This window comes from Mesorhizobium sp. M0018, assembly GCF_040323955.1.
In the GTDB taxonomy this organism is placed as follows: domain Bacteria; phylum Pseudomonadota; class Alphaproteobacteria; order Rhizobiales; family Rhizobiaceae; genus Mesorhizobium.
On the sequence record NZ_JAMYVL010000021.1, the window covers coordinates 1 to 56,103 of the forward strand.

General features: G+C 63.4%; 56 protein-coding genes (1 of these 56 only partly in view). 35 read left to right on the forward strand and 21 right to left on the reverse strand.

Annotated features, from left to right (window positions below):
- From NKJ81_RS24635 to NKJ81_RS24650, 4 genes are all read left to right on the forward strand, one after another.
- Positions 1 to 1,837: di-heme oxidoredictase family protein (locus tag NKJ81_RS24635; protein ID WP_352542030.1), on the forward strand; the 1,837-nt coding region annotated here is incomplete at its 5' end.
- Positions 1,834 to 3,264 (forward strand): putative sulfate exporter family transporter, encoded by a 1,431-nt coding sequence (locus tag NKJ81_RS24640; RefSeq protein ID WP_352472925.1) that lies wholly within the window; start codon positions 1,834 to 1,836, stop codon positions 3,262 to 3,264. The genes NKJ81_RS24635 and NKJ81_RS24640, both read left to right, overlap by 4 nt.
- 51 nt (positions 3,265 to 3,315) lie before the next feature.
- On the forward strand, positions 3,316 to 4,023 hold the full coding sequence (locus tag NKJ81_RS24645) for a phosphoadenylyl-sulfate reductase (protein WP_352542049.1): 708 nt from the start codon (positions 3,316 to 3,318) through the stop codon (positions 4,021 to 4,023).
- Positions 4,024 to 4,460: 437 nt separating this feature from the next.
- Positions 4,461 to 7,709, forward strand: a complete 3,249-nt coding sequence (locus NKJ81_RS24650; protein WP_352542031.1) for an AfsR/SARP family transcriptional regulator — start codon at positions 4,461 to 4,463, stop codon at positions 7,707 to 7,709.
- A 52-nt stretch (positions 7,710 to 7,761) separates the two neighbouring features.
- Here the strand turns inward: NKJ81_RS24650 and NKJ81_RS24655 are convergent, their stop codons facing one another.
- Complete coding sequence (locus NKJ81_RS24655; RefSeq protein WP_352472922.1) at positions 7,762 to 8,859, reverse strand: lactonase family protein; 1,098 nt, start codon at positions 8,857 to 8,859, stop codon at positions 7,762 to 7,764.
- A gap of 190 nt (positions 8,860 to 9,049) precedes the next feature.
- Here NKJ81_RS24655 and NKJ81_RS24660 point away from each other — a divergent pair, with 190 nt between their 5' ends.
- Genes NKJ81_RS24660 through NKJ81_RS24695 form a run of 8 tightly spaced genes read left to right on the forward strand, consistent with a single transcriptional unit; the run spans position 9,050 to position 16,584 of the window.
- Positions 9,050 to 9,601: a MaoC family dehydratase gene (locus NKJ81_RS24660; protein WP_352472921.1), complete on the forward strand. Its 552-nt coding sequence runs from the start codon at positions 9,050 to 9,052 to the stop codon at positions 9,599 to 9,601.
- A 3-nt stretch (positions 9,602 to 9,604) separates the two neighbouring features.
- Positions 9,605 to 10,765 (forward strand): CaiB/BaiF CoA transferase family protein, encoded by a 1,161-nt coding sequence (locus NKJ81_RS24665; protein ID WP_352472920.1) that lies wholly within the window; start codon positions 9,605 to 9,607, stop codon positions 10,763 to 10,765.
- Positions 10,766 to 10,785: 20 nt separating this feature from the next.
- A complete protein-coding gene (locus NKJ81_RS24670; protein WP_352472930.1) occupies positions 10,786 to 11,928 on the forward strand; it encodes an ABC transporter substrate-binding protein in 1,143 nt (380 codons plus the stop codon).
- Positions 11,929 to 11,949: 21 nt separating this feature from the next.
- Complete coding sequence (locus NKJ81_RS24675) at positions 11,950 to 13,137, forward strand: ABC transporter substrate-binding protein (RefSeq protein ID WP_352472919.1); 1,188 nt, start codon at positions 11,950 to 11,952, stop codon at positions 13,135 to 13,137.
- A gap of 55 nt (positions 13,138 to 13,192) precedes the next feature.
- Positions 13,193 to 13,930, forward strand: coding sequence for an ATP-binding cassette domain-containing protein (locus tag NKJ81_RS24680; RefSeq protein WP_352472918.1), 738 nt, complete (start codon positions 13,193 to 13,195; stop codon positions 13,928 to 13,930).
- Entirely contained in the window at positions 13,923 to 14,666 is a 744-nt protein-coding gene (locus tag NKJ81_RS24685) for an ATP-binding cassette domain-containing protein (RefSeq protein ID WP_352472917.1), read from the forward strand. Before NKJ81_RS24680 ends, NKJ81_RS24685 begins: the two co-directional genes overlap by 8 nt.
- Entirely contained in the window at positions 14,663 to 15,613 is a 951-nt protein-coding gene (locus NKJ81_RS24690; protein ID WP_352472916.1) for an ABC transporter permease, read from the forward strand. The genes NKJ81_RS24685 and NKJ81_RS24690 overlap by 4 nt, the downstream gene beginning before the upstream one ends.
- Before the next feature lie 5 nt (positions 15,614 to 15,618).
- Positions 15,619 to 16,584: an ABC transporter permease gene (locus NKJ81_RS24695; protein ID WP_352472915.1), complete on the forward strand. Its 966-nt coding sequence runs from the start codon at positions 15,619 to 15,621 to the stop codon at positions 16,582 to 16,584.
- A 67-nt stretch (positions 16,585 to 16,651) separates the two neighbouring features.
- On the opposite strand, the gene NKJ81_RS24700 is transcribed toward NKJ81_RS24695, so the two are convergent.
- Together NKJ81_RS24700 and NKJ81_RS24705 are read right to left on the reverse strand one after the other, a co-directional pair.
- The gene (locus tag NKJ81_RS24700) at positions 16,652 to 17,488 is read right to left on the reverse strand and encodes an amidohydrolase family protein (RefSeq protein WP_352472914.1); all 837 of its coding nucleotides are present in this window, start codon (positions 17,486 to 17,488) and stop codon (positions 16,652 to 16,654) included.
- A gap of 67 nt (positions 17,489 to 17,555) precedes the next feature.
- Positions 17,556 to 18,344: an IclR family transcriptional regulator gene (locus NKJ81_RS24705; RefSeq protein ID WP_352542032.1), complete on the reverse strand. Its 789-nt coding sequence runs from the start codon at positions 18,342 to 18,344 to the stop codon at positions 17,556 to 17,558.
- 159 nt (positions 18,345 to 18,503) lie between these two features.
- On the opposite strand from NKJ81_RS24705, the gene NKJ81_RS24710 reads away from it, so the two are divergent.
- The 8 genes from NKJ81_RS24710 (at position 18,504) to NKJ81_RS24745 (ending at position 25,831) form a co-directional block, all read left to right on the forward strand.
- A complete protein-coding gene (locus NKJ81_RS24710; RefSeq protein WP_352472912.1) occupies positions 18,504 to 19,820 on the forward strand; it encodes a type 2 periplasmic-binding domain-containing protein in 1,317 nt (438 codons plus the stop codon).
- 140 nt (positions 19,821 to 19,960) lie between these two features.
- Entirely contained in the window at positions 19,961 to 20,857 is an 897-nt protein-coding gene (locus tag NKJ81_RS24715; protein WP_352472911.1) for a carbohydrate ABC transporter permease, read from the forward strand.
- Positions 20,858 to 20,859: 2 nt separating this feature from the next.
- A complete protein-coding gene (locus tag NKJ81_RS24720) occupies positions 20,860 to 21,726 on the forward strand; it encodes a carbohydrate ABC transporter permease (RefSeq protein WP_352451567.1) in 867 nt (288 codons plus the stop codon).
- Between the two features lies 1 nt (position 21,727).
- Positions 21,728 to 22,825, forward strand: coding sequence for an ABC transporter ATP-binding protein (locus NKJ81_RS24725; RefSeq protein ID WP_352542033.1), 1,098 nt, complete (start codon positions 21,728 to 21,730; stop codon positions 22,823 to 22,825).
- 4 nt (positions 22,826 to 22,829) lie between these two features.
- Positions 22,830 to 23,942 (forward strand): mandelate racemase/muconate lactonizing enzyme family protein, encoded by a 1,113-nt coding sequence (locus NKJ81_RS24730; RefSeq protein WP_352472908.1) that lies wholly within the window; start codon positions 22,830 to 22,832, stop codon positions 23,940 to 23,942.
- Between the two features lie 9 nt (positions 23,943 to 23,951).
- A complete protein-coding gene (locus NKJ81_RS24735) occupies positions 23,952 to 24,281 on the forward strand; it encodes an L-rhamnose mutarotase (protein ID WP_352472907.1) in 330 nt (109 codons plus the stop codon).
- Positions 24,274 to 25,350, forward strand: coding sequence for a Gfo/Idh/MocA family protein (locus NKJ81_RS24740; protein WP_352472906.1), 1,077 nt, complete (start codon positions 24,274 to 24,276; stop codon positions 25,348 to 25,350). The genes NKJ81_RS24735 and NKJ81_RS24740 overlap by 8 nt, the downstream gene beginning before the upstream one ends.
- A gap of 1 nt (position 25,351) precedes the next feature.
- Entirely contained in the window at positions 25,352 to 25,831 is a 480-nt protein-coding gene (locus NKJ81_RS24745) for a MaoC/PaaZ C-terminal domain-containing protein (RefSeq protein WP_352472905.1), read from the forward strand.
- 213 nt (positions 25,832 to 26,044) lie between these two features.
- Here the strand turns inward: NKJ81_RS24745 and NKJ81_RS24750 are convergent, their stop codons facing one another.
- From NKJ81_RS24750 to NKJ81_RS24790, 9 genes are all read right to left on the reverse strand, one after another.
- A complete protein-coding gene (locus NKJ81_RS24750; protein ID WP_352542034.1) occupies positions 26,045 to 27,001 on the reverse strand; it encodes a C-terminal binding protein in 957 nt (318 codons plus the stop codon).
- A 12-nt stretch (positions 27,002 to 27,013) separates the two neighbouring features.
- Complete coding sequence (locus NKJ81_RS24755; protein WP_352472903.1) at positions 27,014 to 27,772, reverse strand: HpcH/HpaI aldolase family protein; 759 nt, start codon at positions 27,770 to 27,772, stop codon at positions 27,014 to 27,016.
- Between the two features lie 42 nt (positions 27,773 to 27,814).
- Positions 27,815 to 28,525, reverse strand: a complete 711-nt coding sequence (locus NKJ81_RS24760; protein WP_352472902.1) for a hypothetical protein — start codon at positions 28,523 to 28,525, stop codon at positions 27,815 to 27,817.
- Positions 28,526 to 28,551: 26 nt separating this feature from the next.
- Positions 28,552 to 29,862, reverse strand: a complete 1,311-nt coding sequence (locus NKJ81_RS24765; protein ID WP_352472901.1) for a TRAP transporter large permease — start codon at positions 29,860 to 29,862, stop codon at positions 28,552 to 28,554.
- A gap of 3 nt (positions 29,863 to 29,865) precedes the next feature.
- Positions 29,866 to 30,378, reverse strand: a complete 513-nt coding sequence (locus NKJ81_RS24770) for a TRAP transporter small permease (RefSeq protein ID WP_352472900.1) — start codon at positions 30,376 to 30,378, stop codon at positions 29,866 to 29,868.
- A gap of 78 nt (positions 30,379 to 30,456) precedes the next feature.
- Complete coding sequence (gene dctP, locus NKJ81_RS24775) at positions 30,457 to 31,434, reverse strand: TRAP transporter substrate-binding protein DctP (RefSeq protein WP_352472899.1); 978 nt, start codon at positions 31,432 to 31,434, stop codon at positions 30,457 to 30,459.
- 80 nt (positions 31,435 to 31,514) lie between these two features.
- Positions 31,515 to 32,060 carry a flavin reductase family protein gene (locus NKJ81_RS24780; protein ID WP_352472898.1) on the reverse strand — a complete coding sequence of 182 codons (546 nt, stop codon included), beginning with the start codon at positions 32,058 to 32,060 and terminating at the stop codon, positions 31,515 to 31,517.
- Entirely contained in the window at positions 32,060 to 33,154 is a 1,095-nt protein-coding gene (locus NKJ81_RS24785) for an LLM class flavin-dependent oxidoreductase (protein WP_352542050.1), read from the reverse strand. Before NKJ81_RS24785 ends, NKJ81_RS24780 begins: the two co-directional genes overlap by 1 nt.
- Entirely contained in the window at positions 33,154 to 33,870 is a 717-nt protein-coding gene (locus NKJ81_RS24790) for a GntR family transcriptional regulator (protein ID WP_352472897.1), read from the reverse strand. Before NKJ81_RS24790 ends, NKJ81_RS24785 begins: the two co-directional genes overlap by 1 nt.
- Before the next feature lie 215 nt (positions 33,871 to 34,085).
- On the opposite strand from NKJ81_RS24790, the gene NKJ81_RS24795 reads away from it, so the two are divergent.
- The gene (locus NKJ81_RS24795) at positions 34,086 to 34,577 is read left to right on the forward strand and encodes a hypothetical protein (RefSeq protein WP_352472896.1); all 492 of its coding nucleotides are present in this window, start codon (positions 34,086 to 34,088) and stop codon (positions 34,575 to 34,577) included.
- Positions 34,578 to 34,620: 43 nt separating this feature from the next.
- Here NKJ81_RS24795 and NKJ81_RS24800 read toward each other — a convergent pair whose 3' ends face one another.
- The 5 genes from NKJ81_RS24800 to NKJ81_RS24820 form a co-directional block, all read right to left on the reverse strand.
- Entirely contained in the window at positions 34,621 to 34,839 is a 219-nt protein-coding gene (locus tag NKJ81_RS24800; RefSeq protein ID WP_352542035.1) for a hypothetical protein, read from the reverse strand.
- 3 nt (positions 34,840 to 34,842) lie between these two features.
- The gene (locus NKJ81_RS24805) at positions 34,843 to 35,022 is read right to left on the reverse strand and encodes a hypothetical protein (RefSeq protein WP_352472894.1); all 180 of its coding nucleotides are present in this window, start codon (positions 35,020 to 35,022) and stop codon (positions 34,843 to 34,845) included.
- Between the two features lie 125 nt (positions 35,023 to 35,147).
- The gene (locus NKJ81_RS24810) at positions 35,148 to 35,306 is read right to left on the reverse strand and encodes a hypothetical protein (protein WP_352542036.1); all 159 of its coding nucleotides are present in this window, start codon (positions 35,304 to 35,306) and stop codon (positions 35,148 to 35,150) included.
- A gap of 148 nt (positions 35,307 to 35,454) precedes the next feature.
- Positions 35,455 to 35,892, reverse strand: a complete 438-nt coding sequence (locus NKJ81_RS24815; RefSeq protein ID WP_352472893.1) for a GFA family protein — start codon at positions 35,890 to 35,892, stop codon at positions 35,455 to 35,457.
- Positions 35,893 to 35,917: 25 nt separating this feature from the next.
- Entirely contained in the window at positions 35,918 to 36,136 is a 219-nt protein-coding gene (locus tag NKJ81_RS24820; protein WP_352472892.1) for a hypothetical protein, read from the reverse strand.
- A 134-nt stretch (positions 36,137 to 36,270) separates the two neighbouring features.
- On the opposite strand from NKJ81_RS24820, the gene NKJ81_RS24825 reads away from it, so the two are divergent.
- Positions 36,271 to 38,571, forward strand: a complete 2,301-nt coding sequence (locus NKJ81_RS24825; protein ID WP_352472891.1) for an FdhF/YdeP family oxidoreductase — start codon at positions 36,271 to 36,273, stop codon at positions 38,569 to 38,571.
- Between the two features lie 66 nt (positions 38,572 to 38,637).
- Here the strand turns inward: NKJ81_RS24825 and NKJ81_RS24830 are convergent, their stop codons facing one another.
- Positions 38,638 to 38,985, reverse strand: a complete 348-nt coding sequence (locus tag NKJ81_RS24830) for a response regulator (RefSeq protein WP_352472890.1) — start codon at positions 38,983 to 38,985, stop codon at positions 38,638 to 38,640.
- An 8-nt stretch (positions 38,986 to 38,993) separates the two neighbouring features.
- The gene (locus tag NKJ81_RS24835) at positions 38,994 to 42,098 is read right to left on the reverse strand and encodes a CheR family methyltransferase (protein ID WP_352472889.1); all 3,105 of its coding nucleotides are present in this window, start codon (positions 42,096 to 42,098) and stop codon (positions 38,994 to 38,996) included.
- Positions 42,099 to 42,264: 166 nt separating this feature from the next.
- Here NKJ81_RS24835 and NKJ81_RS24840 point away from each other — a divergent pair, with 166 nt between their 5' ends.
- Complete coding sequence (locus tag NKJ81_RS24840) at positions 42,265 to 42,462, forward strand: hypothetical protein (RefSeq protein ID WP_352472888.1); 198 nt, start codon at positions 42,265 to 42,267, stop codon at positions 42,460 to 42,462.
- Between the two features lies 1 nt (position 42,463).
- Complete coding sequence (locus NKJ81_RS24845) at positions 42,464 to 43,060, forward strand: response regulator (RefSeq protein WP_352472887.1); 597 nt, start codon at positions 42,464 to 42,466, stop codon at positions 43,058 to 43,060.
- A 24-nt stretch (positions 43,061 to 43,084) separates the two neighbouring features.
- Here NKJ81_RS24845 and NKJ81_RS24850 read toward each other — a convergent pair whose 3' ends face one another.
- Entirely contained in the window at positions 43,085 to 43,354 is a 270-nt protein-coding gene (locus tag NKJ81_RS24850) for a hypothetical protein (protein ID WP_352472886.1), read from the reverse strand.
- Positions 43,355 to 43,626: 272 nt separating this feature from the next.
- On the opposite strand from NKJ81_RS24850, the gene NKJ81_RS24855 reads away from it, so the two are divergent.
- From NKJ81_RS24855 to NKJ81_RS24895, 9 genes are all read left to right on the forward strand, one after another.
- Positions 43,627 to 44,733: an NAD-dependent epimerase/dehydratase family protein gene (locus NKJ81_RS24855; protein WP_352472885.1), complete on the forward strand. Its 1,107-nt coding sequence runs from the start codon at positions 43,627 to 43,629 to the stop codon at positions 44,731 to 44,733.
- Entirely contained in the window at positions 44,730 to 45,809 is a 1,080-nt protein-coding gene (locus NKJ81_RS24860; RefSeq protein ID WP_352472884.1) for an NAD-dependent epimerase/dehydratase family protein, read from the forward strand. The genes NKJ81_RS24855 and NKJ81_RS24860 overlap by 4 nt, the downstream gene beginning before the upstream one ends.
- Complete coding sequence (locus NKJ81_RS24865) at positions 45,806 to 47,098, forward strand: TIGR04295 family B12-binding domain-containing radical SAM protein (protein ID WP_352472883.1); 1,293 nt, start codon at positions 45,806 to 45,808, stop codon at positions 47,096 to 47,098. Before NKJ81_RS24860 ends, NKJ81_RS24865 begins: the two co-directional genes overlap by 4 nt.
- Positions 47,083 to 48,183, forward strand: a complete 1,101-nt coding sequence (locus tag NKJ81_RS24870; RefSeq protein WP_352472882.1) for a glycosyltransferase family 4 protein — start codon at positions 47,083 to 47,085, stop codon at positions 48,181 to 48,183. Before NKJ81_RS24865 ends, NKJ81_RS24870 begins: the two co-directional genes overlap by 16 nt.
- Before the next feature lie 2 nt (positions 48,184 to 48,185).
- A complete protein-coding gene (locus NKJ81_RS24875) occupies positions 48,186 to 49,316 on the forward strand; it encodes a CgeB family protein (protein WP_352472881.1) in 1,131 nt (376 codons plus the stop codon).
- The gene (locus NKJ81_RS24880) at positions 49,313 to 50,407 is read left to right on the forward strand and encodes a CgeB family protein (protein ID WP_254818801.1); all 1,095 of its coding nucleotides are present in this window, start codon (positions 49,313 to 49,315) and stop codon (positions 50,405 to 50,407) included. The genes NKJ81_RS24875 and NKJ81_RS24880 overlap by 4 nt, the downstream gene beginning before the upstream one ends.
- Positions 50,404 to 51,513, forward strand: a complete 1,110-nt coding sequence (locus NKJ81_RS24885; RefSeq protein ID WP_352542037.1) for a CgeB family protein — start codon at positions 50,404 to 50,406, stop codon at positions 51,511 to 51,513. Before NKJ81_RS24880 ends, NKJ81_RS24885 begins: the two co-directional genes overlap by 4 nt.
- A gap of 23 nt (positions 51,514 to 51,536) precedes the next feature.
- A complete protein-coding gene (locus NKJ81_RS24890) occupies positions 51,537 to 52,583 on the forward strand; it encodes a UDP-glucuronic acid decarboxylase family protein (RefSeq protein ID WP_352472879.1) in 1,047 nt (348 codons plus the stop codon).
- A 109-nt stretch (positions 52,584 to 52,692) separates the two neighbouring features.
- Entirely contained in the window at positions 52,693 to 52,890 is a 198-nt protein-coding gene (locus NKJ81_RS24895) for a hypothetical protein (RefSeq protein ID WP_352542038.1), read from the forward strand.
- On the opposite strand, the gene NKJ81_RS24900 is transcribed toward NKJ81_RS24895, so the two are convergent.
- The gene (locus NKJ81_RS24900) at positions 52,827 to 54,572 is read right to left on the reverse strand and encodes a hypothetical protein (RefSeq protein ID WP_352472878.1); all 1,746 of its coding nucleotides are present in this window, start codon (positions 54,570 to 54,572) and stop codon (positions 52,827 to 52,829) included. The two genes, NKJ81_RS24895 and NKJ81_RS24900, sit on opposite strands and share 64 nt — an antisense overlap.
- Positions 54,573 to 54,811: 239 nt before the next feature.
- On the opposite strand from NKJ81_RS24900, the gene NKJ81_RS24905 reads away from it, so the two are divergent.
- Positions 54,812 to 55,915 carry an inositol-3-phosphate synthase gene (locus NKJ81_RS24905; RefSeq protein WP_352472877.1) on the forward strand — a complete coding sequence of 368 codons (1,104 nt, stop codon included), beginning with the start codon at positions 54,812 to 54,814 and terminating at the stop codon, positions 55,913 to 55,915.
- Positions 55,912 to 56,103, forward strand: partial view of a histidine phosphatase family protein gene (locus tag NKJ81_RS24910; protein WP_352472876.1) — the 5' portion only. It continues 405 nt past the right edge of the window; only the first 192 of its 597 coding nucleotides appear in the window; it begins with the start codon at positions 55,912 to 55,914; its stop codon lies off the right edge, out of view. The genes NKJ81_RS24905 and NKJ81_RS24910 overlap by 4 nt, the downstream gene beginning before the upstream one ends.

Genomic DNA, 56,103 nt, shown 5'->3' on the forward strand with positions numbered 1-56,103 from the left:
CGGCGATCTCGTATTCAAACCTGGCGCGATCCTGTCAATCGATCCGCGCGGCGACAAATCGGGCACGATCCTGGTTCCGCAGGATCTCACCGACCAAGATCTAGCCGACTATGGCGGAGCGAGCCCAGTCCAGCTCTACACGGCGCAGAGCGAGCCATTCCTCAACCGGCGCTACAATGGCCAGGCTCGAACGGCGCGGCTGGCGGCGGCATCCGGACCGCGCTACATCTCGATCAACAACGCCTTTGGAAGGCCCTGGATCGCCAACGCGCCGAACGGATTGGCCGGCGAAGGCAGCGTCACCGTCGTCGACCCCGACGGAGCCCCGCTCGACAATGCGCCAAGCCGCGAGGCCGGCGGCGTGTTCGCCGGCCGGTCTACCGATCGCGAACAAGCGCAGATCGCTCAACCCACTGGATGGCTGGCGAGCGGCTGGCTGGCCAACGGATGGCTGGCGAAGCGGCTGAACTACCGGGCAAGCGGCCAACTGACGCCCGGCGGGCTGCAGACCGGTGCGCTCGGAACGGCGTTTCTCGGCCCGTCACCGGACGGCAGCGGATTTGCCGTGTTCGGCGCGGTCACTGCGGACGGCAGCGTGGTCCAGATCCATGTCCAGGACGGTGTCGACGGCCTAGCCGGCCCTGGCACGGTGAGCATGGGCCGCAACAGCGGCGACGATCCCGGCGTCATCGGCATTGCCTTCAAGTGGAACCCGGACCGTGTTCTCTACATCGCCGACCCCGGCCGCGACCGGCTGGTGCTGCTGAAACTGCAAGACGACCGGCGGCATTTCACGGTCGCCGGGGCTGGCATGGTCTCGCTGCCGGAATTCGATCGTCCAGTCGACATTGCCGCCGCTGTCCCCGAGATCGCCAATCCGCACTTTTCGAGCCATACGACGCTTGCCGGGGGGTCGGACCTGTTCGTCGCCAATCGCGGCGACGGCTCGCTGCTGCGCATAAGCCAGGACGGCCGGCTTCTCGCCCGAGCGACGATCGACATCCCTGGCCTTGGGCCTCTCGGCGGCGATCGCCTGCGAGCCATCGCAATGTCGGCGGACGCGCAGCGGATCTGGATAACGATAGGCGGCGAGCTTCCCGGATTTCCCGGCCGCGACGGAGCGCTGCTCGAGGTTCCTGCTTTTGACGAGCACGGCGTGTCGGCGACGGCCCAGCAGACGCAAAATGCTGCCGCCAACCCCGATCTCGCCGCTCGCGGAAGGGAGCTGTTTCACACCGATTTCACGCCGCGGACCGGTCTTGGACCATTGTTCAATGCGACGTCCTGCCTGTCCTGTCATCCCGGCCCCGGCGGTGCGAGCGCGGATGAGAACCGTTTCGCGCGCAGGATAGCCCATATGGATCCGGGATCCGGGCGCACGGTCCCGATCGATCATCCCAACAGCCCGGTCGCCCGGCGCTACATGCTGCGCGATGGTGCCGGCATCGCGGCTGAACCGGCTGCACTGCCGCAGCAGGCCAATGTCATCTCGCTGCGCATGCCGCCCAGCCTCTACGGCGTCGCTGGCATAGACGACATACCCGACAGCGTCATCGAGGCGCAGGCAGTCAGCAAAGGCGACGGGATCAAGGGCCGCCCGCACTATGTCCTCGATGCCAACGGCGCGACGCGCGTCGGCCGCTATGGCTGGAAGGCCGACATTGCGGTCCTCGAAGAGATGGTCGCCGACGCTTTCACCAGGGAGCTCGGCATCACCAGCGTCGTCTCCGGCCACAGCGGGACGGACACGCAACCCGTCGAACAAGGGTCCGGAGAGATCGAGGCGGTGGCTGCCTATCTGCGAACGCTCACCCCGGCCGAGGAGGCCAGGCGATGAGCATCGCCCTGACGTTTTCGCATGCGCCGGAACAAGCGCACTCGATCTTGCCCGGTATAGCCGTGGCGGCCGCGCTCGCCCTTGCGGGCGGCTGGATTGCCGGCGGATTGGGCGAGCCGCTGTCGCGCAATCCGGTCCTCGTCGCCATGCTCTTCGGGCTGCTGATCGGCAACAGCTTTGCCTGCCCCGACGTCCTGCGCCCGGGGCTCGACTTCACCAAGCGCTACCTGTTGCGCCTGGCGGTCGTCCTTGTCGGCTTCCGCATCACGACGCGACTGTTCCTCGATCTCGGGCTGATGCCGCTCGCGGTGGCGGCCATCGAACTGATCCTGGTCGCGGCTTTGCTCTACGCCATCGCACGTAGGCTGTTCAGGCTGGAGGCCGAGATCGCGTTGCTGGTCGCGGTCGGAAGCGCCGTCTGCGGCGCAGCCGCCATTCTCTCAGTGGCTGCGCTGATGCGCGCACGCGACCAGAGCGCGGGGGTTGCGATCGCCCTGATCACGCTCAGCGGCACCGCGGCGCTGCTCGTCTATCCCGTGATGTTCCTGGGCGGCTGGCTGCCGCATCTCGACGACCGGCTCTACGGCGTGTTCGTCGGCGCGAGCATCTTCGAACTGGCGCAGGTCTACGGCGCCTCCTTCGCAGTCTCGGACGGGGCGCTGAACACCGCTACCCTCGTCAAGCTCAGCAAGGTGCTGATGCTCATCCCGCTTCTGCTGGCCATCGGCACGTTCTTTCGCGGCCGCAAGAGCGCGCCCGGAGCAACGCCGATCCCGTTCCCGTGGTTCATCGTCGCCTTCATCGGCGTGGTGATGCTCAATTCGCAAATCACGCTCGATCCGCAATTGCGCCGCGGCATTCTCGACGTCGACCAGTTCCTGTTCCTGATGGTGATGGTCGCGCTCGGGATCACCACACGCATCGGCCGTCTCGGCGAAGCCGGCGGTGCGTGGCGCCTGATCGGCCTCGGCTCCAGCGGAGTGCTTTTGTCGGCAACCCTGGCCTCTGGCGCACTGATCCCGTTCTCGGCCGGCTTCCTGGCCTCGCCGTCGGTCTCGAGCGAAAGCGCAATGCTGGCCAGCGATGGCGGAAGGCTCTTCGCTTCGGTCGGCTGCGCCAAATGCCATGTGCCGGCGCTGGCGGGCACAAAAGGCGAAGTCAGGCTCTACTCGGACCTTTTACTGCACGACATGGGATCGGCGCTCGACGACAAGATCATCCAGGGCAACGCCATCGGCGCCGAATGGCGGACAACGCCGCTGGTCGGCATCCGCCTGCGCCAGCGCTTCCTGCATGACGGCCGCGCGACCACACTGCGCGATGCAGTGTTCGCGCATGGCGGCACGGCGCAGATCGTCCGCGACCGCTTCTTCGGCCTGGACGAGGCCGACCGCCAGGCGGTCCTCGATTTCGTGAGCAGACTATGAACCGGCCGCGTCACGCCAAAACCGGACCGAATCGCCATCCATGAAGGCATCATCGCGGAGCTGAACCATCTCGACGGACCCGAGCTGCTGGCGCCACTCGTCACCGACTTGTTCCGCGGAAAGGTAGCGCTCGTCTCCTCATTTGGCGCGGAATCTGCGGTGTTGCTGCACATGGCCGCATCGATCGACAGGTCGCTCCCCATCGCCACGCTCGATACCGGAAAGCTGTTTGCGGAAACGGTCGCCTATCGTACGCAATTGACGGCCTTGCTCGGCCTCACCGACGTGCGCATCGTCACGCCCCGGGCAAACGTCCTGCGGGTGCTCGACGGCTCTGGATCGCTGCACCGCAGCGATCCGGACCGGTGCTGCCACATCCGCAAGGTGCTGCCGCTCGAGAAGGCCCTGAGCGGTTTCAAGGCCTGGATTTCCGGCCGCAAGCGCTATCATGGCGGAGTTCGCACGGATGTTGCGACGCTGGAAGAAACTGACGGACGCCTGAAGATCGAGCCACTCGCCCGCTTCACCCGGCAGCAGATCGAGGTCTATCTCGACCATCATCGCCTCCCCCGGCATCCGCTCATCGAAAAAGGCTATTTCTCGATCGGTTGTGCGCCCTGCACCGTCGCGTGCGGCAGTGCGGACAATCCGCGCGCGGGCCGCTGGAGCGGATTGTCGAAAACAGAGTGCGGGATCCACCGGTCGCCCATCCCCTCGCACAATCCGGTCCCGTCCGCTTCCCGATTTCCGGTTGCGTAAGGCACCGAAGACCCGGGCGCCCAACAAGCCTTGAAAACTAGGCACGCTTGCGAAAACTGGGAGATCAATCGCCGGGAAACTAGGTGACCGTACCGATGTGCGCGGATGCCACTGCGCACAGGATGAGCTCGTGCGTTTGGAAAGGACTGCCAGGCAGCCCATGAGCTTGCCAATCGGAGGGAATAGCCATGATCAGGTCTTCTACCGGATTTGGAGCCGACGGTCGAAGACCGAGTGCGAGGTTCGCCCGCCGTCCATTGCCCAGTTTCAGGTTGCGCAACCATCGAGATCCGCCCTCCCGGGATCAGCCAGTGCCGCTTCATCTACGAAGCCCCCACGAATTGTCGCATGACTGCGCCAGGCTAACGTCAATCGGATCGGCGGGACGGTCATGGCAGCACGACCGTCGCTCGATGATTGGTCGAGCGGGAGCCCCCATGGCCGCCTTAGATGCCTTTGAAGCCGATGCGACGCAACCGCTCTCGGGCACAGGCCGGATCGCCAAGCTGGCGGCCCCGCGCAGCGCCAGGATATTGAGGCGGAACCGCGTTCTCGAAGCAATCGATCGGGTGTCGCGGTCGAGCGTATGCTGGGTGGCGGCACCGGCCGGCTACGGCAAGACGACCGCGGTCATCGATTATCTCGAAAGCGTCGAGGCGCCGCACATATGGTACCGTGTCGATGAGGGCGACCAGGATATAGCGCGGTTCTTTCAATATCTGGCGCAGTCGCTGGACTCAGTCTCGGCTGGAGACATGCCGGTCTTCGGCGTCGAGTATGCCGAGCAGCCGAAGGAGTTCGCCAGGCGCTTTTCCAGAGCCTATTTCGCTCGGCTAAAGCCCGGCACAATTCTGGTGCTCGATGATTTGCACGACGCCGATACCGCAGAATTTCGGGCGGTGCTTTCCGAGATGTTCCGTGAACTTCCTGACACCGTCCGCTGCATCTGTGTCTCACGCACGCTGCCCCAGGAGGAATTGGGCGACCTCATTCTCAAGGGCAAAATGGCTGTCATCGACCGCCACGCGCTCGAATTCTCGACCGCGGAAGCGCGCGATCTCGTCCACCTGCGTTCGAGGGACGCCGCTCGGGTCGATGTCGAGGCGGCGCGCGGTTGGGCGGTCGGGCTCGTCCTGCTCGCGGACCAAGGCACCAAAGCCGGACTGGACGGCACAACGGAGACGGTCCCCGGCGGGCAGAACGTGCTGCCCGACGTTCTCGGTCGTCATTTCTTCCTTTCCCTTCCCTCCGTCGACCAGGACATGCTGCTGAAACTCAATCTGCTGCCCGAAATCAGCGCCGGGTTGGCTGACGAGATGATCGGGTCGGGCGAAGCAGGAAAGCTGCTCGACAGGCTTTACAGGCGACAGTTTCTGGTCACGCGCTCGGAAAACAACCGCGATATCTTTCACCTTCATGACCTCTTGCGCGACTTCCTCGAGCGTCGTTTCGCACAGCAAATTGCCAGGGAAGAGCAGCAATCGCTCCGGCGAAAGGCGGCGAAGGTCCTTGCGGGGGCGGGCCGTCATGACGAAGCCATACGCCTCGCCTTACAGGCCGACGACTGGGACCAAGCGAGCGACCTGCTGCTGAGCCGCGCAGAGGACTTGCTGGCGCAAGGGAGCCGCGCGACCTTCATCGAGTGGTGCGGCCGATTGCCGGAAACCATCATGAATGGCTGGCATTTCTATTGGCTGGGCGTGGCCCACATGCCCGACGACGCTGCGGCGGAGCGTTGGCTGTCCAAGGCGTGGCAAGCCTTTGGCGAGGCCGACGATCTGCGCGGCCTGTGCCTCACTGTGTCGCGGGCGGTGTTGGTCAAGACTGCCAGCTGGCGCACGTACGAAGGTCTGTCCATGTGGACGCGACGGGCGTTCGAGCTGATCGAACGCGGGCTTCCGGAACTACCTTCCGAGGAAGCGATGCTGGTACGCATTGGCATGATGCGGGCGCTGAACTTCGGCGACGACTGCTATCGCAGCAGCCCCGCCGGACAAGCACTCGAAACCGAACTCCTGGAGCGGTTGACCCGGAATCCCGAGCACGATCCGAGCGGATTGCGGCTGCTTGCCAGCGAAACGCTGATCGATCTTTCGGTATCGACCATGCGCGCCGATCTGTTCGCCAAGGCCGTCGACAGCGTCGTTGACGATTTGAGTGACAAGAGCGTGCTGCCTTGGATTCTCGGCATGTGGCTGGTCGCCTTTGGTGCGGAAAGTGGACGTTATTTTCCCTATAAGAGAAGGGATTTTCCCTATCCGTCGGCCGAAGCGGCGTTGCGGGCGGCGATCGCAATTGGCGAGCGCGAATCGCTGAGGGGCGTGGAGTTCGGGGGGCTCTATCATTTGCAAATGCAGATGAAGGTCCGCAACGATTTTGCCGAGTTCCACCAAGTGGTCGAGCGTTTGGCCGAGATCGCCGACAGCCGTTTCACCACGCAGGTCGCCGTCGTCGCCGATTGCCACGCCGCGCTCCATGCCAGGCAAGGCGATTTCACGGCCGCTTACCAGGATTGCGAGCGCTTCATGACTGCCATCGAGGCGGCCAACGAGCCGATGATCGAGCGCTGGCCGCACTACATCACGCAGTTCCAGGTGCTGCTGGCGGACAGGAAGCCGCGCGAAGCCGCCGTGCTTCTCAGCGATCTGCTGCCGCGGCTGGACGGCGGCGCCCACAAGCGAACCGAGATATGCATTCTGGCAGCGGCCGCATTGGAGAACCTGTGGAGCGACGATCCGCACTATGGCGACCGGCTGCAGGCCTTCCTGGAAGCGCTGCGCGACATCAGCTGGCCAATGGTGCTGCTCAATGTCCCGGAATTGCTCGCCGAACTGCTTGGCGATGCGCTTGAGCGCGGCATCGAGCCCGAGTTCTGCCGGTCGTTGATCCGCGAACGCCGGCTCGAGCCGCCGCCCCGGCGGCCCGCCGCCTGGCCCTGGCCGCTCAGGGTCCACGTCCTCGGAGGCTTTCGGCTCGAACTCGATGCAAACCCTCTCGCGCTCGGCGCGAAGCCGCCGACGAAGGCCCTCGACATCCTGCGAGTGCTGGCGATCTCAAAGGAAAATACCCGCTCGCAGGAGACCATTCAGGACTGGCTGTGGCCCAACCTCGACGGCGACCAGGCGCGGGCGGCGTGCGACCAGGCGCTTCATCGGCTGCGCAAGCTGTTGGGACGGACCGACCTCATCGTCCAGCGCGAAGGCAAGCTTCGCCTTGCATCGGACAAGGTCTGGGTCGACCTCGCCGACTGGGAAGCACGGCTCAAGACTGTCGCAAAGGTCAATGCGGAGGGATTGCGGCCAGACGCGGAGGCGCTCTTCCATGCATTCCCGGGTCCGTTGTTGTTGCACGAGCGAACCGCTTCCTGGTCGCTCCCGGCTTGCGAGCGCGTGCGTCGCGAACTGATCGATCTTGGGCTGCGGCTCGGCCAGCGGCTGGAGGCGGCCGACCAAGCCGACAAAGCACGGGCGATATATCTAGCGGTATTGGACTTCTATCCAGATGCCGGACCGATCTGCAAAGCGCTGATAAAGGAGCAACTGTGCCGCAATGATTTCGAAGGCGCAGTTGACGAATATGGGCGCTGCGAGCGCGCATTGCGTGCTGCCGGTGACGTAGCGGCCGCAGACATACGCGCGCTGGTGGCTCCCTATCTCGCGCGACGGGCGTCCCGATCCTCGTATTGAAACGACACGTTCTTATGGCCATGGTACTGGCGGAATTTTCACCCGCCAGCGCTCAACGCACGATCCTCACGCACATCGGCGTGCCAATATCGATGGATCGGCCGGTGTCGGTCAGCCGGCCGGTTGCGGCATCACGGGCGAAAATCGAGATGCGGTCGGCATTCTGGTTGGCCGAGAACAGATGGCCGCCCGAGGGCGTCAGTGCCAGATTGCGCGGCGTGGCACCGCCGCAAGGCGTATAGTCGACAAGAGCAATCCTGCCGGTTTGCTGGTCGACCGAAAACACGACGATGCTGTCATGACCGCGGTTGGAGCCGTAGAGAAAGCGGCCGTCAGGCGAGATCTGGACGTCGGCACAGTGATTGCCGTCGCGCGCCTCGGGCGGCACGGCCGGCTTGCTGTCGATCACCGTAAGCTTGCCTGATGCTTCGTCCAGCGCCAGCGAGACAACCGTCGAATCCAGCTCGTTCATGACGAACACGAAGCGACCGCCCGGATGCAGTGCGAGATGGCGCGGACCCGCGCCTGGCGCAAGCGCCGACTCGGCGAGTTTCGTCAGGCTGCCGTCGCGCCCGATGCGATAGGACACCAGCCGGTCGATGCCGAGGTCAGCGACGATCGCCATGCCGCCGGCAACCGTCTCGGTTACGCTATGGGCATGCGGCCGCTCCTGGCGGGCAGGATCTGGTCCGGTCCCGCTATGGGCAACGCTCGACAACGGCGCTGTCAGGCCGCCATTCTCACCCAACCCATAGACCACGACCGAGCGATCGGGGCCGCCCTCGCCCATGCCGTAATTGGCGACCAGCAGCTTGGTCCGGTCGCGCGTGATGGTGTTGTGCGCCGTGATGCTGCCCAGCGTCGGCTGCTTGTTGATGTAGGACAGCGTGGCGGTCTGCCTGTCGAAACGGTAGGCCGAGACCACCCCTTCGCGCCAGGTGAACACTTCTGAGTTGGCATAGACGTGGGAGCCGTCCGGCGTCACCGACAGGAAGGTGGGATTGTCGATGTCTCCCGTCTCGGCCAGTTTCTTCGTCTGCAGCGTCCCTTCGTCGAAACTGTAGACACCCAGCCCGATGCCGCGCGCGCCCTGAAAATACGGGGCGTCGCGATTGAGGCTGCCGACGAAAATCAGACAGGCATTCTGCATCACTTCCTCCCTTGTTCCGCCGGCATTGGCCCCAACGGAGCAGGCAAAATTTCGCCGAGACTCGCTTGCAACGCAACCCCATATGTGAAAATACTATTCACAAAAGAAGATTGACGGGAGGATCGATCATGCATTTCGCTGGTCTGCGGCGCGCCCTGATGGACGATTCCCGCTCCCAGAGGAAGTTGTCATGAGCAGTTTCGCGCCAACCGTGGGCGTGGCATCGACACACCCCGCCAACATGCCTAGGGATCACGCCGACCTTCCCGTCTGGAACGCGGAGAACTGGTTCTACGAAGACTGGCCGGTCGGCCAGAAGATCCGCTCGCTGCGCCGGACCATTGCCGAGGGCGACAGCCATCTGTTCAACACGCTGGTGCTCGACATCCATCCATACGTGCAGGACCAGATGTTCGCCGAGACGCAAGGCATTTTCGGCAAGCGGCTGGTGGCAGGGGCCTTCGTGTTCTCGGCCGGGCTCGGTCTCGTCGCCACCAATTGCGTCAACGCCTTTTCGTATGGCTACGACAAATTGCGCTTCATCAAGCCGGTGTTCATAGGCGACACGATCTATTCAATCCGCTCCAACCTCGACAAGAAGCCAAAATACAAGGAAATGGGGCTGATCCGCGCCAGCTATGAAGTCTTCAAGGGTGAAGGCGAGCTCGTGCTTTATTGCGAGCACCTGCAGACGGTGAAGTACCGCAATCCGGCCGATTTCGCCGGTAAGACGGAGAAATAGGCAATGGCTGCCATTGCCGAACTGCCGCTGACCGGGCTCATCGTTGTCGATATGAGCCAGTTCTTGTCCGGGCCTTACTGCTCGCTGCGGCTGCTCGACCTCGGCGCTCGGGTCATCAAGATCGAACGGCCTGACGGCGGCGACCTGTCGCGCCGGCTCTATCTCAGCGACACCGAGATCGGCGGCGATTCCACCATTTTCCATGCGATCAACCGCGCCAAGGAAAGCCTTGCCATCGACTTGAAGGACGAGGCCGACCTTGCGGCGCTGCGCGGCCTGCTGGCCAAGGCCGACGTGCTGATCCAGAATTTCAGGCCCGGCGTCATCGAACGCCTGGGCTTCGATTACGAGGCGGTGCGCAAGATCAATCCGCGCCTGGTCTATGCCTCGATCAGTGGCTATGGCGAGGAAGGCCCGTGGGTCAAGCGGCCGGGGCAGGATCTGCTGGCGCAGGCGCGCTCCGGCGTGATGTGGCTGAACGGCGACGAGGACCAAGGGCCGGTGCCCTTCGGCCTGGCGATCGCCGACATGCTGGCGGGTTCCGCCGCCGCGCAAGGCATCCTCGCCGCACTGGTGCGGCGCGGCGTGACCGGCAAGGGCAGCCATGTCGAGACCAGCCTGCTCGAAGCGCTGGTCGACTTCCAATTCGAGGTGCTGACCACGCACCTCAATGACGGGCGCCGGCTGCCGCGGCGGTCGAGCTTCCGCAGCGCGCACGCCTATCTCTCGGCGCCCTACGGCGTCTATCCGGCCAAGGACGGCTATCTGGCGATCGCCATGACGCCGATCTCGAAACTCGCCGATCTCCTCGGGCTCGAGGAACTTGCGCCCTACCGCGATCAGCCGTCGACCTGGTTCACTGCCCGCGACGAGATCAAGGCGATCATCGCGCAAAAGATCGCAACGAAGACGGTCGACGAATGGCTTGCCATCCTCGAGCCTGCCGACATCTGGTGCGCCAAGGTTTTGACCTGGCCGGAAATGATGGCCAGCGAAGGCTTCCAGGTCCTCGACATGCTGCAGACGGTGACGCGCGAGGATGACGTTTCGATCCTCACCACGCGCTCGCCGCTCAGGGTCGACGGCATCCGCGCCAAGGTCGAGCGGGCCGCGCCGCGCATCGGCGAGCACAGCGCAAAAATCCGCGCGGAGTTCGGGCTGTGAGCGACGCCACGCTCAAAGGCATGACCTGGAGCCATCCGCGCGGCTATGACCCGATGGTCGCCTGTTCGAGACTGTGGAAGCAACAAACTGGCATCGCCGTTGAATGGGACAAGCGCTCGCTGCAGGATTTCGAATCCTTCCCGGTCGAGGAACTGGCCCGTGCCTACGACCTGATCGTCGTCGACCATCCGCATGTCGGCCAGATCACCGCCGAGAATTGCCTGGCGCCGCTCGATGTCGCCGGCCGGGAAGCCGAACGCGCGGCACTTGCGGCGGGCAGTGTCGGCCGGTCCTTTCCGAGCTACAACTGGCAAGGCCGGCAGTGGGCGTTTCCGATCGACGCGGCCAGCCAGGTGCAGGCATGGCGGCCCGACATGCTTTCGGCTGCGCCGGCGAGCTGGGCCGATGCCCTCGATCTGGCCCGGCAAGGCCACGTGATGTTGCCGCTGAGGCCGCCGCATTCGCTGATGGTGTTCTACACGCTTGCCGGCAATCTCGGCCGGCCCGCCGGTGAAGGCCCTGGCGACCACGTGGATCCGGCAGCGGGCAAGCAGGTCTTCGAGATGATGCGCGAGATCGCAGCCCTCGTCGACCCGGCCTGTCTTGGCATGGATCCGATCGCGGTTCTGGAGCAAATGGCCGGATCCGGCTCGCGGATCGCCTGCGCGCCGCTGATCTATGGCTATGTCTCCTATGCCATCGCCGGGTTTCGACCCACCCGCCTGGCTTTCGCGGATATCCCGGCCGCTGGCAATGCCGGCCCCAAAGGCTCGGCGCTCGGCGGGACCGGCATCGCCGTGTCGGCCTTCTCGAGGGCCGGACAGGCAGCAATCGACTTCGCCTACTGGATCGCCAGCGGTGACGTGCAGCGCGGCCCTTACGCCTCGGCCGGCGGCCAGCCCGGCCATGCGGCAGCCTGGGCGGATGCCGCCGTCAACGCCGCCGCCGGCAATTTCTACAAGGACACGCGGACTACGCTCGAAGGTGCCTGGGTGAGGCCGCGGCACGACGGCTACATGGCGTTCCAGCAGGCGGCGTCCGATCGCATCAATCTCGGCCTGAGCGAAAGGCACAATGCCGCTCGCGTCGTTGCCGATCTCAATCGCCTGTTTCGGGAGAGCCTTTCGACGCAGGTGTCCGGCGTTGCCGGCGGAGGAGCCTGAAACAACCGAACGGAGGAGAACATGAACAGCCTGATCCGCGGCCTTATGGCCGCAACCGCACTTGCATCGGTCACGACCATAGCTTGCGCTCAAGACGTTTCGGGCGTGATTGCTGGATTGCCGACCGAACTGAAGGCACAATATGACGGCGCGCCGCAAAAGGTGCTGCCGTCGGCCTGGGATAATTTCACGCCGCCGTCAAAGCCGTGGAAATGGTGCCACTCCGAGTCCTACCAGGGCAATCCGTGGCGCGTCACCGTGACCAAGGAGTTGAAGCGGCTGGTCGACGGCCTGATCGCCGACGGCACCGTGGCGAGCTTCGAGGTGTCGGATTCCAACAACGACGCCAGTCAGCAGATCAACCAGATCCGCGCCTTCATCGACAAGAAATGCTCGATCATCACCTCGATCCCCGGCTCGGCGACGGCGCTGGACGATGCCATCGATGCCGCAGCCAAAGCCGGCATCCCCTTCATCACGGCAGCTGGGTCGGTGACCAGCCCGAATGCGATCAATGTCGATTCCAACTATGCGCGCTGGGGCTACGACATGATGACCGCGATCGGCAAAGCAATGCCGGACGGCGGCAGCGTGCTTCTGGTCGAAGGCATTGCCGGTCACCCGATCGTCGTGCAGGAGCGCCAGGGCGCCGACAAGGCGCTGGCCGAAAATTCAAAGCTCAAGGTCTCGCGCAGCGTCAACGGCAACTGGACTGCAAACGTCACCAAGACGGCGGTGCTGCAGGCGATCGCCACCAATCCGGCGCCGATCGATGCGGTGTGGACGACGGGCAGCGAAAGCCGCGTCGTCGCCGAGGCCTTTGCCGAGGCCGGCCGCCCTGCCCCGCTGATCACCGGCTCGATCACCGGCGATGCGCTCGGCTACTGGAAGGCCAATCCCGACAAATACCGCTTCGAAGGCCATGCGGTTCTGCCGCACTGGACGGCCGAGACGCTGTTTCGTGTCGGCGTGCGCATGCTCGACGGACAGAAGGCGAAGCTCAACACGCTGCTGATCCCGATTCCGCCGGTGCACAATGCCGACCTCGGCGCCTGGTACAAGGACTGCATGACGCCGGACGCCGTCTCGATCTTCCCGGTCCCGCCGAAGGATCCGATGCCGGAGGAATGGCTCGATGCCTACTTCGCCAATCCGGCACCCACCAAGGGCTGGGATTATTCGAAGGTGCCGGACGCCTGCGCCAAGTAGGATACGAAGGCCGGCTCCGCACGGGCGGTGCCGGCTTTCTCCATCAGGATTGCTCATGCTGGAAGTCCAGGCCATCTCGAAACGCTACGGCGAAACGATTGCGCTGGCCAATGCCTCAATCGCATTCCGCGCCGGCACGATCCACACCATCCTGGGCGAGAATGGTTCGGGCAAGAGCACGCTGGTCAAGCTGCTGTCGGGGATCGTCCAGCCGGACAGCGGCGCGATCCTGCTCGACGGAGCGCCCTTTACCGGCCTCTCGCCGGCGGCGTTCCAGGGCGCCGGGTTCGCCACCGTGTTCCAGGAAGTGCTGATCGCGCCTGACCGTTCGGTGACGGACAACATCCTGCTCGGCCTCGACGGCTTGCTGACGCGCACCGTGCCGCGTGCCGAGCGGCGGCAACGCGCGCAAGCGGTGCTGAAGCGCTTCGCGGTGACCGAGATCCCGCTCGACCAGTTGGCCGGGCAATTGCCGCTTGCGGTTCAGCAATTGGTAGTGCTCGCCCGCGCCGTGGTGCGCAGCCCGCGCATTCTCATCCTTGACGAGGTTACGGCGGCGCTCGACTTTGCCGATCGCGAGGCGGTCTTCGCCATGATGCGCAAGCTTGCCTCCGAAGGCTGCCTGATCCTGTTCATCACCCATCGCATGGACGAGGTGATGTCGCTTTCGGACCGGATTTCCGTGCTGCGCGGCGGCAGCGTGGTGACGACTGAGGAACGCGGCACGTCCTCCGCATCCGAACTTCTCAGAGCGATGGCGCCACGCACGGCGGCGGAGCTGGCGCATGGCTGATCGCGCCAGCCTTTCGGTGCGTGGCCTGGTGATCGCGCCGGGCGCAAGCCCCATGACGCAAACCATCGCGCCTGGCGAGATCGTCGGCCTTGCCGGCCTCGACGGCCACGGACAGGAGCGGTTCCTGAAAGTGCTGGCCGGCCTGGAACGCCCGGCCGGTGGCGAGGTGACCGTCGAGGCGCCAACCGGAGCACGCGCGATCACCAATTTCCGCAAGGCGGTCGCCGGCGGCATCGCCTATTTGCCGCGCGACCGGCGCACCACCGGCATTTTTCCGACCCAATCGGTGCTCGACAATTTTGCCGTCTCGACGCTGTCGCGCGATATGCGTTTCGGTCTGCTCAGCTTCGCTGCGCGGCGGCAGCGCTATGAACGCTATCGGGACAGACTGTCGATCATCGCGCCACGGCCGGACGCCCCGATCACCACGCTTTCCGGCGGCAATCAGCAGAAGGTGCTGCTGGCCCGCGCATTGGCGCTGGAACCGGCGATCCTGCTCCTCAATGATCCGACGCGCGGTGTCGACGTGGCGACGCGCCATGTCCTCTACGATGTGTTTCGTGGACTGGCGGCGGACGGCATGGCTCTGGTCATCCTGTCGAGCGAGATCGAGGAGATCCTCCTGCTTTGCCATCGCGTGCTGGTGTTCCGCGAACAGCAGGTGGCGGCTGAAATCACCGGAGATGCGATGAAAAGCGATACGGTGATCGCCGCCATGTTCGGGCGCGCGGCATGAGCGGGTTGCGGCGCATGGCGGCGCGATGGCGCGGCGCTGGCTTTGCGGCAGTGCTGCTGGCCATCCTGATCGCGGTCAATCTGCTGCTCAATCCGGCGCGCTTCCATCCTGCCGCCTGGGGGGCGCTGATCGGGCTCGCCGCGCCGCTGATCGGCGCAGCGGTCGCCTCGGCTCCGGTGATCCTCGCTGGGCGCGGCGGCATCGACATTTCCGTCGGGCCATTGATGGGCTTCGTCAATGCGATGGTGATCCAGCTGCTGTTTCTCAGGCTTGGCATATCTTCGCCGCTGGTCATCGTGCCGGCGGCGCTTCTGATCGGCGCGATCGTCGGCGCTGCCAACGGCTTCTTGGCGACCATCGTTCGCATCCAGCCGATCGTTGCGACGCTCGGCACCTATCTGATCCTCACCGGCATGACGCTGACCATCCTGCCGGCGCCGATCGGTCCGGCGCCGGGCTGGCTGAAGGCAATGGCCGGACCCTGGTCGGCACTGCCGCTGGCGCTGATCTTCCTGTTCTGGTGGCTGGTGCGGCAGACGCCTTATTACGACCAGCTGATGGCGGTGGGCAGCGACGACCGCGCCGCCTACACGGCCGGCATTCCGGTGACGAAAGTACGTTTCATCGCCTATGTCATGACCGGCATACTTGCCGCCTGTGCCGGCCTCATGCTGACCGCCCTGATCGGTTCGGCCGACCCTAATATCGGGCCGACCTACACGCTGATCGCGATTGCCGCGGTGGCGCTCGGCGGCGTCAGCCTTGCCGGCGGGCGCGGCGGGCTCGCCGGCGCCGCCATCGGCGCTGTCGACATCTTCCTGCTGCAGAGCGTGCTGACCGCCTTCAACGTCTCCACCTATGTGCTGCAGATCGCCTATGGCGCGATCCTGGTTGTGGCGGTCATCATGACGGCGCTGCAGGAGCGGCTCTCGGGACGGAAAGGCTGAGAAGCATGAGCCGGAACTGGTTCCAGTCCACCAATGCCCGCGTCGCCGGTGCCTTTGCCGTCGCTGTCGCCTTGCATCTCCTTGGCACCTTGCTCATCCCGGGCTACTCCCAGCCGTTCGCCATCCGGGCGCTGCTGGTGATCGCCTCGCTGCTGGCGGTGGCATCGATCGGCCAGACCCTCGTCGTCATCCTGGGCGGTATCGATCTGTCGATCCCCTTCATCATCGGCTTTGCCAATGTCGTTGCCGCACAGCTCTACGGCGTCGGCTGGAATTTTGCTCTTGTCTGCGCGGTCGTCAGCGCGCTCGCCTTACTGATCGGGGCGCTGAACGGCCTGATCTCGCGCGGGCTCGACATCCACCCGCTGATCGTCACGCTCGGCATCGGCATGATTGTGCAAGGCGCCGTCCTGTTGTGGACCGGTGGTTTTCCATCCGGATCGGCGCCGCAAGCGGTTTCCGCCTTCGTTTCGATCGGCGGTTCGGTCGGACCGCTGCCGGTGCCGGGGCTGGTGCCATGCGTCGCGGTGTTGACCTTGCTGGTGGCGCTGGTGCTGGCGCGCACGCCATACGGCCGCCGTCTCTACGCCCTAGGCAGCAATCCAGGTGCTGCGCCGCTGGCGCTGATCGATCCGGTCCGCATGTGGACCGTGACCTATGCCGCGAGCGCCTTCTTCGCCGCCGCAGCCGGCGTGCTGCTGCTCGGCTTCACCGGCTCGGCCTATGGCGATGTCGGCCAGCCCTATCTGTTCCAGACGATCGCGGCAGTGGTGGTCGGCGGCGCCGCCCTTGTCGGCGGCCGCGGCAGCTATTTCGGCACCATTGCCGGCGTGCTGGTGCTGACGGAGATCAACACGCTGTTGATCGGCCTCGGCTTCCGGCCCTCGACCGTGCAGGCGGCACTTGGCCTGGTCATCGTGCTCCTGGTTTCGCTCTACGGTCGCGAGCGGCACGTGTCGGCGACGATCTGAGGCCACCTATTCGTTTGAGCCGCATTTGTGCGACGCCAAGTGATCCGTCACTTGGCTGCAAAATGCTCTACAAACGCCACAGCCGCTTGGCGTTGCCGGAGAGCAGCTTTTGCCGCTCATCGATGCTTGCACCGGCGAGCAGCGCGTGCGTTGCCGCCACCCAGGTCGCAAGCCCGCCGCCAAGCGTGCAGACCGGCCAGTCGCTGCCCCACACAACGCGGTCCCAGCCGAAGCATTCGATGGTGTGCTCGACATAGGAACGCAGCGTTTCGACAGTCCAGGATCCGGCATCCGCATAGGCGACCACACCGGAAATTTTGCCGACGACGTTCGGGCGCCGCGCGATCTCCGCCATGTGCTCGCGCCAGGGGTGCTCGGCACCACCCTTGATGTCGGGCACGCCACAATGGTCGAGCACGAACTGCACATCTGGCGCGAGGTCGGCGAGTGCAATCGCCTTGGGGATCTGGTGCGGCAGAACGACAAGGTCGAAGGTCAGGCCGCTGCCGGCAAGCCGCCTGATGTTTTCACGAAACAGCGCGCCCTCCGAAAGCTCGTCCGGCATGACGTGCAGCACGCGGCGAAAGCCTTTGACGAAAGGATCGGCGCGCTGGCGCTCGAGATAGGCGGCAAAGCCAGGCTCCTCGGGGCGGCAGGAGGCAATTGCCCCCCGCAGCAAGCTGGCCTTTTCCCGCGACAGCGCTTTGACACGGCTGGTTTCAGCCTCGATGTCGGCAGGATCGACATCGACCTCCATATGCAATGCGCCCTCGATGCCGGCGCGGCGGGCCTGGACTGCATATTCGTCGTAGGAGAAATCGCGGTTGAGTGCCGGCACGCCGGCCAGCCAGGGATAGCGCAGCGCGGACTGGTCGATCAGGTGCAGATGGGTGTCGAAGATCATGGTGGCGCGCTCCTCCTTGGCGACTTCGAGATCATCTCACGGAGAAATTCTTCATTCAAATAAGAATTCATCTCGATTGCTTGACGGTCGATCCCGCCAGTTGCGACAGCTTTTCGGTCGCTGCCAGCAGCAGCTCAATCGTCCTCGTAATGTCGGGCGCCTTGGGTGCGTTGACCAGGGTTATGTAGGGGATCGACAGCGCGGCGATCGCCCTGCCGTCCGAGCCGAGAACCGGTGTCGACAGGTTGAAGACACCGGCGGTCTGCATCGATGCCATCATCTCGTAGCCGCGTTCCCGGATCTGGTCGAGGCGGGCAAAGAACTCCGGCGATTGCGGTGGCTTGTCGGTGCTGCGCAGATGTTCTGAGATCATGATCTGCCGCTCTTCCGGCTGGCGGAACGCCAGCAGCACATGGCCGGAGCCGGTGTCGAACAGGCTGATATGCGAGCCGACGCGGATCGAGATGCCCCAGTAATCCGGCGCCTCCTGCTGGGCAATCACCACGGCGGAGCCGCGATCGAAAACGACGAGCTGGTTTGCCTGCTGCGAGGTTTCTGCCAGCTCGCGCATCAGCGGCGTCGCGTAGGAAACCAGCCGGCGCACCGGCGCGTGCAGCTGCGCCAGGCCAAACAGCTTGAGCGTCAGCGAATAACGGTCGCCATCCGGCCGCGTGACGTAGCCGCGCCGCACCAGCCGGTCCAGCATGCGGTAGAACTCGTTCGGACTGCGGTCGAGCTTCTTGGCGATTTCCGCCTGCGTCAGGCCGCCATCGACACCGGCCAGCAACTCGAGGATGTCGAGCCCCTTGTCCAGCGCCGGGGCTCGATAGCGGTCATCTTCCTCGTCCTCTGCCATTGGGCTTCTCGAGTGAATTGCACTTTTCATATACGCATAACGGTATTGTTTCCGAAAGAACTTTCGGCTTGACGATCCTGTAAATGTTTTGTTTGTATATGAATGAAGCTGCCGATCCGCCCTCGCTATGGATCGACGCGGACTCTTGGGAGGATACCGATGACGAAACTGTTTTGCGGCCTGTCGGCCGGCGTAACGCTGCTCGCACTGGGTGCGAGTGCCCTTGCTGCCGACCTGCCCGGCAAATTCGACGGCGTCACCATCGACGCCAAGCTGATCGGCGGCCAGCAATATGAAGGGCTGTACGCGCGCATCGGCGAATGGGAAAAACTGACCGGCGCCAAGGTCAACGTGATCTCGAAGAAAAACCACTTCGAGCTCGACAAGGAAATCAAGTCGGACATCGCCTCCGGCAGCATCAACTGGTGCGTTGGGTCGAACCACTCGTCCTTCGCGCCGCAATATCCTGATATCTACACCGATCTCAACAAGCTGCTGCCGAAGGAGGAGATCGACGCCTTCGTGCCGTCGACGATCAAGGCCTCGACGCTCGACGACAAGCTGGTGATGCTGCCTCGCGCGCAGTTCGACGTCTCGGCGCTCTATTACCAGAAGAGTCTCTACCAGGACGAAGCCAAGAAGGCCGCCTACAAGGCCAAATACGGCAAGGAGCTGACACCGCCCGACACCTGGGACGAGGTCGCCCAGCAGGCGGAATTCTTCGCCAGCCCGCCCGATTTCTACGGCACCCAGTTCGCCGGCAAGGAAGAGGCGATCAACGGACGCTTTTACGAGATGCTCATCGCCGACGGCGGCGAATACCTCGACAAGGACGGCAAGCCGGCCTTCAACTCGGAAGCCGGCGTGCACGCGCTCGACTGGTTCGTCAATCTCTACAAGGCCAAGGCGGTGCCGGCCGGCACCACCAACTATCTGTGGGACGATCTCGGCCAGGGCTTTGCCTCCGGCACCGTCGCCATCAACCTCGACTGGCCGGGCTGGGCAGGCTTCTTCAACGATCCGAAGTCATCGAAGGTCGCCGGCAATGTCGGCGTGAAGGTGGCGCCGAAGGGATCGGCCGGCATTCGCACCGGCTGGTCGGGGCACCACGGATTTTCGGTCACCGAAAACTGCGCCAGCAAGGAAGCCGCGGCGTCGCTGGTCTGGTTCCTGACCAATGAGGACAGCCAGAAGCTCGAGGCGGCAAGCGGCCCACTGCCGACCCGCACGGCGGTGTGGGACTGGGACATCCAGCAGGCGGCCAGCGATCCTTACAAGAAGGAAGTGCTGGCGGCTTTCCAGGAAGAGGCAAAGCACGCTTTTGCCGTGCCGCAGACACCTGAATGGATCGAAATCTCCAACGCCGTCTATCCCGAATTGCAGGCCGCCATCCTGGGCGACAAGACCTCCAAGCAGGCGCTGGACGACGCTGCCGCCAAGGCCACCCAAATCCTCGAGGACGCCGGCAAGCTTTGACCATTCTCCCAAGGGGGCGCCGCTCATCGAAGAGCGGCGTCCCCGAACTTTTTGCGAACCATGCGCAACACGCTTTGTCTTGATCCCGGCTGGCCGATGGCGGCCTTCGGTGTCCGGGCACCAACCAGAACCGGATCGCCATGAAAGGCTGGAGACCTTCGCCGCCATTGCTGCTCCTGCTGCCGGCGGTGATCGTTCTGGCGGCGGTGGTGGTGGTGCCGCTGCTGCTTTCGCTCTATTCCAGCTTCACGCCGTTCCGGCTGACCAGGCCGGAGACGTTCTGGGTCTTCATCGGCGCGCGCAACTACGTCGCCATCCTGACCAGCCGCGCTTTCTGGGTCGCCTTTGCGCGCACCGTGGTGCTGCTGACGGTGGCGCTCAACCTGGAAATGCTGATCGGGCTCGGGCTGGCCCTGCTGGTGGAGAAGGCATCGCGCGGCCAGCGGATCCTGCGCACCATCATGATGTTTCCGATGATGTTTTCGCCGATCCTCGTCGGCTTCCAGTTCAAATTCATGTTCAACGACAATATCGGCCTGGTGAACAACGCCCTGCAGGGGCTCGGCCTGACTGACCGCGCCATCCCGTGGCTGATCGACGGCAATCTCGCCTTCATTGCCATCCTGACCGCCGAGATCTGGTCGTCGACTTCGGTGTTCGCGATCCTGATCCTGGCCGGGCTGCTGGCGATGCCGCGCGAACCGGTCGAGGCGGCCCGCGTCGACGGCTGCACGCCGTGGCAGACATTCCGCTATGTCACCTGGCCGTTCATCATGCCGTTTGCTTTCATTGCCATGACCATCCGCTCACTCGACGTCGCGCGCGCCTACGACATCGTCAAGATCATGACCGACGGCGGCCCCGCCGGCCGCACTGAACTGGTCTGGACACTGGTCGCCCGCACCGCCTATGGCGACGCCAGGATGGGCCTGGCCAATGCCATGGCCTATTTCTCGATCCTGCTGTCGATCCTGTTCACCGTCTATTTCTACCGCAAGCTCGCCGCGGCGCGCACGCAGATCGCGGCGGAGTGGTGAGGATGGACCAGAACAGCCTGCATCGCGTCGGCAACAAAGCGCTCGGCATCGTTCACGGCATCGGACTGTTCCTGGCCATGCTGGTCATCTGCCTGCCCGGCATCTGGATCGTGCTGTCGTCGCTGCGGCCGACCGTCGAAATCATGGCCAAGCCGCCGGTGTGGATCCCGCAGCAACTCTCGCTCGACGCCTACATCGCCATGTTCAGCGGCGTCGGCCAGGGCGGCATTCCGGTGCTCGACTACTTCCGCAATTCGCTGATCATCTCGGTGACCTCGACGGTGATCGCCATCGTCATCGGCATGGCCGGCGGCTACGCCTTTGCGCGCTACCGCTTTCGCGCCAAGTCGGCGATGTTCCTCGGCCTGATGCTGACGCGCACGGTGCCCGGCATCGCGCTGTCGCTGCCGCTGTTCTTCGTCTTTGCGCGGCTCGGCATCATCGACACGCATTTCGGGCTGATCCTGGTCTATGTCGCGCTCAACGTGCCGTTCACCGTCTGGCTGATCGACGGCTTTTTCCGCCAGGTACCGAAAGACCTCGCCGAAGCCGCGCAGATCGACGGCTGCACGCGCTGGCAGGCCTTCTGGCAGGTCGAGTTTCCGTTGGCCGGGCCCGGCATCGCCTCGGCCGGCATCTTTGCCTTCCTCACCTCCTGGAACGAGTTCGCGCTCGCCTCGCAGCTGACGCGCTCGATCAACTCCAAGACCCTGCCGGTCGGCCTGCTCGACTATACGGCCGAATTCACCATCGACTGGCGCGGCATGTGCGCGCTCGCCGTGGTCATGGTCATACCGGCGCTCACGCTTACCTTCATCGTCCAGAAACACCTCGTCGGCGGCCTCACTTCCGGCGCGGTGAAAGGCTGACATGGCAACCGTATCGCTCAAGAACCTCACCAAAAGCTACGGCCCGGTGGCGGTGGTGCACGGCATCGATCTCGAGGTCGCCGACCGCGAATTCATCGCGCTGGTCGGGCCGTCCGGCTGCGGCAAGTCGACAACCCTGCGCATGATCGCCGGCCTCGAGGCGATCAGCGACGGGATCATCGAGATCGGCGGCCGCATGGTCAACGACCTGCCGCCGCGCTCGCGCAACATCTCGATGGTGTTCCAGTCCTACGCGCTCTACCCGCATATGACGGTGCGCGAAAACCTCGGCTTCTCGCTCAAGATAGCGGGCGCCGCGAAAGAAGAAATGGACCGTCGCGTCGCCGAAGCGTCCGGCATTCTCGGCCTCGACCAATTGCTCGACCGCCGGCCGTCGCAGCTGTCCGGCGGACAGCGCCAGCGCGTCGCCATGGGCCGCGCCATCGTGCGCGATCCCGACGTCTTCCTGTTCGACGAGCCGCTTTCAAATCTCGACGCCAAGCTTCGGACGCAGATGCGCACCGAGATCAAGAAACTGCATGCCAAGGTCAAGTCGACGGTGATCTACGTCACCCATGACCAGGTCGAAGCGATGACATTGGCGGACCGTATCGTCATCATGCGTGACGGTTTCATCGAGCAGGTCGGCACACCCGACGAGGTCTTCCGCCGGCCCCAGACACGCTTCGTCGCGGGCTTCATCGGCTCGCCGCCGATGAATCTGCATGAGGCGGTTGTCGACGACGGACAGTTGCTGTTCGCCCGCGGCGAGAGGCTGCCTTTGCCCAGCCAGTTCAAGGCCAATATCGAGGCCGGCGACAAAGTCGTGTTCGGCCTCAGGCCCGACGACATTTATCCGACCGGGCATGGCATCAGCTCCGGCGAAGACGTCGACGTCCACCAGCTGGAGTTGCCGGTGACCGTCACCGAGCCGCTCGGCAACGAGACGCTGGTGTTCGCCGAATTCAACGGCAGCGACTGGGTATCGCGGATGCTCAATCCAAAGCCGCTGAAAGCCGGCGACCGGGTCAAGATGAGCCTGGACCTGTCGCAGGCCCATCTGTTTTCTGCTGAAACGGGCAAGACATTGCGAGGTTAAAACCATGGCAAAGATCGAGAAAATCGAACTGCGGATGGTCGACCTGGTGCCGAAGGTCAAGCGCACCGATGCCATCCAGAGTTTTGTCAGCCAGGAAACACCGATCGTCACCATCACCGACGCCGACGGCGCGGTCGGCACCGGCTACAGCTATACGATCGGCACGGGCGGCTCCTCGGTGATGCGGCTGCTGGCCGACCACCTTGCGCCGCGGCTGATCGGCCGCGACGCCGACATGATCGAGGCGATCTGGCACGAGCTGGAGTTCGCCAGCCATGCCACGACGATCGGCGCGATCACGGCAATCGCGCTGGCGGCCATCGACACTGCCCTTTGGGACCTGCGGGCCAAGAAAAAGAGGCTGCCGCTGTGGAAGCTGGCCGGCGGCGCCAAGGACCGCTGCCCGCTCTACACGACCGAAGGCGGTTGGCTGCATATCGAAACCGAGGCACTGGTCGAGGATGCGCTGGCCGCCAAGGGCAAGGGGTTTCGCGGCTCGAAGGTCAAGATCGGCAAGCCGCACGGCTCCGAGGATCTTGCCCGGCTGACGGCGGTCCGCCGGGCGGTTGGAGACTCCTACGAAATCATGACCGACTGCAACCAGGGCTTTTCTGTCGACGAGGCGATCCGCCGGGCCGAGCGCCTGCGTGAACTCGACCTCGCCTGGATCGAGGAACCGCTGCCGGCCGACGACATAGACGGCCATATCCGCCTGTCGAATGCGACGTCGACGCCGGTCGCCGTCGGCGAGTCGCTCTACTCGATCCGGCATTTCCGCGAATATATGCAGAAGGGCGCGTGCTCGATCGTGCAGGTCGATGTCGGCCGCATCGGCGGCATCACGCCGTGGCTGAAGGTGGCGCATGCAGCCGAGGCGTTCGACATACCGGTCTGCCCGCATTTCCTGATGGAACTGCATGTCAGCCTGACATGCGCCGTTCAGAACGGCAGATATGTCGAGTATATTCCCCAGCTCGACGAGCTGACCGGCAAGAAAATGCGTATCGAGGACGGGCACGCATTGGCACCGGACGAACCCGGCATCGGCATCGACTGGGACTGGGATGCGATCAAGGCGAAGAGCATCGCGGAATTCACCATGGCGATAAAAAAATAGGAGGCGGACATGCAGCGAATGGGAATGGTGCTCGGCCTCAAGCCGGAGAAAGTCGCCGAGTATGTGCGGCTTCACGCCGCCGTCTGGCCGGACGTCCTCAAGATGATTTCCGCCTGCAACATCAAGAATTATTCGATTTATCTGAGGGAGCCGGAGCACCTTTTGTTCAGCACCTTGGAGTACCACGGCACCGACTATGCCGCCGACATGGCGAAGATGGCTGCCGATCCCACGACGCAGGAATGGTGGGCGCTCTGCATGCCATGCCAGGAGCCGCTGCCGACCCGCAAGGAGGGCGAGTGGTGGGCGTCGATGGACGAAGTCTTCCATTATGACTGATGACATTTTCGATCCTGCCTCGCTTTCCCAGGCCTGGGCACAGCCGTCAAAGCCCCGGCCGATCGTGATTTTCGGCGCCGGCTCGATCGTCGGCGATGCGCATTTCCCGGCCTATGGGAAAGCCGGCTTCCCGGTTGCCGGGCTGTTCGACCCCGACCTGGCCAAGGCGGAAAAACTCGCCTCGAAATGGGGCGTCACCGCTTACCGGTCGGTCGAGGAAGCTGCGTCAATCAAGGACGCCGTCTTCGATCTGGCGACGCCGCCGGCTCACCACGCCGGGGTGCTCAGGGCGCTGTCCGATGGTGCGGTGGCGCTGATCCAGAAGCCGATGGGCAGCAATCTCGCCGAGGCGACCGAGATCCTCGAAATCTGCCGCTCCAAAGACCTGAAGGCGGCGGTGAATTTCCAGCTGCGCTTCGCGCCGATGATGCTGGCGCTCAAGGATGCGATCGCCAAGGGCTGGCTGGGCGAAGTGGTCGATTTCGATGCATGGCTGGCGCTGGCGACACCCTGGCATCTCTGGGAATTCCTGTTGCAGGCGCCGCGCGTCGAGATCGCCATGCATTCCATCCATTATCTCGACCTGATCCGGCAATTGCTCGGCGACCCCAAGGGGGTTCACGCCAAGACGCTCGGCCATCCCGGCCACAAGGTTGCGCAAACGCGCACCAGCGCGATTCTCGACTATGGCGACACGGTGCGCTGTGCACTGTCGATCAACCACGATCACAAATTCGGTCGAAAACACCAGGCCTGCGAATTCCGCATCTGCGGCACCGAAGGCGCCGCTTACCTCAAACTGGGCGTCAACCTCGACTATCCGCGCGGCGAGCCGGACATTCTCGAAATCTACCCCAAAGGCGGCACGGACTGGATTGCGGTTCCACTCGTCGGCGCATGGTTTCCGGACGCCTTTGCCGGCCGCATGGCCAATGTCCAGCGCTACGCGTCGGGCGAGGACGCCGAGCTTGTCAGTTCCGTCGAGGACGGCTGGAACACCATGGCGCTGGTCGAAGCCGCCTACCGATCGAGCGCGGCGCCGGCAACACCGATAGCGGCGAGGCCCTGACATGGAGCAGACAGTCTATTTCGAGGACTACCGGATCGGGTCGTCGCGCATGACCAGCGGGCGCACCATCACCGAGACCGACTTCGTCGTCCATGCCGGCCATACCGGTGATTTCTTTCCCCACCACATGGACGCCGAGTTCATGAAGACGATGCCGTTCGGGCAGCGCATCGCCCACGGCACGCTGGTGTTTTCGGTCGGCGTCGGGCTGACGGCCAGCGTCGTCAACCCGGTTGCCTTCTCCTATGGCTACGACCGGCTGCGCTTCATCAAGCCGGTGTTCATCGGCGATACGATCAGGACCCGCACCACCATCTCGGCTAGGGAAGACGACCCGAAGCGACCCGATTCAGGCCGGGTCGTCGAGCGCTGCGAGGTGATCAACCAGCATGGCGACGTGGTGCTGGTCGCCGATCACATCTACATCGTCGAGCGTCGCGACAAGCCGAGCAGAGCCTCGACAGATGACGCTGAAACCTAAAGACAAAAAAACCGCCTTGCGGCGGGTCCTCGGTGAATCATCACCATACGCAAATTAGTAGCATAGCTGCCGGCACAAAGCAAGAACAAAATGTGGCAAACCGGATAAATCGCGACAGGTTGCGCTGCCCCTTATCGCCCTGCGAACCCCGACTTGCAGGACTTGGGTTCCGCGGAGCAGGCGGATAGAGGTGGTGCCGACATCGGGAATTGGTCATATCCGGTTGACCGGATATACAGGCTTGCCGCCGCGCAGGACCGATGCGACATCGGCAAACACCTTGTTGCGAACCTCCGCGTAAGACTGGGTCGAGTAGTGCGCCGCGTGTGGACTGACCAGGACGGTGTCCAGCGCCAGCAGCGGATTATCGGGCGAAGGCGGCTCCCGCTCGAACGTGTCGATGCCGGCGCCTGCCAGATGGCCGCGCCGGATCGCGTCCGCCAATGCGACCTCGTCGACCAGGCCGCCGCGGGCCACGTTGATGAGTATCGCCCCTTCCTTCATCCGCGACAGGGCTTGCGCCGACATGATGTTTCTGGTCTCCGGTGTCGCTGGAACGTGCAGCGAGACGATGTCGGCCCTGGCCAGCAACTCGTCGAAGCCGACCGGTTCGGCATCACCGGCCGCGATTCGCTCGGCCGGCATATGCGGATCGTAGGCGATGATGTGGTAGCCGAAGACCCGCGCCCGCTCGGCAGTCAGCCGCCCGATCTGGCCGAAGCCGATCAGGCCGAGGATCTGCCTGTCGGGCCGTGTGATGCCGGCGCCGTCGGTCATTGCAGCCCAGCGGCCGGCGCGCACCGCGCTGTCGAACTGCTTCAGCCTGCGCGTCAAGGCCAGGATCAGGGCCATGGCGTGGGTGCTGACTTCAACCAGATTGGCGTCCGGCACGTAGGTTACCTGAACACCGGCACGGCTGGCGGCCTCGACGTCGATCGAATCGAGCCCTACGCCGAACCGTCCGATGACCTTGAGCCCCTTCAGTTCCGCCAAAACGCGAGCCGTGATCGGCTCTCGCAATACCATCAATGCGTCGGCGTCGCGGCAGTGTTCGATCAGGGCATCTTCCGTGAGCAGCGTCTTTTCGACAAACTCGGCGTTCAAGCCGTCGAGGTAGCGCAGCTGCTCCTCCTCGACTGACAGCACACCGTCGGTCTTGATGATCTTCATGGCAAACTCTTGCTATGAGGCGCTGCGCGCCGAGGCGACGCCCGCGGCAAGGCCGGCCCCGAGAAACATCGTGTCGCTGGCCAGCATGTAGAAGCTGATGCCGTGCCGCGACCATTTGCTGACATCATCCGCCGAAGGGCGAAAGATGCCCACGGCCTTGCGGGCCGTGCGCGCCGCGGCCGCGATCCTCATAATCGCTGCATTGAGCTTTTCCTGGCCGGCCGGCCCCATGGCGTCGATCGAAACCGACAGGTCGCCGGGACCGATGAAGATCACGTCGACGCCGTCGACCTGGACGATGTCGTCGATGTTGGCGAGCCCTTCGGCCGTCTCGACCTGGATGGCGACCGTCAGGACATCGTTGGCCGATTTGAGGTAGTCCGGAATGCTGTAGCCATAACCGGCGGCGCGGCCCGGGCCGACACCGCGGGCGCCGACCGGCGGGTAACGGCAGGCCATGACCGCCATGCGCGCTTGCTCGGCCGTGGAGACGCGCGGTACCAGGACACCCGACGCGCCGGCGTCGAGCGCGGCGGCCATCCACTCCGGCGTGTGGCCGGGAACGCGCACCATCGCGGGAACCTTGTGGACATCGGCGGCGCGGATCAGATCCTCGAGCCGTTCGCGGCCGATCTGCGAATGCTCCCAGTCGATGCACAGGAAATCGACCCCGCTGGCGGCGGCCACTTCGACCGCCACAGGGTGCGGGATGGCGCAGAAGGTGCCGATGAGGCGATCGAGAGAGATACATTTCTTGCGAAAGTCGTACATGAAATCTCCAGAAATTTTCGGCGTCGGCAAAAACCTGTTTGCCTATGTGGCCCTTGACGAAGGATGCACGGCTTCCGTCGACATCGGAAAATGCCGGCTGCCGCCTGAAAACGGCGGGAAGGTCTTGTAGTCGGCGCGCATCTCCAGCCGCGCCGGCGATTGCAGCGCGTGCGTCAATGCAGCGGGACTGTCGAACATGACGCGATTGCGCTGCATATGGTCGATCCGCGGCCAGGGCAGCGAACCGCACCAATCCAGTCGCGACAGAACCTCGATGTGGCGAATGCCGGGGAAGCCCCGCATCAATTGCGGATGATGCGTCACATAGTGGTAGAGCCAGGCATTCATGTCTTCGGCCGGCCCGGGATAGTGGACAAGATAGCTGCAGGGGAGCCCGGACGTCTTGACGCCAGCGTCGTCGACGGGAAACGGACGCACGCACATTGCCTGTTGCGTCGGCCTCGAACCGGCGATGCTCGACAGCATACCAGGTGCGGCAAGCGCCTGCAGATGGCCGGACGGCGCCAGCGCCGCCTCCATGTCCGCCAGTTCGTCGAAATAGAGCTGGAAGCCGAAGACCGGCGGCGGACCATCGTTGTTGAACATGTCCGCCACTTCGGGCAGATAGATGTTTGCAAGCGCAAGGCCCGGCGTCGATGCAATCACACGCCGCACGGCGTCAACATCTTCGCCGGCGATGGCCAAATTTGCCTCGCGGTCATCATGGAAGAAAGCAAGATAGGCAAAGCGCATGTGGACACCTGCTGGATCGAGTTCGACTAGATCAAATTCGGAAGAAAGAGAGCGATCTGCGGAAAGAGGACAATCAGCAGGATCAGCAGAAGCGTCAGCGCGATGTAAGGCGCCGCAGCCATGGCAACCGTCTTGAGCGATGTGCCTTTCGGCGCAACGCCGATCATGATGAACAGCAGCAGGCCAAACGGCGGCGTGGTGAAGCCGACCTCGTAGGCGAGCAGCAGGATCAGCCCGAACCATACCGGCTCGTAGCCGAATTGCTGGGCGATCGGCAGGAAGATCGGCAGCGTGATCAGCATCATCGAGACCTGATCCATGAACATGCCGAGCAGCAGGATGACGAGCACCATCATGAGCAGCATGGGATACGGTCCAAGATCGTAGCCGACGATGAACTGGATAAAGCCGTTGGAGGCGCCGGAGAAGGCGAATATCTGCGAGAACGTCGTCGAAGCCGAGATGATCAGGAAGGTCATGCCGGTGACCTTCATCGCATCGTCCAGCGACTTCCAGACAACCGACCAGCTGAACCGCCGGTAGACAAACAACAAGGCGAAGACAGCGGCACAGCCGAGGCCTGCCGACTCGGTCGGGGTCGCTATTCCAAGGATGATCGTGCCGACCACCATGAACACGATGACGCTCATCGGAATGATGTTGACGGCGACCGCCCTCACCTTCTCGGCCGCGGGGACGGCGGGCACCGGATAGTGCGGAGCGGCGTCCGGATCGATCTTTGTCTGCGCGAAGATCAGCGCCGCGTACATGAGAACGAGCAGCAGTCCCGGCAGAGCCCCCGCTATGAGCAGCGCGCCGACGTCGATCTGGGCCAGCGAGCCGAGCAAGACGGCCAGCGAGGATGGCGGGATGATGACGGCAAGGCTTCCGGCGCCAAGCACCGGGCCGTAGGCCATGTGCGGCTTGTAGCCCCGCTTCAGCATCTCGGGCACCATCAGCGAGCCCATCATGCCGGTATTGGCGAGGCTCGAGCCCGACAGCGCGGAAAAGATCGTGCCGGCGGCCAGCACGACATAGGCGAGGCGTCCGCGCAGATTGCCGATGCACAGGTCGAGCGCGTAGACGACCTTCTCGCCGAGGCCGGAGCGGAAGAACAGGCTGCCCATGACGAGAAACATCGGCAGCGGGGCAAGCGCGTAGGTCGAGACAGCGTCGGAGAAGTTGGCGACCATCTGCGTCACGCCGATCGAGCCGCCGAAGAACAGATACAGCCCGATCACATTGGTGACGAAGAACGCGAAGGCGACCGGCAGCCCAAGGCCCATCAACACCAGGATGGTGCCAACGAGCACGGCGAATGGAAACAGCCAGGCCACCGGTCAGAGCCCTTCCATTTCCAGCGGATCGAGCGTGTACAGCGTGTCACGGCCGAGCAGATATCTGAGCCATTCCAGCGCCGAGAGATAGAAGGCGAGCATGATGGGCAGAAAGACCAGCCATTTCGGCATATCGAAGCTGCGCGTTTCGTATTCGCCGCCCGCAACGGCACTTGTCAGCGAAGACAGAGCGACGCTGCCGAGGTAGAGGCTGACGCCGATGCAGGCGAGATAGACCAGCTTTTCAAGCACCACCCGTGCCCGCACCGGCAGCGCCTGGCGCAGGAACTCGACGAAGACATGGCCCTTGCTGTGGACCAGCCAGGGCATCGGCAGGAATGCCGCGTAGAGCAGGCCGTATTCCGTCGCCGACACCGCCCAGGCAAGCGGCCTCAGGCCCAGATTGCGGACGCACACATCAGCAACCACCGCGACGATGATGAGGCCAAGCACCACTTTTGCCGCCGCCGCCAACGCAAGGCTCAGCTTCCCAATCGCTGCAAACAATCTGTCCATGCCCGACGACCCCCATGTCCACCTTCGTCCTCTTGGCCCAGCTTTGATGGAGGGCACGCAAGGCACCCTCGGCTCGGGCTACTGGAAGAATTTCTTCAACTGATCGATGTTGGTGGGATCGCGTTTGGCCATTCTCGCCCAGCTCGCCTGCGTGGCAGCCGCCAGGAATTTGTCGCGGCCGGCGCCGGTCAAGCTGATCACCTTCTGCCCGCCGTCGATCATCGCCTGTGCCTGTTTTTCGGACTGGGCAAGGTTGGCGTCATAGCTCGCGCGCTCGTATTCGACGGCCGTGTCGGCAAGCAGCTTCTGCGCTTCGGGCGACAGCGTGTCCCATTTGGCCTTGTTGATCGAGATCAGCACGTCGGTTTTGAAGAACTGCGGGTCGACACGGTATTTGGTGAATTTGTCCCAGCCGAACGACGCATAGCCAAACACGGTATACGCGTTGGCATTGACGACGCCGCGCTCGAGCGAGGTATAGACATCCCCCGGCGCTTGCACGATCACCGTTGCGCCCAAGGATTCAAGGAAATCGCGGTAGAGCGGCGACGAGCGGATCTTCAGACTGCCCCAGTCGATGCTGCCTTCGCTGTTGAGCTTGGGTTCGTCGACGGTGAAGACGTTGAAGCCCGAGCCCGCGTCGACATGCGCCAGCAGATGGGCATTGGCCTTCTTCTCGAAAATCCCGCTGATGAAGTCCCAGCCGCCATTGTCGCGAACCTCCCACGGCGTCTTCGTCGATGCGGAGAAAACCTCGCCTTCGGGCACGAGTTCGAGGAACTGCCCTGCCGGTGTGTCGATCACATCGATCAGGCCGCTCCTGAGCGCCGCGCCCTGCTGGATCGGCGGAATGACCTCCGGCCCGCCACGGACGTTGATCTGGACCACGCCCTTGCCCTTTTCGTTCACCTTCTGAACGAACTTCAGGAAGCTCTGCGCGTAGCCGTTCTGCGTCGGCGTAAAATGCACGGCGTTGAGGACGACCTCTTCGGCCGCGGCGCTACCCGCCACACCCGACATGAGTGCAGCCAGAACAAGGGATTTCCAAATGCGCATTGCCATACTCCCTTTGATAGTTCGTCCATGATCGGGTTCGATCTAAAATTGCAATCGCCGCGCCGCCGCGTGAACGGCGGTTAGTTGGCATCATCTCCTACTGTCAGGAACCGCCCATGCGCGTAGAAGACCGGCGATCGATGAGCGCGGTCCAGCGCAACGCCCGACACGATGCCGATGACGATCATGTGCGATGCCCGCACGATGATTTCGGCCACCCGGCATTCGAATATTGCCCGTGCGCCGACAAGCAAGGGCGCGCCGGTTTCGCCACGCACCCATGATCCGGACGAGAACCGCGCGGCGCCCTTGGCTTTGGTCATGCCGCCAAAGGCACGTACAACGTTCTCCTGGTCGCCGGCGGGAAGATTGACCGAAAACGGCAAACCTTCGTGAATGACCGAGGCAAAGGTGCTGCCGCGGTTGACACAAGCCAGCAGCGACGGCGGCTCGGCGCTGAACGAGCAGAGAGCCGTCGCCGTGATGCCGCAAAAACCGATCTCGTCATGTTCCGACGCGAGGATGGCGACCGAGCCCGCCACGGCCCGCATAGCCTGCTTGAACGCGCGCGGATTGATGGAGTCGTGCCCATCCACCCACGGCGTCGGAATGGCGGCCGCCGGCATCAATTTACTCGAAGCCCGGCCTGGCGCATCAGCGGCAGCACGCGGTCGCAGAAGAAGGGCAATTCGTAGGTGTAGTTGACGAATGTGAGGGCGGCGCCGGAATAACCCTGTTCCATGATCTCGGTGAGGTCGTCGACGATCTTTTCCGGCGTGCCGATGAGCGGGAACGTCCCGGCACCACCGGCGAACCTTTGCCGATATTCGGTGAAAGCCTTCGCATCGTGCGAGTTCGCGAATTCCTTCTTCTTGCGCATGTGCTCGTCGACCGCACCCTCGTCCGCGCATTCCAACGCGTAGTGCCGGTAGTAATCCTCGGCTTCCTGCTGGGTCTCCCGGCAGACGACGTGACAAACTGTACAGACGCCGACTTCGCGCCGGACTTCGGCCGCGCGGTTGGTGATGTCGACCACATGCGCACGGCCGTCGGCAATTTCGGAAAACGTCGAAAACAGATAATCGCAGTGGCGCGCTGCGTAGTTGCGCCCCGGCGCGCCGAAGGCGGCGTTCATGGTCACCGGTCGCGGCGCCTGCAGGCTTGGCGGCCGGCTGACGACCCCCTTCAGATCATAGAACTCGCCGCCGAAGTCGAACGGCTCCCTCGATTGATAGGCACGCACGATGATGTTGATCCATTCCTCCGCTTGATCGTAGGTTCGATCGCCGACCGTCTGCCCGAACATCGCGAACTCGTCGGGGTTCCAGCCGCAGACAATGTTCAAGCCGGCCCGCCCATTGGAGATGTGGTCGACCGTCGCCAGCGCTTTTGCAGCCTGCAGCGGATGAACCAGCGGCACATGCACCGTCATGAACAGGCCGATGTTTTCCGTGGCGACAGCAAGGCCCGCCGCCCAGGTGAAAGTCTCGAACGACCATTCCCGCACATGCGTCAAACCGCCGAAGCCGCGCCAGCGGGCGATCGGCAGCAGAAACTCGAGGCCGGCGCGGTCGGCGATGCAGGCGGAATTGAGGTTGTCCTCCCAGCGGGCACGCCAGCGCTCGGGGACGGTAGTCATTGCCAGGCCGCCATCGGCGTTCATTGAAAATACGCCGAGCTTGAACCTGTTCGGCCCTTTCAGCGGGTGCTGCTTCCTGATCATGCTTTCCCCTGCCGCGACATGCCCTCACCTTCACCGTTGGAGTTTTGAAACGGTGGGCTAAGCTTCATGAAACGCTCCTCGGCGTTCTGAATGAAGTGGGTCATGCGGTCGTAAGCGGCGACGGCGTCGCGCTTGACGAATGCCTCATAGATTGCGCGCATGCCGGCAACGATGACGGCCTGCGTCGGCTGGTGCGACAGCGTCCTTAAGCGCACGACGAGCACATGGTCGGCGAACCTTGCAATCGTTTGGGAAAGGCGCTCGTTCTCGACGGCGCCGAGCCAACAATTCCTGAATGCCGAATTGGCCTGGAAAAAGCGGTCGGCATCGCCGGCGGCGGCCGCAGCCTCGGCCTCCCGAAGCGCGGCTGCCAGGGTCTTGAGGCCAGCGGCGTCAAGTGTCCGTGCCGCGTGCGCGGCGGCCCGTGGCTCAAGCAGGCGGCGGACCTCGAAGATGTCGGCGACATCCGTCGCGGTAAGCGTGGGCAGGGTGAAGCCGCGTGTCGTGCCGACGAGATAGCCCTCATGCACCAACTGCATCAAGGCGTCACGGACAGGCATTCTGGAAATGCCGAGCTGGGCGGCAATATCGACATCGACGAGCTTCTGGCCAGGCGCCAATTCGCCATGCTGTATCGTCAGCCGGATTTGTTGATAGACCTGGGCACGCAGATTGCCATCGCCAACCCGTTTGAGCTCTATCGTTTCCGTCATCCACGCCTTCCCATGCGAAGATTTCGTATATTGTTTGAGGCTGTGTTCTCGCAGTCGTGCCGTTTGAAATGCAGCCACGTGTCGGCAGAAATCCACCTATCAGCCATGTTCCCGGCTCAAGTGGAGCATAGGCTGGATCACCTGGCAAGATGTTTTAAGTTTATAATGTATACTGTTTGAGTTCGCTGTCCGGAGGGCAATGGATCGCGCCATCCGTGCTGCCGCGCCGCGCCACGGCGGGGACAGCTAACGATCCGCGCGGTTCGGTAAAAAACGTACAGACGTTTTTCCGTGACACATCGAAGTTGACGGATTTAACTAAAATTACTTGCGATCTGCGCGCGCCGGCACGCCCACCCCGATCCCTCGCCGGTACGCATTACTGGATCGCCCGCCGTATCGAAAGGTGCGGCGGGCTTTTCGTTTCGTTTGGCGGGGAGGCGCTTATGCGAGACTTGCCCAGGAATATCGACGCCGACGTCGTGATCGAAATCAGCAAGCTGCTCGACGACCGGGCGAAGTCCGTGCCGGTGCCGGTGCACAAGCTGGCGGCGATGATCCGGCTGGGCGTCGAGACGCGTCTGACCGATCACTCCATCGAAGAACTGATCGTGGAGATGGCCGCGACGCGGGGGCTTCCGATGCTGTTCGACTTGCCGGTGGTCGACAACGTCGTGCCGATTGCCTCGGCGCGCCGTCCCCGCTGACACTTCGCTCGAACCTCACCGATCGTCGCGTCGCCGGCCGACTTCACTTGTCCTGATGCGCGGACCGGGTGTCGCCTTTCTTTTCGGGGTCGTGGGTATGGTGGCTGTCGTGTTCGCCGCCGCCGCCGGAAACCTTGCTGTGGCTGCGACGGTCGGAGTCGGCCGGCGGCTTTTCGACGCTCAGCGGCTTCTTGGCGTTTTCGTGCGCGGCGCCGGGACCGCCCTGGCGGATGCTGGCAGGAGTCTTCTTCGACGTGGACATGACCTAGCGATCCTGGACGTTGCCTTGATGGGTGGTGTTGACCTTCGTATTGCCTTGCTGGCCCTGCTTGTCGGGATCCGGAACGGCTGATTGCGGTGCCTGGTCGGCTGCTACCGGTTTTTTGTCACCGGTGCCCTTTGGGCTCAGGTTCTTCGGCGGCACAGGGGGAGGTTTTGTGCTCATGGCGTGTCTCCTTCCGTCACCCAAACAAGCGGCTCGGGAGAAAGGTTCCCGATGGCCCGGTCCGAACGGCAATTGCCGCGAATAGCCGGGCCCGCAGGCGGTGGCTTGGCCGGCGGGATCCAGGATTATTTCTTGATGATGTTTCCGTTGTTCAGATCGAAGGCCTGGGCACCGAACGCCTGCCTGAAGAAATCCTGCTGCAGATCGCCCCATTCGCCAAGATAGGCGCCGCAATTGCTGCAATAGATCGGCGTCGAATCCTTCGGGTTGTCGGGAATTTCCATCAGGATCGTCCCGCACGCCTTGCAATCGAGCTTGTCATCCAAACGGCGGCCCATTGGCCTATAATTGCGCGTTTTCGGCCGCGCGCCAATTGTCGTATTCGTACGAAACTGCGAACGGTACGTTTTCCACCTCCAAGCGGGCAGCAGGCTAGCGGTCCGCCGGATTTCCGAAAGCGGGATCGCGCCGCCTCGAATACCTTCCCACCCGCGGCAGCTCGTCTGGAAAGTCGACCCAGGGAAGCCTCATGTCCCAATATGCGTGGGCCTGCGGCGGAAACCGTTCGGGGTGGTCGAGAAAGCCGATCGACAGATAGAGTTCGTCGGGCAGGCCCTGGTCGACATAGCCGATCGATGTTCCGCAATCCGCACAGAAGGACCGGAGCACGCCGGGGGTTTTCGAAAAGGTCTTGGGCGTGCCGGTGAGCAATGTGAATTCGGAAGGCCGATAGCCGACCCACACCGTTAGCGGGCTTCCTATCGCCTTGCGGCAGTCGTCATCGTGATCGGAGCAAATCCAGAACGGCTCGCCGCGCATCTCCGCCGTTATGGCGCCGCAAAAACAGGACCCCGTTTCAGTTCGTGGCATTACCTGCCTTCATTGCTGACCTCACTCATTGCTGGCCTGGCATTTCGGTATTTTCCTTGGGGTTCTTCTTGATGCCGGCGGCAGGCGAGGTATCGGCCGGAGCATTGCCACCCTGGTTCTGTTCAGGGGCTCTTTTGAGCGGCGAAGTTCGCCAGCCCATATCGCCGTACAAAAAGCCGATGAGAAAGCCGACGATGATGATGGCCGAAATCACCATCGCAATTAACGCGTTACGTCGCTCCATTTCGCGCGGCTCCTTTCTTCGGGCCGAACAAACGATGGCGGAAATGGTTCCGGCGAGACGGTACGGACCCGGCCCGGAACATTCAGCCTTACGGCGGGTTCTTATGCATGCTCTTCTTACAGGGAGTGGCTCGCATGAAACCCGCCGTAACCGATCGCATCGAAACCAAGAAATACGACCACCCGACAGGCGGCTGGGGATCGCTCAAATCCCTGGTCCGCAAGGCGCGCGGCGAAGGCCTGCTGTTGTCCGGGATATGGAGCACGCTGCTCAAGCAGAACAAGGCCGACGGCTATATGTGCGTGTCTTGCTCATGGGCAAAGCCAGCCCAGCCGAGGCCTTTCGAATTCTGTGAAAACGGCGCCAAGGCGACGATGTGGGACCAGACCAAGCTGCGCTGCGAACCGGCTTTCTTCGCCGAGCATTCGGTGACGGAACTGCTCGATTGGCCGGACCACGATCTTGAGAAGCAGGGCAGGCTTACCGAGCCCATGCGCTACAATGCCGCCACCGACCGTTACGAGCCGGTTTCCTGGGACGATGCATTCCGCGACATCGCTGCCGAACTGCGGCGGCTCGATCCCAAATCGGTGGTGTTCTACACGTCCGGCCGGGCCTCGCTCGAGGCCTCGTTCGTGTACCAGCTTTTTGCGCGGATCTATGGCTCTTCGAACCTGCCCGATTCGTCCAACATGTGTCACGAATCGACCTCGGTCGGCTTGCCGGAATCGATCGGTTCGCCGGTCGGGACCGTGCAGCTCGAAGACTTTGCGAAATGCGACATGATGTTCTTCTTCGGGCACAACACCGGGGTGACGGCGCCGCGCCTGCTGCATCCGCTGCAGGAGGCACGTCAACGCAACGTGCCCGTCTTCACTTTCAATCCCTTGCCCGAGCGGGGACTGAAGCGCTTCAAGAATCCGCAAAACCCCCTCGACATGCTGTCGCCCGGACCGGGTACCAAAATGTCCAGCGACTACTTCCAGGTTCGTTCGGGCGGCGATATCGCCGCGATGACGGGTATCGCCAAGGCGTTGCTGGCGCTCGACGACGACGCCCGCGAAAGCGGCAGGACGCGTGTCCTCGACACGGCTTTCATCGCCGAACACACGCATGGCTTCGCCGAATTCGAAGCCTTCCTGCGCAAAACCCAGTGGAGCGATATCGTCGCGCGATCCGGCATTGCGCAGACCGACCTGGAGCATGTCGCCGAGGTCTACAGCCATGCCAACGCGGTGATCGGCAATTACGGCATGGGCTTGACCCAGCATCGGCACGGCACCGAGAACGTCCAGATGCTGTGCAACCTTTTGATGCTGCGCGGCAATATCGGAAAACCCGGCGCCGGCATTTCGCCGCTGCGCGGCCATTCCAATGTCCAGGGGCAGCGCACCGTCGGCATATCGGAAAAACCCGAGCTCGTCCCGCTCGACAAGTTCGCCGAATTCTACGCCTTTGAACCGCCGCGCGAAAAAGGTCTCGATACGGTCGAAACCTGCGAAGGCGTCATCGACGGATCGGTCAAGGGCTTCGTCGGGCTCGGCGGCAATTTCGTGCGGGCCGTGCCGGAAACCGGCCTGGTCGAGAAAGCCTGGCGTGGGCTCGACCTGCATGTCGAGATCGCGACCAAGCTCAACCGCAGTCACCTGGCCGCCGGCCGGGCAACCTATTTGCTGCCTTGCCTGTCACGGCTGGAAAGAGACCATCAGGCAAGCGGCGACCAAAGGGTGTCGGTAGAGGATTCCACCGCCTGTATCCACGGCTCGTTCGGATCGCGACCTCCGGCTTCGCCGCATCTGCTTTCAGAGCCCAGGATCGTCGCCGAACTCGCCAAGGCCACGGTGCCGGGCAGGAGTTCGATCCCATGGGATGAGTGGGTTGGGGATTATTCCCGCATCCGCGACGAAATCGAGCGCTGCTACCCCCAACATTTCCGCGACTTCAACGAGCGTTTCCTGACGCCCGGCGGCTTCCATCGCGACATCAAGGCGAGCAAGCGGGTGTGGGAGACGCCGAACAAGAAGGCCAATTTCAAGCTGCCAAGTGGCCTTGAAACCGATCCCGACATCGATGTCGCCGGCGATGATGTGCTGACACTGATCACGGTGCGCTCCAACGACCAGTTCAACACCACCGTCTACGGCTACAACGACCGGCTGCGCGGCATCAGCGGCACACGTATGGTGCTGTTGATGAATGAAAAGGATATCCAGCGCCTCGGTTTGAGCGCGGGACAGGAGGTCGATCTCGAAGCCAACGCGCGGGACGGTGTGGAGCGCCGCGTGCACGGACTGCGCATCACGCCTTACTCGGTGCCGGAGGGAAATTGTGCCGGTTACTACCCCGAGCTCAACCCGCTGGTTCCTTTGTGGCACAGAGCCGAGAGGGCTCATGTTCCGGCGGTCAAATCGGTACCGGTGCGGATATTGCCATAGGCGTTCGTCGTTCGCGGCAGGCACGCACCACGCCGATGTGACCTGGCGCGACTTTCAATCGCGATCTCAGCCGGCTCGCGCGAGTTCATCCACGGCATTCAGGATCGCACTCTGGCTCGCCGGCTTCTGCACCATCCTGCAAGCGCGGAACCCGGCTGGAATTTCGCGTTCGCCATACCCGGAGAGGAAGGCGAACGGAACACCGCGCATCCGTAACGCTTCCGCGATCGGATAACTGGTCTCGTCGTTCAACTGGATATCCAGCAACGCGGCGTCGATCCCGCCTTCGCCAACGAGCCGGAGTGCCGCCGTTACCGACGAAACAGGTCCAACCACCTGATGGCCGGCTTTGCGCAGGTAAGCCGCCGCGTCGTCGGCGATCAGCCATTCGTCCTCGACGATCAGCACACGCATCTTTCCGGTCACGACGAGCCCTCACGGGTCAGAGGGAATGCGATTTCCGCCTCCAAACCATTTGAGTGGAAAGTTGTTTCAACCTTTCCGCCCAGCCGGTAGCCGATTTCTCCGCGCAGAAGGGTAAGGCCGAAGCCGCTGTCGGTTGGCTCCTTGATGCGGGGGCCGCCCTTCTCGCGCCAAGTGAGCCTGAAGGTTCCGTCCGCCACCGACCATTTCACGACTATCCGCCCGGCAGGTTTCGAAAGGGCGCCATATTTAGCGGCATTCGTCGCCAGTTCATGGATTGCCATGCCGAAGGAAAGCCCTTGTACCGGCTTGAGGCTCACCCGTTTGCCATGGAGTTCGAACCGTTCGGCCCCGAAGGGATCGAGTTCCTGGCGCAGCAGTTCCTCGACGGAAGCTTCGGTCCAGCTTTCTCGCGAGAGCAGACTGTATGCTCGTGACATCGCCTGCAGGCGGCCGATCAAGGCGTCGGCGAACTCGTCTTTCGACGCCGAGTTTTCACGGGTCCGGTTGGTGATGCTGGCGACGACCGCCAGCATGTTCTTGACGCGATGGTTCAGCTCCGAGATGAGCACCTGCTGACGCTCTTCCGCCTGCGCCAGCGTCGTCACGTCGATCATGGTCACGACCACGCCTTGGACGCCGCCGCTCTTGTCCCGATAAGGGTTGATGCGAACCAGGTGAAACCGGCCGTTGTCATCGCGCGCAAGGTGATGGTTCAGGGTCTCTCCCGTCTCGAACACCGCCTGGATGTGCCGCTTCAACTCGGGGTAGTCGAGTCGGCTCGAAAGATCGGTCAGCGGGCGGCCGACATCGGACGGACGCAAGTTGAAGAACGACGACGCGGCGGGAGTAAAGGTCCGCACCACAAGGTTGCGGTCGAGGAAGATGGTGGCGATTTCCGTGCTTTCGAACAAGTTTCTGAGATCGCTGTTGGCGCGATCGAGTTCCTCTATCTTGCCGGTCAGCTCCGCGTTGATGGTGTTTAGCTCTTCATTGAGCGACTGCATCTCCTCCTTCGAGGCCTCAAGCTCCTCATTGGTCGACTGCGCCTCTTCATTGACGGAGACGAGTTCCTCGTTCGAAGATTTTACTTCCTCCAGCGCGGTTTCGTATTCCTCGATGGTCGATTGCAGCCGCTCGCGTGTGTCGCGCAACTCCCGCTCGAGATCGGCCGCGTCGTCGGTGCCGCGGCTTTCGTGTGCCGGCTCGGAGCGGATCTGGGACTGTCCCACCGGATTGAACAGGACGAGGTAGAGGGGCTCGCCATTACCGCGTTCCGTGTATGGCTCGACCGTCAATGTAATGAACTGAAGCTGTTCGTCGTCTTCCTCGACCGCTATATTCTCCCGCACGACCGTGCGGCGCGTCGTGGCTGCTTCCCGCAACGCGGCGCGCAGTTCCAGTCTCAGCCCGTGGCGGGCCTGGGTCAGCAACTGCCGGCTCGGGGCGCCTTGCGGCGCTTCCAGATATTTGCCCGTCCGCGCCGAATAGTAGACGATGTCGCCATCGCCATTGACCAGAACGTGAGGCGGGGCGAACCGCTCCAGCACCTGAGCCTCGATCGCCTGGCGCAGTGAATGGCTGGTCGCATCCTTCTTCGAGCCGCCGCGTCCGACCGGAAGGGCACCCGTGCGGCCATTGCCGATCAGGACCGGCGGCCGCGGCGTGGCATGTTCCCGCGCCTGGAATATCCGCTGCTTCTTGTCGACCGTGGCGAACAGGTCACCGTGCTGACCGATGGTTTCCGAGGTCCCGAGGAACAGATAGCCGCCCGGGCGCAGCGCGTAGTGGAAGATCGGGATGACCCGGTTCTGGATCTGCGGGCCGAAATAGATCAGCAGGTTGCGACACGAAATCATGTCGATGCGCGAGAAGGGAGGGTCGCGGATAATGCTGTGCGGCGAAAAGATGCACAGTTCGCGCACCTCCTTGCCGAGCACATAGCTCTCGCCGTCACTGTGGAAAAAGCGTTGCCTGCGCTCGGGCGAAAGCCCGTGCAGCAGCGCTTCTGGATAACGTGCCGCACGCGCCACCGCGAGCGCCGGCTCATCGATGTCGGTCGCGAATATCTGGACGCGCGGCTGCGCCGAAAGTTTCTCCATGCGCTCGCGCATCAGCATGCCGATCGAGAACACCTCCTCGCCGGTGGCGCAGCCGGGCACCCACACACGCACCGCATCGGAGGCGTTCTTGCCTTCGAAAATCTGCGGTATGATCTTGTCCTCCAGCAATTTGAACGCGTCGGCGTCGCGAAAAAAGCTGGTGACGTTGATGAGGAGGTCGCGAAACAGCTTCGCCACCTCGTCCGGATCCCTTTTCAGCCGTTCTGTGTAGGTGGTGATCGACTGCAGCTGCGTTATCTGCATGCGCCGCTTTACGCGACGCAGGAACGTCTTGGCCTTGTAGCCGGAAAAGTCGTGACCGGAATGGCTGCGCAAAATGGTGTAGATTTCATCGCGGGCTCGATCCATCTCGGCCTTGTGTTCGTCGTCTGCTTCGGTCAGGCCGTTCAGCACGTCGAAACCGCGGACAAACGCCTGAAGCTTTGCACCGATCTGCTCGGCGGGCGCCGCTATGTCGATCAGGCCGCTCGAAATCGCGCTCTGCGGCATGGCTGGATTGCGCGGGCCGGAACCGTTGGAGGCCTGGGCAATGGTCAGCCCGCCATGCTCCTTGATTGCCCTGGCGCCGAGCGTGCCGTCCGAATCGCCACCCGACAAGATAATGCCGACGGCATACTCGCCCTGGTCCTCGGCCAATGCGCTGAAGAAGATATCGATCGGCTTGCGCTCGCGGCTGAACGTGTTCGGCCGGCGCAGCGAAAGCGCGCCCTTACGGATGGTGAGAACGACGTTTTGCGGCATCACATAGACCTGGTCGGGTTGGACCGCTGCCCCCTCCTCGGCCACCAAGACCGGCATTTCGGTGTAACGTCGGATGACCTCGTGCAGCAGGCTTTCCCGCTCCGGGCTGAGGTGCGTGACGACGACGAACGCCATGCCGGTGCCGCCGGTCATTCCCTTGAACAAGCCCTCCATCGCCGGAATGCCGCCGGCCGATGCACCGACGCCGACTATGGGAAATCTGCCATTCTGGGATGCCACGCCAAGCCCCTGGTAACAGCCGCGAACACAAAGCCGTCAAATCGGGCCTCAGACCCTAATCACGCCTCAGACTAAGACCGGGCCGAGCCTGAGGCCAGTAAATAGTCCAGTAACGGAACAAAGCACCGCGGCTGGGCATTAACATTTGACTTCGGAGGCGGTTCCAATGGCAAGACGACCACCTGAAATAAAGCCGGCCAAGCGAATCCTGTTGCCCTCGCCGGATCTGACCAAGTTCCCGGTATCTGAAAACATCCCGCCTCGCCTGCTCGCGCTCGCGGAACGGTTGCAAGAGGTCCTGGCCCGCCATTTTGCGGAAGTCCGCGCCGACAGCCGTAAATCCCGCAGGAAGAAGGAACAATGAGGTGCGCGACCTGCAAGGCTTGCATATCCTGATCGTCGAGGACGAATGGATGCTGGCGGGCGATCTTGCACGTTACTTCAGCAAGATGGGCGCCGTGGTGCTTGGCCCGGTGGCGACGGTCGAACAGGCATCAAAACATACGGACGAGGCGGAGGCCGCGATCCTGGACGTCAATCTCAACGGACGACGGGTATTCCCGATCGCCGACGAGTTGATGCGCCGTGGCGTGCCGTTCGTGTTTTTCAGCGGCGACGAAGACATCGTTATTCCTGAGCGCCTTCGCTATGCCAGCAGCCTCCGAAAATCCTCGAACGGCCAGGCTGTCTTCGATGCTCTCTTCCCAGCCGAGACGTCGGCATCGAAAGGAGGCCGATCGTCGGAGCCCTCGGACGACGTATTTTCGCTGCTGCCCAAGCTCAGGCTCGCGGCGCGCCTGCTGCTGGGAGATGTGGAGGCCTCCGACCGGCTGGTCGAGCGAACGCTCGAACAGGCCATCGGCGAAATCGACAAGAGACGATCCGGCTCCTCCACGGAGGACTGGCTCAACGGCATCATGCGAAACATCGTCAGGGCACGCGGGCCAAACCTGCTGCACTGACCGTGGCCGCTGTTTGCCGCGATCCTACTTCCGGCTGCGTTCGACGAATTTGTTGAAGCGGCTGGTCTTTCCGCCGCTGGTCTCATCCTGGTAGAGGAAGGCCAGTTCGTTCTCATCGAAGATCCTGAAGAACTCGTCCCATTCGACAGGCTCGAACGTCTCTTCAGGCTCGCCGAAGTCGATGCGCAGTATGCCTCCCTCGCCCTTGGTGCGCACCACCGCCGGTCGCCCGTCGCGGTCCTCGGCCCAACGGCGGATTTCGTCGTGATCGGTGGTCGTCCTGGATTCAGACATCGCAATCTCCCTTCGATTCCACCGCAGGCCGCGAGATCTCACGCGTTGCTCCGGTCTGCCCTCACACAACCAGCAGATGCATTGCTGCCCGGCATGTGCGCGCGGTTGGTTGATTATGGCTCCTAACACCAAGCGCGCTTCGATGTTCCCGTGCCCAGCCCGAGGCGGGGTCGCTTTCGGAGCGCAGCGTTCCGGGAACTTTGTTGAAGCAAGGGAACAAACCTTTCGCCCGGAAGTTTGGGGCGGCAAAGCCATTCGTATGAGGAGTTGTCGTGAAACGTATACTGGTCACGGGAGGCTGCGGTTTTATCGGCCGCCACGTCGCCCAGGAACTCGTTGAACATGGCTATGGGGTTTCAATTCTCGATGCGCTGCTGGACCAGGTGCATGGTGGCGAGGCAATCAGCCTGCCGCCAGGCGCCAAGCTGATCAAAGGCGACGTTCGCGATCGCGACGCCATCTCAGAGGCGGTCGACGATGTCGACGCGATCATTCACCTGGCGGCTGAAGTGGGCGTCGGCCAGTCCATGTACGAGATCGCCCGCTATGTCGGCGCCAACGACCTCGGCACCGCCACGTTGCTGGAAGCGCTGATCAAACGCCCGATCGAACGGATCGTCGTTGCTTCGTCGATGAGCGTCTATGGCGAGGGTCTCTATGCGACGCCGGACGGCCGGCGCATCGACAATGCAAGACGGCAGCCGGACGATATCCGCAGCGGCCAATGGAATCCCCTGTCCCCGGAAGGTGAAGTCCTGTCGCCGCTGCCGACCGACGAACAGAAACCGGTCGATCTCGCCTCAATTTACGCGCTGACGAAATACGCCCAGGAACGCGCCGTACTGATCTTCGGCGAAGCCTATGGGGTCGATGCGGTGGCGCTGCGCCTGTTCAATGTCTTCGGCGCCGGACAGGCGCTCTCGAACCCGTATACCGGCGTCCTCGCGAACTTCGCCTCGCGCATCGCCAACGGCCAGCGGCCGCTGATCTTCGAGGACGGCGAACAGCAGCGCGATTTCGTGCATGTACGCGACGTCGCCCGCGCCTTCCGGCTGGCGCTGGAACAGCCGCAGGCACGCGGCCACGTCATCAACATCGGCAGCGGGCGAGCCTACGCGGTCAGCGATGTCGCCCGGCTGCTCGCCGAAGCGATGGGCGTGCCTGGCCGCCAGCCGGAAATCCTCGGCAAGGCACGCTCCGGCGATATCCGCAATTGCTTTGCCGACATCTCCAAGGCGCGCGAACTGCTCGGCTTCCAGCCGCAGTACCGGCTGGAGCATTCGCTCGGCGATTTCGTCGCCTGGGTGCGCAACACGGTCGCCATCGATCGCAGCGCCGAGATGAAGCGGGAACTCGAAGCGCGAGGGCTGGTATCATGAGACCGGAGTCACCCGATTTTCGCGAAATGCCCATCGCCATTATCGGCGGCAGCGGCTTCATCGGCTCCAACCTCGCCGACAGCCTGTTGTCGGATGGCGAACTGGTGCTGGTCATCGACAACCTGAGCCGTCCCGGCGTCGAGCAGAACCTGGAATGGCTGACGCAAAAGCACGGCAGCCGCCTGACCATCGAAATCGCCGATATCCGCGACGCCGAGGCGCTCGCGCCGCTGGTGGCGCGTTCAAAGGCGGTTTTCCACTTTGCAGCGCAGACCGCCGTCACCACGAGCCTGGTTCGACCGGACGAGGATTTCGACGTCAACCTGCGCGGGACGTTCAACGTCCTGGAAGCCGCTCGCCGCAGCGGCAAGCGCACCCCCGTCGTTTTCGCCAGCACCAACAAGGTCTATGGCCGCCTTGCCGATCTCGCCATGCGCGAAGAGGACGGCAGATACGCGCCTCGCGACGCGGCCATCCATGCGCACGGCATCGACGAGACGCGCGGCCTCGATTTCTGCACGCCCTATGGCTGCTCCAAGGGCGCGGCGGACCAGTATGTCCTCGACTACGCCAAGTCATACGACCTGCCGACGGCGGTGCTGCGCATGAGCTGCATCTATGGACCGCGCCAGTTCGGGACGGAGGATCAGGGCTGGGTCGCCCACTTCCTGCTTAGCGCCTTCTCGGACCGGCCGATCACCATCTATGGCGACGGCAAGCAGGTGCGCGACATCCTCCACGTTGCCGACGCGGTCGCGGCCTATCGCGCCGTGCTCGACCGGATCGAGGAAATCAGCGGCCAAGCATTCAATCTCGGCGGCGGACCACAAAACGCCGTCAGCCTGCGCACGCTGCTGAACGAGATTCGCGACATAACGAAACGGGACGTTCCGATCCGTTACGACCGCGAACGCACCGGCGACCAACCGTTCTTCGTCGCCGACACACGCGCGATCGAGGCGGCGCTGGGATGGAAAGCGCACGTCCCGTGGCAAAACGGCATCCGCGACCTCGCCGACTGGCTGCAGCGTCATCGCCTCGACCCGCATCCCGAACCGGCGAGGTACGTGGCATGAGGGTCGCTCTGGTCAATCCGTCCTGGACGTACCAGGACAGCATCTATTTCGGCTGCCGCCAGCCGCATCTGCCGCTCGAACTCGGCTATTCGAAAGCGCTGCTCGACGCCGCCGGCCACGAGGTGCTGATGCTGGACGGGCAGATCCAGAAGCTCGACAACGCCGCGCTCGCCGATCGCGTCGCCGCATTCGAGCCTGACATGACCGTCGTCAGCACCGCGCCGACCTACCTGTTCTGGCGCTGCGCACCGCCCGAGTTGCGGGTGCCGGCCGATTTCCTCAATCATCTTGCCGGGTGCGGCGGTCGCACCGTCGCCGTCGGGCCGCATGGCTCGGCGACGCCGACGCCGACTTTGCGCAAGCTAGGCGTCGACATCGTCGTGCGCGGCGAATGCGAGGAAGTGGTCGCGGAACTTGCCCGGCGCGACGACTGGAGCGCGGTGCCGTCCACGGCCTATTTCGAGGATGGAGAACTGGTCTCGAACGGCGGCGTGCATGCGAGCTCGTTCATCGATCACCCGCCGCTCGAATGGCCGTCGGACTGGATTGCCGCGCATTCGCACCACCATCATCGCTTCGACGACAACCAGGTCGGCTTTGGCGCGGAGGTCGAGGCGTCGCGCGGCTGCCCGTATAATTGCAGCTTCTGCGCCAAGATCGATTTCCGCGATGCCTACCGCCGCCGGAACCACGAAGCAGTGATCGCCGAGATCGACCGGCTGATCGCACAGGGTGTCGGCTACATCTACTTCATCGACGAGATCTTCCTGCCGCAAAAGGCATTGCTGGAGGCGCTGGTCGATCGCGATGTGAAGTTCGGCGTGCAGACCCGTATTGACCTCTGGAAGCCGGAATTGCTGAAGCTGCTCGGTGCCGCCGGCTGCGTCTCGATCGAGGCGGGCCTCGAAAGCCTGACTGTGGAAGGCCGCGCCATGCTGGCAAAACGCTGCCGTTTGGGCACCGAGGAGCTGGCCGCGCTGCTGGTCGACGCAAGGCGCCACGTGCCGTTCGTGCAGGCCAATCTGATCGGCGTGGTCGAGGACGATCCCGCGCTCGTCGATTATTGGCGGAAGCACCTGATCGACAACGGCGTTTGGGCCAACGAACCGGTGCCGCTCTATCCTTATCCGAGTTCGCCGAGCTACCGCGAACTTTGGGGCGAGCCGGACGATCTCGCCTGGGAGCGCGCGCATGAACATTACCTCGCATCCTTCCGAACGTTCAGCGACATCCAGGAGAAGCGTCCGCGTCCGCTGGCTGAATTGGAGGCCACATGTTGCGGACGCTGAGCCCGCCGCGTCGCATACTGATGACGGTCGATGCCGTCGGTGGCGTCTGGCGCTATGCGCTCGATCTGGCCAGGCAATTGGTCGCCGGCGGCGACAGCGTCGTGCTTGCCGGGCTTGGTCCGGAACCGTCCAGGCAGCAGGCGGAGGAGGCCCAGTCATTCGCGGCGCTGACCTGGCTCAACACGCCGCCCGACTGGATGACCCGCAACGAGCACGACCTCGATACATTGCAGCGGGAGCTGCACCCGCTCATACGTGACTACGCCGTCGAAATCGTCCATCTCAACGCGCCGACGCAGGCCGCGGGGCTCGATGTGCCCTGCCCGATCGTGACGGTGTCGCATTCCTGCGTGGTGACATGGTTCCACGCCGTCAAGGGACAGGCGGCGGACGGCGAATGGGCCTGGCAGAAGGACCGCAACCGGCGCGGTTTCGACAAAACAGGCATTGTCGTTGCACCCAGCCGCAGCCATGCCGACATGCTCGAAACCTGCTACGGGCCGATCGCCCGCCTGAGCGTCGTCGGCAACGGGGCGCGGCCCGGCGCGAAGAGCGAAAGACGGGAATCGGTGGTTTTCGCCGCCGCGCGCTGGTGGGACGAAGGAAAGAATGCGGCGGTGCTGGACCAGGCCGCCTCCCTGACGCAATGGCCGGTCTTCGTCGCCGGCTCCTTGCAAGGCCCGGACGGCCAGCATGTTGGCTTCAGTCACGCCGTTCCCGTCGGACCGGTGCCACATGAGGAAGTGCGCTCGCTGATGGCGCGGGCAGGCATTTTCGTATCGCCGTCGCTCTACGAACCGTTCGGCCTGGCCACGCTGGAAGCCGCGATGTCGAAGACGCCTTTGGTGCTCGCGGATATCTCGACCTATCGCGAATTGTGGGACGGGGCGGCCATGTTCTTCGACGCGCGCGATCCGGGCGATCTCGCCAGATGCGTCAACAGCCTTTGCAGCGACGCGCAGCGCCGGCGAGAGCTCGGTGAAGCAGCCGCTCGCCGAAGCCGCAGATTTTCATTGGCAAGACAGGCGACCGCCATGCGCGGCGTCTACGACAAGGCGGCCCTGGCCACCATGGCGGATAATTGATTATGCGATTTTTATTCTACACCCATTCGATCGTTTCCGACTGGAACCACGGCAACGCACATTTCCTGCGCGGCATCATGCGTGAGCTGGTCGCGCGCGGGCACCAGGCTATCGCGCTGGAGCCCGCCGACGGCTGGAGCCGGTCGAACCTGCTGGCCGAGAAAGGGTCCTTCGCAATCGAGCGATTCCGGAAGGACTTCCCCGAGTTGATGCCGGTGACCTACGATGCCGCTTTCGACCACGAAGCCTGGATCTCCGACGCCGATGTGGTGATCGTGCATGAGTGGACCGAGCCGGACCTTGTTGCGCGGCTGGGCAGGGCGAAAGCAACTGGCGGCCGTTTCACGCTGCTGTTCCACGACACGCACCATCGCGCTATCTCGGCCACGCAAGCGATTTCCGCCTTGCGGCTTGAACATTACGACGGCGTGCTCGCCTTCGGCGAGGCGCTGCGGGAAAGCTATCTTCGCGCCGGATGGGGCAAGCGGGTCTTCACCTGGCACGAGGCAGCCGATGACCACCTGTTCCAGCCGCATCCTGAAATCGAGCGTAGTTCCGACCTTATCTGGATCGGCAATTGGGGCGACGACGAGCGCAGTGCCGAAATCAGGGAGTTCCTGGTCGGCCCGGTGCGTGAACTCGGCCTGAGCGGAACCGTCCACGGCGTTCGCTATCCGCGGGAGGCGCTCGCCGACCTTGCGGCCGCCGGCCTGCGCTGCGAAGGCTGGATCGCCAATGCCGACGTGCCGAAGGCGTTCGCGGCGAACCGCATCACGGTTCACATCCCGCGGCGTCCATACCGCGAAAGCCTGCCCGGCATCCCGACCATCCGCATGTTCGAGGCGCTCGCCTGCGGCATCCCGCTCGTTTCGGCGCCGTGGTCCGATGTCGAATGCCTGTTCAGGCCCGGCGTAGATTTTCTGTTTGCAAACAACGGTTCCGAGATGCGGCGTCATCTTCGCGCCGTGCTGCACGACGCGGACCTCGCCGCTTCTCTGGCGACATCGGGCCTCGAGACCATCCGCTTGCGGCACACATGCCGGCACCGGGCGGATCAATTGTTCGGCGTGCTCGCCGAATGCGGGCGCCGCCAAGCCGCCGACACGATCCTTGCAAAGGAGGCCGCCGAATGAAGATCGCATTTTACGGGTCAAGCCTGCTGTCGTCCTACTGGAACGGCGCGGCCACCTATTACCGCGGGCTGCTCAAGGCCTTGGCCAGGCTCGGCTACGACATCACCTTCTATGAGCCCGATGTCTACGATCGCCAGAAGAACCGCGACATCGAGGCGCCGGACTGGTGTGCCGTCGTCGTCTACGAGGCCACTCCGCATGCCATGATGCAGGTGGCGGCGCGAGCGGCGGAGGCAGATATCGTCGTCAAGGCGAGCGGCGTCGGTTTCGCCGACGACGCACTGTTGCGGGCGGTGCTCGATCACGCCCGTGCCGATGCGCTCACCGTATTCTGGGATGTCGATGCGCCGGCGACGCTTGGCCAGTTGCGCGACGAGCCCGACCATCCGCTGCATCGCGCGCTGCAGGAAATCGACCTCGTGCTGACCTATGGCGGCGGCGACCCGGTGGTCTGGGCCTATCGGGCAATGGGGGCGGCCGAATGCGTGCCGATCTACAACGCGCTCGATCCGGAAACGCATCATCCGGTCGGCAAGGACATGCGCTTTGCCTGCGATCTCGCCTTTCTCGGCAACCGGCTGCCGGACCGCGAGGCGCGCGTCGAGGCCTTCTTCCTCGACCCGGCCGGCCGCTCCGCCGATCAGCGCTTCCTGCTCGGCGGATCGGGCTGGGGCGACAAGCAGATGCCCGCCAATGTCCGATGGCTCGGCCATGTCGGCACGCGCGACCACAATGCATTGAACGTCACGGCCAAGGCGGTGCTGAACATCAGCCGCGACAGCATGGCGGCCAATGGCTTTTCACCTGCGACGCGCGTTTTTGAGGCGGCGGGCGCCGGCGCATGCCTCATCACCGACGCCTGGCTCGGCGTCGACCTGTTCCTGAAACCCGGCGAGGAAATCCTGGTCGCGCGCGATGGCGAGGACGTCGCCGAGATCATGCAAAGCCTTAGTGCCGAACGGGCCAAGGCGATCGGGGCATCGGCGCTTCGGCGGGTACTTGGCGAACATACCTATACGACACGGGCCGTTTTGGCCGACGCCATCTTCAGGCGCCATTTCGAGCGTCCGACCGTGGAGGCGGCCGAATGACGAAGCCGCTCGACATCGTCTTTCTTGGCCTGTCGCTCTCCTCATCCTGGGGAAACGGCCATGCCACCACCTTTCGGGGGCTGCTTAAAGGTCTCCACGAACTCGGCCACCGCGTCACTTTTCTCGAACGCGACGTGCCGTGGTACGCAAGTCACCGGGATCTGCGCGATCCCGATTTCTGCACCTTGCGCTACTATGAAACGATCGATGATCTTCGCCGCAATTTTGCGCGCTGCCTGCGCGATGCCGATATCGTGGTCGTCGGCTCCTTCGTTCCCGAAGGCCCTGAAATCATCGACGTCGTGGCATCGTTGTGCACGGGTCAGTTCTGCTTCTACGACATCGACACTCCGATCACGCTGGCAAAGCTTTCGACCGATGATTGCGAGTACATTGCCAGGCGGCAGGTCCCGTATTTCGACGTCTACTTCTCCTTCACCGGCGGGCCGACGCTTGCCCGTCTAACGGCGGAATTCGGCGCGAGGCGGGCCGAGCCGCTCTACTGCTCCGTCGACCCGGAACGGCATCACGGAACCGGTGATCCAATCCGCTGGGATCTCGGCTATCTCGGCACCTACAGCCCCGACCGCCAGGCGACGCTGGAGGCCCTGCTGTTCGAACCGGCGCGTCGCATGCCAGAGCGCCGCTTCGTCGTGACAGGCTCGCAATATCCGCGCGAAATCGCCTGGCCGGACAATGTGGATCGCATCGAACACCTGCCGCCGGCAGATCACGCCGCCTTTTACAGCCGCCAACGCTACACGTTGAACGTCACGCGCAGTTCCATGATCGCGGCCGGATGGTCGCCCAGCGTGCGCCTCTTCGAGGCAGCCGCCTGCGGCACGGCGATCATCAGCGATAGCTGGGCCGGACTGGACAGCCTGTTTCCAGAGCGGACGATCCACACGGCTCGCAGGACCGAGGACGTAGTCGGTATCCTGTCCGGGGAATCCGACGGCGCCCGGCTTGCCATGGCCAGGCAGGCGCGCGTGCTCATCCTCGCAGCTCACACAAGCATCGCAAGAGCCCGCGAATTCGTTTCGCTGCTGGCGCAGGCCAAATCGCCAGGTTCTGTTCTCGATCTGGACGTCGAGAGCGCAGCATGACCCGCAGACGGGAGAAGATAGAGATGCAGCTATCAAGAAAGGCGCAACGGACCAAGACCGTGCTTGTCGCCGGCGGCGCAGGTTTCCTCGGTTCGCATCTTTGCGAGACAATGTTCCAGGCCGGCTGGCGCGTGATCTGCGTCGACAATTTCCTTACCGGCCGCATGGAGAACATAGCATCGATCGCCGATCGTCCGGATTTTCGGCTGATCAAGCAAGACATTTGCCGACCGTTGGAGCTTGGCGAACCGGTTGACCGCATCTTCAACATGGCGTGCGCGGCCTCGCCGCCGCGTTACCAGGCCGACCCGGTCCATACGACGCGGACTTGCGTCATCGGAACGCTCAATCTGCTGGAGCTCGCCGCCCGCAATGGCGCCCGGTTCCTGCAGGCGTCCACCAGCGAAATTTACGGCGATCCCGAACAGCATCCGCAGAAGGAAGACTATGTCGGCCACGTGAACTGCATCGGGCCCCGCGCCTGCTATGACGAAGGCAAGCGCACCGCCGAAACCTTATGCTTCGATTATTTGAGAATGGGAAAGGCCGATATCCGTGTCGCGCGCATCTTCAACACCTATGGTCCCAGGATGGACCCTGCGGACGGACGGATCGTTTCCAATCTGATCATGCAGGCACTCGAGAGACGGCCGCTGACGATATTCGGCGACGGGCTGCAGACCAGGTCGTTCTGCTACGTTTCCGATCTGGTCGACGGCTTGATCCGGCTGATGGAGGTCGATCCCAATCCACGCCAGCCGGTTAATCTGGGCAATCCGGGGGAGTTCACCATCCTGCAACTGGCGAGCCTGGTGAGAGGCATGACCGCAACCAAATCGGGCCTGAAATTCCTGCCGCTGCCGCAAGACGATCCTCGTCGTCGGCAACCCGACATTTCCCGCGCGAGAAAGCTTCTCGGCTGGTCGCCAAAAGTGCCGCTCAGGCAGGGTTTGATGCACACGATCGGCTATTTTGCCGAGCTTGAGACGGCGCAGATGATCGACAGAAGACGTCGAATTGCCGCCACCGTGCGTTCTGCATCAGGCCGGCTGCAAAACCTGCCGGCCTGAGGCGAGGAGCGTCTGGCCGCTGTATGATCGCGCGGTCGTTTCGGATTTGGTCACTTTTTCTCGTCGCGGGAACAACCCGTCCAGCTTCTGGTTCTGCCAAGGTACCGGCATGGAGACGACTGTGCATCCGAAGCGATCCGCCAAAGACATCGAACAAATGGCCGCAAAGGAGACGGCTGCCTTCCTGCGGCGCGCCTCTATCACCTATCTGGAATGTTGTGTGAGCCTGATGATGACGCATCTTCAGCGCGAGGAGGTAGCCGCCATCCTCGAAAAGGAAGCGGATATGCTGCGGCGGCTGGATTGATCGGGCTCGAAGGGCCGCAGGTCGCCTTGGCTTTCCAGGAAACGAAGCAGCGCGGCAGCGTAACGTCTTGCCGCGGCCGCCAGCCGGATCTGTTCCCGATCATCGCCCGATCGCTCAGCCATGCTCCACAAGCCAAGCTGGAAGGCGAGATAGCAGGGCTCGTAGTAGTGGACCAGTTTGGCATCGACGGGACGAGACGTAGTCGCCTCGACAGCTTTGCACAGTGCCGCAGTCGCCGCGTCGGAGAGGCTGTACTCGACACGGGCGCCGGCAATGTCCCAGGCGATGTCCTGGCAGCCGATCAGATCGTGCGATCGGCAATGGTCGAGGGCGTCCGTCTTGATCAGCGTTCCGCCGCGCGAAAGGATGAACTCCCACGGATGAAGCCGCCCGTCGATTTCGACCCGCTGCATGGTCTTTGGTGAAGCCTGTTTCGAGAACCAGTTCCGCAGCTCCGCCGCGCGGCTTTCGCCCAGCGCCTCGCTGGTATTCCGCACGGCCATGTCGGCAAGCGCCTCCAGCGAGGCACCCGGCCCGGAGGCGGGCAGATTGGCTGCGCGCCAGGCGAGATAGCGCGCCAGATGAGCGACCATTTTTTGTTTCGAATGCCTTGCCCGCTCCAGCGTTGCACCGTCGCTCCAGCGTTCGACGAGAAAGCCATGGCACAGCCCGGCAATTTCCGGGCCAAAGCCTGCGTCATGCAGCCTCCTGGCAGTCTCGGCCTTGTGCATTCCGATTTCACCGAGGCCGACGAATTTGACCGACCATTTTTCCCGGCCCGCAGAAGCAAGAAACTTTCGCCGCTCTAAGCCGCGGTGGACGGGTGGCCAATGATCCTGCGAGCCATAATGCAAGCGACGCCACTCTCCGGCGGATATTTCCATCAGGCTGACCGCTGTGCGGCCGATCGTCCTGGCCACCCAATCCCGCAGCGCCGGCAGAGCGGATCCCGCGGGGAAAGTCCGTTCGAAATCCGCGGTGTGTTTTTGGCAAACCGTCCATGCCTCACGGATGTCCGCCGATGCCTCGGGACCCGGCCCACCCGAATGGCTGGGGAACAGATGGATGCGCCCGGCATCGATATCCAGCGCTTGCAGCCATGCGACGACGGCGTGAAACGAGCTGCCGGACAGGCCCGGGCCCTCATCGACGACAGCGAAATGGGCCGATGGCCTTGTCCTCCAGCCGCCGATCAGTTCTGGATCGGCGGCAAGCCGCCTGCGAAACGGATGACCGATCGGACGGACACCGACGGGTGCCTGTGCGCCGATGGCTGCAGCCACCATCGCTGCAAGCCCCAGGCCGATGCTGCGGATGCCGATTACGCATGTGTTCGCATCGAGACCCGACTGCCGCGCGGCGACCAAATAGCTTTCCGGATAGAGCGCGTAATGGGCGTAGCCCTCGGCCGTGCCGATGAGGATTTCGCCGTCGCAATCGAGTTCGGCCAGCATTCGCGGCACGTCGGCATCGATCGGGCCGTCGACGGCGAATCCGGCCCTCCACGATCTGCCCACGTCCCGGGCCAAGCCGACCAGGAGATTTGCGCCCGCGATCCGCTGTCGGGAATTCCTGTCCATGCCGTTGGCCTCGAATTCAGCATCGGCAAGGCCCTGGACCAATTCCGAGGTCTTGATGAACAGGCCGACCAGGGCTGCGTGGCGTTCGATCCCGCTGGGCATGTCCGCAATGTGCCCGGCCGCTTCGCAGGCCGAGCTGCGAACATGTCGCGCGCTCTCAATTCGCTTGTGGTCGCCATAGACGATCATTGTCCCGTCCCGGTTGGCCTCACTGCACAACTCGGCGAGCGCTACTTTGATCCACCATCGGTTGCACGATTTTTGCAGCCGGCAAGGAACAATCAGCGAGGCAGGCGGTTTGGCACGAAGAACTTACCTTCAACAGCATAGGCAGCGGTTTCGTGGGATCGAAGAAAGTTCGGATCGGAATAGTCGGCGTCGGCAACTGCGCCTCCTCCCTTGTTCAGGGCATCACCTATTACCGCGACGCAAGAAGCAATGAGCCCATACCCGGGCTGATGCATGCCGATCTTGGCGGCTACCATGTCAAGGACATCGAAGTGGTCTGCGCTTTCGACGTCGCCAAGGGCAAGGTCGGACGCGATGTGGCCGACGCGATCTACAGCGCGCCGAACAATACTTTCCGCTTTGCCAATGTAGCGCCTACCGGCGCCCGCGTCGAACGCGGACCGACGCTGGATGGCATCGGCAAATATCTGCGTGACGAGATCGTGGAGGCCGACGAACCCGTCGCCAACATCAGCAAGATCCTCGCCGAAAGCGGCGCCGAAATCCTGGTGTCATATCTGCCTGTCGGTTCGGAGGAGGCAACGCGCTTTTATGCCGAGTGCGCGCTCGAGGCGGGCTGTGCCTTGGTCAACTGTATACCCGTCTTCATCGCCTCGCGGCCGGAGTGGCGCCGGCGCTTCGAGCAGCACGGCCTGCCGCTGATCGGCGACGACATCAAGAGCCAGGTCGGTGCGACGATCGTCCACCGGCTGCTCGCCAACCTGTTCCGCGAGCGCGGCGTGCGCATCGATCGCACCTACCAGCTCAATTTCGGCGGCAACACCGACTTCCTCAACATGCTGGAGCGCGAGCGGCTGGAATCGAAGAAGATCTCAAAGACGCAATCCGTCACCAGCCAGATCGACGTTCCCCTGGAGCCCGGCAACATTCACGTCGGGCCGAGCGACCATGTCCCGTGGCTGACCGACCGCAAGTGGGCCTATATCCGGGTCGAAGGCACGACCTTCGGCGGCGTACCGCTCAATGCCGAGCTCAAGCTGGAAGTGTGGGATTCGCCCAATTCGGCCGGCGTCGTCATCGATGCGGTGCGTTGCGCCAAGCTGGCGCTCGACCGCGGTATCGCGGGCGCGCTGACCGGTCCCTGCAGCTATTTCATGAAATCGCCGCCCGAGCAGTTCACCGACGCGGAAGCGCGCCAGCGCACGCTCTCTTTTATCGCCGGCAAGGACGAGCCGATGCTCGATGCCGCGGAATGACGACGACGTTCTTTCTGGTGCGCCACGCCGCGCACGACAATGTCGGCTGTTATCTTGCCGGAAGGATGGCCGGCGTTTGCCTCGGCGAAGCCGGCAAGGCACAGGCCTCGCATCTGGCAGACCGCATGGCACGTGAGGCGATAGCGGCAATCTTCTGCAGCCCGCGCGAACGCACGCAGGAGACTGCC

Excerpts from the sequence above, each read along its gene's own strand:
- NKJ81_RS24860 (WP_352472884.1), top strand. The coding sequence starts at position 44,730 with ATGAGACCGGAGTCACCCGATTTTCGCGAAATGCCCATCGCCATTATC.
- NKJ81_RS24890 (WP_352472879.1), top strand. The coding sequence starts at position 51,537 with ATGCAGCTATCAAGAAAGGCGCAACGGACCAAGACCGTGCTTGTCGCC.
- NKJ81_RS24805 (WP_352472894.1), bottom strand. The coding sequence starts at position 35,022 with ATGAGCACAAAACCTCCCCCTGTGCCGCCGAAGAACCTGAGCCCAAAG.
- NKJ81_RS24750 (WP_352542034.1), bottom strand. The coding sequence starts at position 27,001 with ATGAAGATCATCAAGACCGACGGTGTGCTGTCAGTCGAGGAGGAGCAG.
- NKJ81_RS24720 (WP_352451567.1), top strand. The coding sequence starts at position 20,860 with ATGGACCAGAACAGCCTGCATCGCGTCGGCAACAAAGCGCTCGGCATC.
- NKJ81_RS24895 (WP_352542038.1), top strand. The coding sequence starts at position 52,693 with ATGGAGACGACTGTGCATCCGAAGCGATCCGCCAAAGACATCGAACAA.
- NKJ81_RS24705 (WP_352542032.1), bottom strand. The coding sequence starts at position 18,344 with ATGGCAGAGGACGAGGAAGATGACCGCTATCGAGCCCCGGCGCTGGAC.
- NKJ81_RS24780 (WP_352472898.1), bottom strand. The coding sequence starts at position 32,060 with ATGCCGGCGGCCGCCATTCCGACGCCGTGGGTGGATGGGCACGACTCC.
- NKJ81_RS24715 (WP_352472911.1), top strand. The coding sequence starts at position 19,961 with ATGAAAGGCTGGAGACCTTCGCCGCCATTGCTGCTCCTGCTGCCGGCG.
- NKJ81_RS24900 (WP_352472878.1), bottom strand. The coding sequence starts at position 54,572 with ATGCCCAGCGGGATCGAACGCCACGCAGCCCTGGTCGGCCTGTTCATC.
- NKJ81_RS24745 (WP_352472905.1), top strand. The coding sequence starts at position 25,352 with ATGGAGCAGACAGTCTATTTCGAGGACTACCGGATCGGGTCGTCGCGC.
- NKJ81_RS24710 (WP_352472912.1), top strand. The coding sequence starts at position 18,504 with ATGACGAAACTGTTTTGCGGCCTGTCGGCCGGCGTAACGCTGCTCGCA.
- NKJ81_RS24685 (WP_352472917.1), top strand. The coding sequence starts at position 13,923 with ATGGCTGATCGCGCCAGCCTTTCGGTGCGTGGCCTGGTGATCGCGCCG.
- NKJ81_RS24690 (WP_352472916.1), top strand. The coding sequence starts at position 14,663 with ATGAGCGGGTTGCGGCGCATGGCGGCGCGATGGCGCGGCGCTGGCTTT.
- NKJ81_RS24815 (WP_352472893.1), bottom strand. The coding sequence starts at position 35,892 with ATGCCACGAACTGAAACGGGGTCCTGTTTTTGCGGCGCCATAACGGCG.
- NKJ81_RS24680 (WP_352472918.1), top strand. The coding sequence starts at position 13,193 with ATGCTGGAAGTCCAGGCCATCTCGAAACGCTACGGCGAAACGATTGCG.
- NKJ81_RS24810 (WP_352542036.1), bottom strand. The coding sequence starts at position 35,306 with ATGGAAATTCCCGACAACCCGAAGGATTCGACGCCGATCTATTGCAGC.
- NKJ81_RS24770 (WP_352472900.1), bottom strand. The coding sequence starts at position 30,378 with ATGGACAGATTGTTTGCAGCGATTGGGAAGCTGAGCCTTGCGTTGGCG.
- NKJ81_RS24820 (WP_352472892.1), bottom strand. The coding sequence starts at position 36,136 with ATGGAGCGACGTAACGCGTTAATTGCGATGGTGATTTCGGCCATCATC.
- NKJ81_RS24675 (WP_352472919.1), top strand. The coding sequence starts at position 11,950 with ATGAACAGCCTGATCCGCGGCCTTATGGCCGCAACCGCACTTGCATCG.
- NKJ81_RS24865 (WP_352472883.1), top strand. The coding sequence starts at position 45,806 with ATGAGGGTCGCTCTGGTCAATCCGTCCTGGACGTACCAGGACAGCATC.
- NKJ81_RS24875 (WP_352472881.1), top strand. The coding sequence starts at position 48,186 with ATGCGATTTTTATTCTACACCCATTCGATCGTTTCCGACTGGAACCAC.
- NKJ81_RS24670 (WP_352472930.1), top strand. The coding sequence starts at position 10,786 with ATGACCTGGAGCCATCCGCGCGGCTATGACCCGATGGTCGCCTGTTCG.
- NKJ81_RS24755 (WP_352472903.1), bottom strand. The coding sequence starts at position 27,772 with ATGTACGACTTTCGCAAGAAATGTATCTCTCTCGATCGCCTCATCGGC.
- NKJ81_RS24740 (WP_352472906.1), top strand. The coding sequence starts at position 24,274 with ATGACTGATGACATTTTCGATCCTGCCTCGCTTTCCCAGGCCTGGGCA.
- NKJ81_RS24695 (WP_352472915.1), top strand. The coding sequence starts at position 15,619 with ATGAGCCGGAACTGGTTCCAGTCCACCAATGCCCGCGTCGCCGGTGCC.
- NKJ81_RS24735 (WP_352472907.1), top strand. The coding sequence starts at position 23,952 with ATGCAGCGAATGGGAATGGTGCTCGGCCTCAAGCCGGAGAAAGTCGCC.
- NKJ81_RS24660 (WP_352472921.1), top strand. The coding sequence starts at position 9,050 with ATGAGCAGTTTCGCGCCAACCGTGGGCGTGGCATCGACACACCCCGCC.
- NKJ81_RS24840 (WP_352472888.1), top strand. The coding sequence starts at position 42,265 with ATGGCAAGACGACCACCTGAAATAAAGCCGGCCAAGCGAATCCTGTTG.
- dctP (WP_352472899.1), bottom strand. The coding sequence starts at position 31,434 with ATGCGCATTTGGAAATCCCTTGTTCTGGCTGCACTCATGTCGGGTGTG.
- NKJ81_RS24800 (WP_352542035.1), bottom strand. The coding sequence starts at position 34,839 with ATGTCCACGTCGAAGAAGACTCCTGCCAGCATCCGCCAGGGCGGTCCC.
- NKJ81_RS24760 (WP_352472902.1), bottom strand. The coding sequence starts at position 28,525 with ATGCGCTTTGCCTATCTTGCTTTCTTCCATGATGACCGCGAGGCAAAT.
- NKJ81_RS24825 (WP_352472891.1), top strand. The coding sequence starts at position 36,271 with ATGAAACCCGCCGTAACCGATCGCATCGAAACCAAGAAATACGACCAC.
- NKJ81_RS24640 (WP_352472925.1), top strand. The coding sequence starts at position 1,834 with ATGAGCATCGCCCTGACGTTTTCGCATGCGCCGGAACAAGCGCACTCG.
- NKJ81_RS24830 (WP_352472890.1), bottom strand. The coding sequence starts at position 38,985 with ATGCGTGTGCTGATCGTCGAGGACGAATGGCTGATCGCCGACGACGCG.
- NKJ81_RS24870 (WP_352472882.1), top strand. The coding sequence starts at position 47,083 with ATGTTGCGGACGCTGAGCCCGCCGCGTCGCATACTGATGACGGTCGAT.
- NKJ81_RS24725 (WP_352542033.1), top strand. The coding sequence starts at position 21,728 with ATGGCAACCGTATCGCTCAAGAACCTCACCAAAAGCTACGGCCCGGTG.
- NKJ81_RS24655 (WP_352472922.1), bottom strand. The coding sequence starts at position 8,859 with ATGCAGAATGCCTGTCTGATTTTCGTCGGCAGCCTCAATCGCGACGCC.
- NKJ81_RS24730 (WP_352472908.1), top strand. The coding sequence starts at position 22,830 with ATGGCAAAGATCGAGAAAATCGAACTGCGGATGGTCGACCTGGTGCCG.
- NKJ81_RS24885 (WP_352542037.1), top strand. The coding sequence starts at position 50,404 with ATGACGAAGCCGCTCGACATCGTCTTTCTTGGCCTGTCGCTCTCCTCA.
- NKJ81_RS24880 (WP_254818801.1), top strand. The coding sequence starts at position 49,313 with ATGAAGATCGCATTTTACGGGTCAAGCCTGCTGTCGTCCTACTGGAAC.
- NKJ81_RS24650 (WP_352542031.1), top strand. The coding sequence starts at position 4,461 with ATGGCCGCCTTAGATGCCTTTGAAGCCGATGCGACGCAACCGCTCTCG.
- NKJ81_RS24665 (WP_352472920.1), top strand. The coding sequence starts at position 9,605 with ATGGCTGCCATTGCCGAACTGCCGCTGACCGGGCTCATCGTTGTCGAT.
- NKJ81_RS24700 (WP_352472914.1), bottom strand. The coding sequence starts at position 17,488 with ATGATCTTCGACACCCATCTGCACCTGATCGACCAGTCCGCGCTGCGC.
- NKJ81_RS24790 (WP_352472897.1), bottom strand. The coding sequence starts at position 33,870 with ATGACGGAAACGATAGAGCTCAAACGGGTTGGCGATGGCAATCTGCGT.
- NKJ81_RS24850 (WP_352472886.1), bottom strand. The coding sequence starts at position 43,354 with ATGTCTGAATCCAGGACGACCACCGATCACGACGAAATCCGCCGTTGG.